Raw genomic sequence first — 57671 nt, forward strand, 5'->3', positions numbered from 1 at the left:
TCTTTACTTAGGAATCCCCCACTTCTAAACGAAGTGAAAGTGGGGGTAGTTCAATGATACCCCAATATATTTAAGGGTAATTTGAGGTTTGTTGTGATTTAGAGTTTCTTGCAATATAAGCGGAGTAATTTTAGAACAGGAAATTGTGCGCAAAACAAAAGAAGAAATGGTTAACAAAACCATGATAGATAGAGAAAGGAAATAAATGGGGAAGGGATACCTGGTAATTTTACACAATACAATAATGTGTTGGTGAAAGAGCGGAATATTGTTTATTTACAAAAAATCATCACAAGGTTTATTGGTAATTATCCTGAGGTTTTTGCAGTAAAACTACCATGGTGATAATTACCATTGATTTTTATCTTGATCTTGTGAATAATGAATGGTGAATTGAAAAAACTATATATAAAGGAATAAGGGTGTATGCATGTATTTTTTAAAAAATTTAAAAGTGAAATATAAATTATTATCGCTTATTTCATTAGCAGTATTGAGCATGGTAATTATGAGCAGTGTAGCAATTAATTCTATTAATAAGATTAAGCATGATACAGAGATTGTAGTCGATGATTATCAATATTCTGCTATTTTATTAGAAGGAATGCTCCGTACACAAAATTCACTAGAATATAACTTGCTAGAATTAATTACAGCGTCACAAAATGAGGGGACAAATAAAGAAGGTATTATTGGTAATATTGAAAAGGATCTTAAAAAATATGAGTCATTATTAAAAGAATATGATGATGGCTTTAATTTAAGTAAGCAAGAGGATGAACTGTTTCAGAAGATGAAGAAATCTTTGCCAAATTATATGGAGACATATAAGAAGTTGTTTGATAAAGCGAAGGCAACAAATGAATCTCAAATGGTAAACGAATTTCATAAGGAATTAAAACCGAAGGGAATAGAGTTAGCTGGTTATGCTGTAGATTTAGAAGCGTATGTTTCAAATTTGGCTGACCAAGTATTTAAAGATTCTCAAAAAATGATAGATCGGTCCGTTATTACTTTTATCATTCTTGTAGTAGTTACTACAGTCATTATATGTATAGTAAGTTATATTATTAGTAAGCTTATAGTTGCTCCTTTACAAACTGTTAGTCGTATGATGGAAAGAGCAAAAGATGGGGATTTAACTGTATATGGTGAGTATAATGCTAAAGATGAATTAGGTATATTAGTAAGTGATTTTAATGAAATGATTGCAGGGCTAAGAAAAAATATGCAAGAAGTAGAGAATAATATTCAGCTTTTATTCCAACATGCAGACGGAGTAGTATCTGCATCGGAAGTATCTAGTGGTGCAGCGAAGAAAATCACTATAGATATTGAAGAAGTTGCAAATGGCGCAGAGAGTCAAATGCAAGCAATGGAGCAAACTGCGGGTGCGATGGAAGAGTTGACACAAGGAATGCAGAGTATAGTGAATACATCATCCTCTGTAAATGAATTGTCTACTCAATCGGCATTAGATGCAGAGAGTGGTAACAAATTAATGAAACAAATGATTCAACAGATGGATACAATCCAAAATTCAGTACATAACGGTGTGAAACAGGTAGAGACTATGAAAGAACAATCAGAAGAAATTGTTAAAATCATTGATGTTATGCAAGGTATTACCGCTCAAATTAACTTATTAGCATTAAACGCCGCAATTGAGGCTGCACGTGCTGGGGAAAGTGGTAGAGGATTTGCAATTGTGGCAGATGAAGTAAGAAAATTAGCAGAACAATCTAGTGATTCTGCAAAACAAATTGAGAAGCTTATTACTCAAGTTATGGGAACAACGAACCACACCGTAGACATGATGGGGAAAGTAGATAATGAGGTACAGGCAGGTACACAAGTAGTAATGCACACAGAAAAAGTATTTGGAACAATTACAGAAAAAGTAAAACAAGTATCTGAGCAAATTCAAACGGTATCTATGTCTACAGATGAAATTGCAGCGAGTAGTGAAGAGATTTCGGCTTCTGCAGAAGACATGGCTCAAATTTCCCAAAGATCATCTGACCGAACTGATAGGGTAAAAGAGTCTATTCAACAGCAAGAAAAATCTGTTCAGGAGATTTCAATTTCAGTTGAACATCTGCACAGCGTAGCTGGGAAATTAAAACAAATTGTTTCCCAATTTATTCTTCAAAAGTAGTAGTGTATATAAGTCTACATGTTAGTAGGAATCCACTTACTAAATAAAAAATCATCCTTTCTTACAAAGGATGATTTTTTATTTAGTAAAATTGCGATTCATTATTTTGTTTCTTCCCTTTCATAATTTGTATGTCTCCTAATTTTTTTGTGATCTAGCAATCTTGAGGAGGTGACAAAATGTCTTTTGTGTCGAGGGAAGGTAATTATAAGGAAAACAAATGATCTATGCAAACAATATAAAAAGGGGTTGTGAGTTCATCGTTTCTGGTATGATACGTGAAAAAAGAATCAAAGCAAGCCAGATTAGGGAGTTATAAAAAAATGTGACAGATATAATCTCAGGGTTTAAATCAAAAAACAGAGACATCGTTTGGTGCAAAATTAACATATGATTCCGCGCAGAAGAGAATCAATTTTGTAAAGGAGAAATAATATCTTAAAATCATTAATTTTATATATAAAATTAATGCGAATTATGATATGATGAAAGTAACAAAATACCTCTAAATCTATCTTGCAAAAGGACACACCTAAGCATACATATGCCATAGGTGTGTCCTTTTTTAGTTGTTTAAAAACATCGGAAATAAAAAATGAATATAGTACTTTACACGCCTTTAGTAGAAGGAAGATATTACGATGAAATCATGGATTAAGATCGCTTGTATACAGCATTCGTTTCTCAAATAGCAACATGTAGCAGTTCTAACTAAACCAATAAATGAGTCGAAACCTGACCAAACGGTACAAAAGGTAGTACAACAGCACGTAAAAGGGAAAGGTATTGTTGATATTACAGAAGCTTATAATGATAAATTAAATGGCTTAAAAACAGTTAAAGGGAAGGTAGGAAAATAGTGCATAAAAAGGATGGAGATACGATAGACGTGAGCATAAATGGACAGAAACAGACGGTAAGATTGCTCTTATTGGATACCCCAGGGTCTGTATTTCCAAAAATCCCATCACAAAAGATGGGAAAAGAAGCATCTTCATTTCTAAAGAAACAATTAAAAGGAAAAAGTGTAACATCGGTCTATGATAGGGGACAAAAGAGGACAAGTATGGCAGGAAATTGGCATATGTATTTTGTGAAGGGATGCATATCAACAAATTAATGGTCAAATCAGGATATGGTAGTATAGCTTATATTTCAAAACCAAACACTTCACTGCTGCCACAAATGCTAGAAAGCGAAAAAGAAGCAAAGGCATCAAAGATTGGTGTGTGTGGAGCATAAAAGGATATGTAGATGAAGAGAAACATCATTATAACCGTAATGATGCGGCTTAGCATCCTAATTCCTTTCAATATAAATATTCGTACAAAATGGAGGTTTTTTGAATGAATGAAAACAAAAGAAATATGCTCTTATCCTTTATTATTTCAATTTTATTTATCTTCGCGAGTCTATTACCCTTTAGTAGTAATGAATATGTGTATGTTATCTCCAAAATTGGAGCTGCAGCTGGTGTAATAAATATTATCATGATGAGTGTGTTCTTATATTTTCAAAGCAAAAAAATGAGACATCTTTTAAATTAATACGGCAAAAGCGCTTATTTTCCTTACTCGTATACAAAAGAAAAGGGTAAGGAAAACCGAAAGGGGCATTTTTTAGATGAGTCAAATACCAGGGTTTTTGAAGTTTGTTTTAGCAAAGGAAAGACGATATGTATATTTGGCTGTAGCAGAAAAGAAAAACAAACGAGTGAAAACAAATATTGTATATAGATTTGCTCCACTAGAAACAGCATTAGAAACTATGTACGGAATTCGTGATGATTTTGAGGATTGCTTTCCACCAGAGTTGAAAAATAAGGGGTATGACTGGGAAAATCTAAATGATTGGATACTATCCATTGAAACCGGTTATTCCAAATACGGAAATAAGTTAGTGACATTCTAAATAGATAATTGAGATAATATCACATCCTTTTTATAAAACCTTCAATGCAACTAAAATCGTGTGAGGAGAACATAAAATGGAATGGATTCGTAAGTACCACATTGCAATTGCTTGGACGATGGCTACTGGTGCAATGTTAATTAGTTTATTTTTTAGTGAATGGATGAAGATGCCGCCATGTGATTTGTGCTGGTACCAAAGAATGGCCATGTATCCATTAGTATTAATATTGGGGATAGGAATGTATAGAAAAGATCCGTACGTCAGCACTTATGCATTTCCATTTGTGTGTATCGGTTTAATGTTATCTGTATATCAAATTACAATTCAAGCATTTCCTATTAGTGAGATGAAGATTTGTTCTGTAGGGGTTTCTTGTACAGAAGATTACTTAAATTTATTCGGTTTCATCTCGATACCTATGTTATCTTTTGTTGGATTTTTAGTAATCATGATACTTATATATATCAAATCTGATAGGGAGAAGAAAGAACAAACTACATAGTGGTTATGAATAATATACTCAAGTAAACACAGCATACTTAAAAATAGATAATTAAAATAAAACGAAATTATAAAAGGAGAAATTAAAATGACAACTATTCAAGCAAGTAATGAAATGCACAAAATCCCAGAGGCGGATGTAGAATTATTAAAGATTATGGCCCATCCAGTTAGGTTACAAATCGTGAAGGAGCTAGAACACCGCAAGATTTGTAATGTAACACAATTAACGGAGCTATTAGATATTCCTCAATCTACCGTATCTCAGCATTTATCTAAGATGCGAGGGAAGATTCTACGCTCGGAAAGAAAAGGGTTAGAGATGTACTATCATATTGTGAATTCCAAAGCATGCCAGATTGTTAGTGTACTAGGTTTATAATTAGCTCAAATGTTAAGAGATAATAAAGTTGTTTAATTTACAATAAAGTCCTTTGAAAATAATAAAGTTGTTTAATTCTTATTGAATTAACGGTGCAGGATAGTTGAATAAGGATGATGATATACTTAAGGGGGAATTTACTTTATTTTATAATTTATGAGGTGGAAAATGGACTCTTTAGAATTAAACAAATCTAAATATATTGTCTCTAATATCAAAGAAATTTTGCATAAAAAGCTTATTCTTGATAAACCGTTAACTAAAGATGAGGTAAAAAAATTAAACCTAGTTAATCCCCCTGTATACGAAAATGAGAAGTATCTCATTCAAAAACGGTGGTTTTATAGTATTAATATCGGAGAATGGGAAGATGTGGAGATTATTATTCAGGGGAATAATGAAAATCCCGATATGGAGATTATCGAAATGGCAGAAAAAACATTCGATGAACTCCATCTACATATAAGCTGTGCATTAAAATATTTACAGAAATTCTTCCCTAATCAAGAAATGAAGAACTACTATCTATCCACAATATTTTTTGGAAAGATGGTTAATTTTGACGATTATATATTTTCTGGGTTTAGTTTAGCTTTTATTTATGATGGTCACTTTGAATTTCAGTATAAAGTAAAATTTAAAAACGATGGATGGCCTATTGGTTTTGAAGGTGGGCCACTTTAATAATAATAGATAATTTTTTCTTATTAAACTAACGGGTGCTTTAGTTGAACAAGATTTAAACAACTTTATCATTAATTTTTGTCTACAAGCACATTTAAATGGTTAGAAATTAAACAACTTTAAAGAGCCTTACTACAATATGATTTGTAGCCAGGCTCTTATATTTTTAGATCAGAATTAAATAACTTTATTATCACTTTACATCAAACTAAATAGCAGATTATGAGATTAAAAATAAAATAAGGGCAGCCTGATCAGGCTGCCCTTATTTTATTTGTGATTTTGCATATATTTTTGCACATTTAGTATAGCAAATGTTATTTTTTTCTATCAAACTTCAATCTTATTTTTTCTCAATATGTTTCGTTTACTTTTATATTATAATGTAGTTAATTCTTTTTATTTATGTATATTTCCTGGGGTGAATCCTTATTATAAGGATTCCTTTTTTATTTTTTTAATCAATTAATATTATTCAAATTAGACTTTTAGATGGTATATATTTATAAAGATACTGTGGAAATAGCATGTTTATAAATGAATTGTTGCTTTCCGTGACTGGAAACTAGCACTGAAAATTTATCAACAGCGATAATGATTCCAGGTACTCTTACGCCGTTTAGTAAAAATATCGTTACTAATCTTTTTTCCGTTATTAATTTTTTGTAAAAATCTTCTTGTGTATGCATGAATAGTTTCTCCCTCTCTTTAAATGTTCTAATCTTTTTGTGAATGCAAAAGTAATGCTATAATTATACTATTTTAGGATTATTTTATAAAAATAAAGCCCTTACAATGAAGTGAAGACCTTTGCTTATTTATGTATTAGTTTATATATTCTTGAGTGGATTTTTATTATAGGATACCTTTTAATTTTGCTTTTAAATTATTAAATTTCACTAAATGGATTTATTAAGGAGAGTTTTACCTCCTAATTAACACAAAGTAAGTATATGTAACATACAAAGAAATACTCCCTACAATTAATAGTGTATTAGTTGTAGGGAGAGGAGTTCTGCAGTTATTACATTCCTTCACCATGGGTATTCGTATATTGTATAATTTCCTGCTTTTGTACTGCAATCATTGCCTCACCGTGAGTGTTACTTAAAGTGATTGGTGCTACTAGCATAAAACCTGAGAATAAAAGTCCTGCTGTACTAATTAGTATTTTTTTCATCATTTTAAAGCACTCCTTTTCTCCATTTCAATTTTAGCCTTGTATCCCACACGGAAGTATTGACTTACTTTCAAGTGGTTACCTTCATCATAATACTTGTTTGCTAATTCATCAGCATATATTTCGACAAAGTGCCATAAATTTTCTTCTTGGAGATAATGGATTCCTTCAACAATAATCTTTTCGTATTCATCTATAGGGGTATGCTGTAATTTTGCATTTAGAATTGATAAGTGATAATAATATTCTTTGTTATTTTGTGCATTACTAATTCGTAATCCTTTATCTATATAATTAGCGGCTTCATGTATATTGCCTAGTTTCTCATGTTCTTTAGCTAATAAATACATTGTTTTACAGCTACCTTCTAGTGCTTTAGAGAGATAATTGATTGCTAGTTGAGGCATATTTTGATCTGAATATAGCAACCCTATATTATGACGAATCATATGAATAAGTTGTGTTTGATCTTGTTTGGTTGCAATGTCTAAAGCGGAAAGAAAATACTCTTCAGCTAACTCGTATTGCTTTAGAGAAGTACTTGCAAGCCCTAAAATATTATTGCATGATGCTATATTTATTTCATACCCAACTTCATTAGAATAGATTTCTTTCGCTTTATTACCGTATGTTATTGTATTTAGTGGTTGGAACTGATAATAGTTGAAGAGAGCATATTGATAATTAAATTCCGCTTGTTCTAATTCATCGGGTATAAGAAATAGAAGTGTTTCAGCTTTGTGATAGAAGTGCTTAGCGTCACTATATTGTCCAATCTTCATTGCATGTATAGCATTGAACAGATAGTAGTAGTAATTGAGCATGTCTGTGGTAGACTCTTCAATATGTTCTCCAGGTTTTATTAAACCTGATGTATTATTTATCAAAAGATTATACCTAAACTCTAGTAAAGAGTAGTAAATAAGAAGTGTTTGATCTTGTTCCATTTCATCGATAAGTTTTTCAACATCTGATCTTAGATTTTTTGCTTGTAATAACTTTTGTGAGCGCATAGCTTTATACCAATCGTTCATTAATCTAGTAATCTTTTCGTTTCCTTTTGCTACAATCACATAGCTTCCCCCTTTGTATATTTATATCTATATGTTTTTATCATAGCAGTTAAATCCATATTATTACAGATGATAGTAGTTTAAAAGAATATTTCTAAAAAAATATCTGAAAATTATGTTTTATTTTGTAGCCAATTTGGATTCCTCTTCATATTAGGCTAAAATAAGTGATGAGTATAAATCTACCAAAGCGACGAGGGGAAGACAGTGAAAAACCATACAAAAGGACCTAAAGGGCAATTGTTACAAACAAATAAGAAATGGTCTTACCTAAAGCAAAAACAACGTGAAATCATATCAAATTGGCTGAGAGAAGCTTATATAGAGAGGATTAAGGTTCATAATCGTAGATTGAAACCGAGAGAACATGAGGATGTTTTAGAAATTGTAATGAGTAAGATCTATGATCGTGAAATTTGGATTCCAGATTACGAAGTTGAAAAGTATTACAAAGGGAAAATAAATAAGTGGTATAACAAACGCATTGCATTGGAAGAAAAAAATGATAGGGATTCTTATAATTAGTTATAGAGGTGTATGCAGCAGCTGGGATGAGCTTTATTAAAGAAGGAGGTACTTTGTTATAAAGTAGCACCAACAAAACGCGAATTTCTTACGTTATGAAGACCTAAATTTAAAGAGATCTAAAAGCGCATATCGGACAAAGTGCGCTATATAATGCGGTTAAAGGAGCAAATAAAAAAACAAGATAAATATTAGAGGAGAAAAAAATGAGAATACTAAATTGTTCAAGTGTTGAAACAACAACAAAGTCACTTTCTACATTGCTTAAAACTAAGGAAGAGATTTTAAATTCATTTATAGAGAGCAACAAATATCGAATAACTAATAATGATGGCCTACGGAATTACAATGATCTTACTATTGAAGATATACTAAATTATTTTGATTTAAATGAAAATGAAATTATTCCTGATAAATTAGTGATGTTTCATTTAACCTCTGCTCTAGATGATAACAGTTTTCGAGAAAAAGGGATATTAAATTTAGAATCAGTTATTAAAGATGACATTTTTTCTGGTTTTTTAGAAGAATGCGGAATAAAAGTATGCTATCAGGATGATTCTCCTCCTTTACTTGAATTTAAGGGAAAAGAATATAAGGAAGAACTACTGTTCCACCGCTTTAAAAATGATAAATGCATAAATGGTTTTTTGATAAATGAAGATGCTGAGAATAATAATAATGTAAGTCATATTCGAGAATGTCCTGAGTTTATATGGGATATAGGTAAGCTAATTAAAATGCCCGAGATAGTTTATAAATGGAAAGAAAAGGCTAAACCATTAAAACTATCACTACTTGTAAACTATGGGGATATTAACACTTTTGAACCAACAAGCCATGTTCTAAAGGCAATTGAGTATATTCTATTCAAGCGAACGGGTTACTGGGGACCAGATGAAAACTATATGGTTTTCCTGAAAGAAGACATCTGTATTTCTCCTGAAAAAATCCTCAAAATAGAGAAAGTTAACTATATTTGATAATTAAATTTGATCTAATTTGTATCTTATTATTTTTTACAAGAACCGAAAACGGTCGTTTCAGGGACTTTAATTATATCTTAGGAAGAATATCTTATCTAGTGAGGTTGAATAATTTTCTGAAAATTTGTTTGGATGAGATAAAAAGTGAAGAGATTTTATTAGGTACTTTGATAAAGAGGAGGAAGCTCTAACAATGTAGCTTCCTCTAAATAATTACACAAAATGTAGGTTTTGTGCAATTATTAGTATTTTTCATTCGAATTGTCTTCTTTCCAAGCGATCAACAGCCTCACGTTTCTTCTCATTATTAATATTCGTATATATACTAGTAACTTCTACGGATGTATGACGAAGTTTATACTAGATATAGTAAGACTAGCTACCTCAGAAACTCGAAGCCCCGCGCCTAAAATGAGGCTTATAATGGCTATATCTCTTCCTTTATCACGCTAAAAAAAATTATACTTTCGTTGTGATATGCCTTTCAACATTTCTCCGTAATCATTTGTTAAAAATTGAAGAAAATCCCATCTTACTTGGTACTCGTTTAACAGGGTTCTGTTGCAAAGTTTGAAAAAACATAAACCTGTTTACAAAATGCAGTTATAGTTTAAGCGATTCTGTTGCAAAGTTTGAAAAAAGCATAAATGGGTAGAGAAATGAGAGAAGATATTTATGCAGTGGCCACTAATTTTTGTAATTCACTGTACACCGAAAAGGCGAAATCTGTTTGAAGGTTGCGCCTCTGTTTATATATAGCCTGAATGGTTTCGATTCCTTTGATGGTACGAGAAGCATGACGAAGAGTTTGAAATCCAGCTGATTTCACAAACCGACGTTTGACATGTCGATGATCTTGTTCAATGCGATTATTGTGATGTTTGATGGTACAGTGTTGGGTATGTGTATAATAATCGTCTTTCTGTAATTTTTTGAATGCACACAGCAAAGCCGGGGCCTTGTCTGTCGTAAGAACCGATGGTTCTCCAAAATGTTTTACCAGTCTTTTCATAAAGGTATAAGCAGCTTGATGATCACACGTTTTACGAAGTTGAATATCCAAAGTATGCCCATCTCTATCAATGGCACGATACAGATAGCACCACTCGCCTTTCACTTTGATGTAAATCTCATCTAAACGCCAAACATGATGTGCAGATTTGTTTTTCTTTTTCCAAATTTGATAGATCAGATTGCCGTATTCATGGACCCAACGCATGATGGTTGTTGGATGAACGGAAACACCACGTTCTTTTAAGATTTCAGATACATCCCGATAACTTAAAGAAAAACGACAGTAATAGCCAACGGCTACTAAAATAATGTCTTTCTTGAACTGTTTTCCTTTAAAATATCTCATGTATCATTCTCCTCAGCACATTTTTCCTACAGTTTATCCTCATTTAAAAAACTTTGCAACAGAGCCATTTGTTGTCTTTATGCCTATCGAGCTAAGATAAATTTGTAACTACCTATCAATGACCTTGAGATAACGTTCAAAATACGTTTTTTAAAATTCAATTTAAGATTGTTTGTATAGTATATTCACTTTTTTATCACAAACCGTCTTTTTAAAAATCATCTATCTCTTTCACAATGTTTAAATTAAAATTGCGAGTTAATTTGCTATAAATTTATACAAAGATTCTCATATTTATTTTTTTTGTAACGGGTTTGTATATATAATACAAACTTAAAAAAGATAGAAAAATAAAATTCTATGATAGAATAAAAATATATTTTGACTATTTTGTTATATAATGTGAAAAAACCCTTGAGGAAACGATGTAATCAATATTATGATAAGTTGAAGTGGTAGTTGATAGGAATAAATGTCAATCTCCTATTATTGCAAAAGAACTAGAATTATTCAATTAAACAAAAGTAGGAATTTATCATAAACTTTAAGACTTAATACAACTAGTTACTCAAATACTTATCCAAATCGTTGAGACATCTTTATTTCTAGGTACAGTTGACTCTAAAGAATAGAAAGGTATTTTCAATGAAAACAAACAAAATCCTAAAAAATGCATCTTATTTATTTGTAGGTAACATTATCGTCCGCTTTGTACTTGCTGTTGCTACCATTTTGTTCGCCAGATATTTTTCAAAAGACGACTATAGTATGTTAATCGTTGCATTAGCTGTTTCAGCAGTTGTTTGTTATTTTACAGATGCCGGTTTAACACATACCTTTATGCGTGAAGGGACAAGGCAAGAGGCTAATATTAGCATACTCATAAGTAGTTATTTACGAGTCAGATTAGTATTAGCCGTTGTAGTTTCTATTTCCTTCATCATTTTTGCACAATTTTTCTATACGGATCCTTATTTACGTTCTACAGTGTATTTAGTCGTACTGCCGACAATGTTTGGTGCAACCTTACAAGGAGTTGGAATGGCTTATTTCCAAGTAACGGAACGTATGCAATTTACAGCTGTTATTTCTGTTCTGCAAGGATTGACAGCTGCAGCCGCTCTTCTATTAGGAATAGCCTTTAAGTGGAATATAATGCTAGTTGCAGCTATGTATGGAGCATCTAGTCTTATTACAGGACTTATAGCATTTATAATGGTTATTCGTTATACAACCATCCATAAAGGGTGGGACAATAAAATTTTAAATCAGCTGCTTGTTTTCACAATAAACGGTATTATCATTATGTTGCTACCTCAATTAGGACCGATTATATTGGAAAAAGTCGCTTCACGAAGCGATATTGCCGATTTTGGAGTGGCTTCACGAATACCGTCAGTACTTTATCAAATACCAGGTGTTGTGGCAGCAGCATTTTATCCAAAGCTATTTGCCTTTGGAAATGAAAAAAAACTTGATGAGCATAGGAAACTATCACATTTTGAATTAAAACTTATGTCTTTCTTAGGAATGGGAATTGCTATTCCATTTATTGCTGATCCAAGATTTTGGATTGTAACCTTATTAGGTGAAAAATATGCATCAGCAGGTGGTGCTCTGGCTATTTTAGCCTTTATGGTCATTTTACAATCCATCAACTATCCACTTGCTGATAATTTAACAACAATTGGACAACAATGGAAACGAACAACAACAATGGCAATTGGCCTAATTGTTGCTATTATTAGTTATATAGTATTAGGAAGCAAATTCGGAATGATAGGTACTGCGGTAGCATCTATATTAACAGAAGGAACCTTATTACTAGGATTTACTTTATTTGTTCATAAAGGTTTCCAATTACTGTTTAAAGGAATCATATTCAATGTCTTAGCATTTGCAATTAGTTACGGTATCTATGGTACCGTATTAATCAATTTACCATCGCTAGTAGCTTTAATACTTACTGGCTTAATATTTGGGATTATTGGTCTTACAATCGATCCGCAAATATGCCAATTAATTGTAAGGTTTTTAAATAAAAAATTACTTCGTAACAAGATTTTTCAAACACATCAATAAAATCCTTAAGAGGTAGCACCACGCGCCTATCTACCTAAGATAAATTTGTATTTATATAACAAAAAAACGCTATTCTGGTTTGACCCCATTTGGTGAGACAAAGAAAAAACACCTAGACAACATGTTTCCTATAAGCTATAGGTGACATGTTAGCTAATTTCCTCTGAATCCGTTCATTATTATAGTAGTGGATGTATTCATCCACAGTTTGTATTATACTAGCATTATTCGATTGTTTTATATTTTGCGCATATAATCCTTCGGATTTCAAATGAGAATGAAAGGATTCTATGAGGGCATTATCATGGCAGTTTCCTGTACGAGACATGCTTGTGATAATGCCTTTTTCGGTTCTGTTGCAAAGTTTTCTAAACGAAATTAAAATGTAAGAAAAATGATTCGAGGAGCATGATGCATGAGATATTTTAAAGGAAAACAATTCAAAAAAGATATTATTTTGGTAGCCGTCGGCTACTACTGTCGTTTTTCTTTAAGCTATCGTGATGTTTATGAAATCCTAAAAGAACGAGGTGTTTCCGTTCATCCCACAACCGTCATGCGTTGGGTTCATGAATACGGCAACCTGATCTATCAAATCTGGAAAAAGAAAAACAAAACTTCCCAATCATCGTGGCATTTAGATGAGACTTATATCAAAGTTAAAGGGGAGTGGCGCTATCTGTATCGTGCAATTGATGGAGATGGACATACTTTGGATATTCAACTTCGTAGAACACGTGATCATCAAGCGGCCTATATGTTTATGAAGCGAATCGTCAAAGATTTTGGAGAACCAACGGTTCTTACTACAGATAAGGCTCCGGCCTTACTTTGCGTGTTCAAAAAACTGAAACATAACGGTTTTTATGTGCATACGAAACATTGCACCGTTAAGCATTTAAATAACCTCATCGAACAAGATCATAGACATATTAAGCGACGTTTTGTTAAATCCGCAGGATTTCAAAGTCTTCGCCATGCTTCACGTACATTGAAAGGAATCGAAACGATTCATGCTATATACAAACAAAAGAGAAGTCACATTCCAGACTTCTCTTTTTCGACGTACAAGGAATTGGAGCAATTATTCAGAACAGCTTAAACTATAACTGCATTTTGTAAACAGGTTTATGTTTTTTCAAACTTTGCAACAGAACCGTGTCTAGCAACATTTAGTGTATAAACGAATGAATTAAGAAAAGGGTGAAATATTGAATAACTCGAAATGGATGCCTTTAAGTAATGTTGATGATGAGGAGGAAATTTGGGCAGGAGCAAGAGTTAGGTTGTACAATGTTGGTAGGAATAGAGAAAACAAAGAAAATGATTTCTATGAATATATTATTTCTTATATCTACGACAATAATAACTACTTACAACTAACTAATTTAACAACAGGAAAAGCAGGTTATATTATTTGTGTCATTGAAAAAGAATTACCAAATAATTATGCTTTGGGCAAAACATTAAAGCAAAGAATAGGCTTAGAAAATACCTATTTTAGATTTGAATGTGAATAATCAACAAATAAGGGAAGCACCAACTCTAAGGTGTCTTCCCTTATTTAATACTTTTTATCAATAATCAATATTAAAAGATCCTAAATAAAAAAAAGGGGCTGTCTCATAAGTCTCTTTCGAAGTAAGATTACATGAAATTGAAAAGGCAGAAATGTTATAAAATCAACGTTTCTGCCTTTCACTTTTTATTCCATTTTGGCTAAAAAGCACCTTTTGGGACAGCCACTTTCAGCAATTAGGGTGGCATATTCATCAATATGCATTTGGGTGGAATTTCGGATGAAAAATCCACAAGCATAGTATAACAAACTACGTAAGGTAGAGTATATGTAATATTGCTTATAGGGGAAGATTCTTCTGCAGAAATAAAATAAAATCCATATTAAATTATTAATTCATTATAAAAAAATAATATATTATTAAATTTTATATCTGTAACTTATATATACGTGTTACAATGAAGTTCTCCAATTTATTTTATTCTCCTATTTAGAATTTATGGTTTAGTTATTCCTTACAACAAAATCGGCCGCATTAAATGATTCATACATAAAGTGATACATATAGAATGGTTCAAAGGCTGGTAAACATAATCAGGCAAAGAATAAATTTACGTAGTTACGTTTTAGAGAATTTATTACGGTAAGGATTTCATCCGATTTGAATAGCCCTAAATTAAACTTTTTATCCAATAAAGGTCAAATAATAGCTGTTAAATAAAGGTTAAGTTTCATCTATTTTATTGGGGAAAATTCGTAGTCTTAACATTGCTTAATATAGAAAAATAACATATTCGAAAGGGGGGATAGATACAACTTCACTTGTAAAAAACGAATCGCTATATAAAGAGATATAAGTAAAGAGATGTAAAGGTAATCTCATTTCGAATAATACCATAAATGAATGTAGAAAAAATAAAGGAGCAAACAATTAAATAAACTATATCAGTTGTAAGAATGAAAGGGAGAAGTAGATAGTGTTTAAAATAAAAGAAAGATTGGAACAAATGAAGCTTAAAACGAAGTTGTCTATGGCATTTATTGCAATATTAATTATACCAAGTCTTATCGTAGGAGTATCATCTTATGATAAAGCAAAAACAGATCTTAATGAAATAATTCTACAAACTGCGAAAGATAATGTAAGTATTTTAAATAAGATAGTTGATGATGAATTAGAAAATAAATATGGAGATGTAACTCATTTTGCAAAGATACTTACTCAAGGGGATTATAATGCTGACCAATTGCAAAATGTACAAAGTAAATTTGATCAATACATACAGTTACATCCAGAGATAGAAACAATTTATACTACATCTAGTAATAATCAATTTATTCATGCTCCCGTTGGAAAAGTACCAGAAGGATTTAATCCGTTAGAAAGTAGTTGGTATAAAGATGCAGTAAAAGCTAATGGAGAGATTATTGTTTCGTCTCCCTATAAATCAAAAGCTACAGGAAATATGGTAATAGCAATTGCAAAGCAAAATGCTGATAAAAGTGGTGTCATTGGTGTTGACTTGAATATTAATGATATCGTAAAAACATCTAAAATGATAAAAATAGGAAAACAAGGCTTTGTATCTATAGTAAGTCAAGACAAGACTATAGTTGTTCATCCTACACTTAAGCCAGGGGAGAAATTAGAGAAATCATTAGCAGATGAACTATACAAGAAAGAAGATGGAGTAATTACTTATACTCTTAATGGCGAGGATCGAAACATAAGCTTTAAGACAAACAAAAAAACAGGTTGGAAAATAGCTGGCGTAATGCCTACGAAAGAAATTGAAGAGGCTACCAATCCTATTTTTTATAAAACGCTCACTATAATAGGGGCTTCATTGTTGTTAGGTGGAATTGTAATTTTCTTCATTCTTAAATCTATTATTAATCCATTAAGACAATTAGTTATTTCAGCTCAAAGAATTAGTCAGGGAGATTTAACTGAGAAAATAGATATTCGTTCAAAGGATGAACTGGGTCAATTAGGTGGTAGTTTCAACACAATGGCAGAGTCGTTACGTAATATAATTTCTCGAATTAATACATCTGCAGGACATGTGGCAGCTTCATCTGAGGAACTAACCGCTAGCGTAGAGCAAGCAAGTGTTGCGACAGAACAAATTACAAAAGAAATGGAAGAAATATCGAATAGTGCAGAAGTTCAAAATAATGAAGTGGCGTCTGGAGCGAAATTAATTGGTGAGGTAACGCGTAACATTCAATGCGTAGCTGATAATGCTTCTGAAGTATCGGCCTCATCCTTATACACAAAACAAAAAGCCAATGAGGGTGAACAATTAGTAGAACAAACTGTAACGCAAATGCAGTCAATCCATTATTCTGTTTCTCAATCTGATAATGTAATTAAATTATTAGATAAGAAATCGCAGCAAATCGGAAGTATATTAGAAGTAATTCAAAATATTGCAGCACAAACAAATTTATTAGCATTGAATGCAGCGATTGAAGCGGCTAGAGCAGGAGAACAGGGGCGTGGCTTTGCAATTGTTGCCGATGAGGTCAGGAAGTTAGCGGAGCAATCATCCGGATCTTCAATGGAAATTGGAAGTTTAATTAATGAAATACAAGCAGATGTACATGAGACTGTAAAAGCTATGAATGAAGTAGGAGTTGAAGTGCAGTCGGGAATTCAGGTTGCAAATGATACAAAACAAAGTTTTTATGAAATTTCAAAATCTGCAAATGATATCGTGTCAAAAGTACACGGTATGGTGGAATTATCAAATAAAATGACAAGTGATGTAATAGAAGTTGATACATCAATTAATCAAATATCTATGGCTGTGAAAGAGAATTCTTCAAGTATGCAAACGATAGCCGGCTCATCTGAGGAGCAACATGCTTCTATGGAAGAGATAAATTCTTCAGCAGTACAATTAGCACAGATGGCCGAAGAACTTCAAGAATTAATTGGTGGATTTAAGATATAAGTTCAGATTCTAAGATAGAATCCTAGATAGTGTGTTTAAGGATAGAAGTTAAACATCTTATAACGATAAAAGGAGCAAATTAATTTGCTCCTTTTTCACTTGAATTCTACATGGAATTTAGTATCAATGATTCCAAAAGTAACTTTACATGGGAACGGATTTCTCCCTGTTGAAGCAGCGCACATACATGAAAGTACCCAATATTCCAATTCTAAAGGTAAGCGGAATACTTGAATACTACCATCATTGTTTTTTACTGTTACAATCGGCGTATTTACCCTAGTTGTAGCGAAACCATCTGTCGTTATCATCGCTACTGCATTATTATTATGAAAACCAGTGCTTAAAACCTCGTAAATTATTCCATCTTTCTCGTTGATAATCATAGGTATATTTAAATAAGGATAGTTATTTATATCATTATGAGTAATTGTTCTCGCTATATTCTTTCTTATCTGATTCCCTTGCATTTTATATTCTCCTTTATAATACTCCAAAGATAATCACCTAAATCTATTTTACGTCTATTATATTCGGAAATTGTATTGTCATCTTATTATAGAAAGCATCCGTACATATGATAGAGCTATGTAATGGATCTATATCAATAACGGTCATATAGTTGGTGAGTAAATAACCATCTTCATAATATGTAATTAATATCTCTTCTTCAGATAGCAACGAACATAGTAACATGTTCTCAATCAGTTCTTTCTCTTCAGAGGTTAAAATAGGACGTGCTCCTTTATTTTTCTCTTTGATCATTTCACGTATTCCAACGAATTGTTCTGGCATTGATGCAAATGGCGTCCATTTTACCATTCCTCTGCCTTTTGGCATATTAGCGTTGTTCATGCTTTGTGTCCCCCTAACAGTGTGTTTCTGTATCTTGCTGTTGCATTATTTGTATAGGAAATTCCTCTTAATATGCTATTTTTTCCAAACTTTGTGCGTATTTCATCCATTACTTTCGTTAGCTTTATTTCTTTTTCTCGTTGTATGATGTTATCAAAAAGGGAAATTTGTTCTTCTCCTTCACCAATTAGTTTCGTTAGAGAAATAGTAATACTTCTAATTGGTTCTCCAGTATATTGTTGATGTAGAAAATATAGACAAACTCGATAAATGTCCATGGTTAAGTTGGTGGGACGGCTTAAGGTATGTGTTTTGCTAAAGCCACCCGAATAACTTTTACTATATCCAATTGAAAATTGAACGGTTTGAGCAAGTTTGTTTTGTTGTCTTAATCGATAGCAAACTTCTTCGGTATGTTCCAATAGGATAATCGGAAATTCTTCTATTGTATAATCACGCATTAAAATTTGGCTTTTTCCTATAGAAGTTGTAGCCGGAACATATTTTTCTGAAATCCGACTAAAATCAATTCCATTACTATGTAAGTGTAATTCTTCGCCAATCACGCCGAAGCTTTGTTTTAAATATTTAAGAGGATAATTAGCTAAATCACCAATTGAATGTACTCCTTTTTGATTTAATTTTGTTTCTGTTTTATGCGAAATCCCCCAAAACTTACTAAGCGACCGTATGCTCCATAATTTTGTAGGTATATCTTCGTATGTCCAATAAGCGACTCCGTCTTTATTTTTCTTTGCTTCAATATCTAAAGCTACCTTACTCATCAATAGGTTCGGTGCAATCCCGATTGTGCATTCAATTCGTGTGTGTTCATATATTTCACGTTTAAACTGTAATGCAAATTCATTTGGATTTCGGGCAAATAGATGGATGCTATCGGTAATATCCATAAAAAATTCATCTATGCTGTATTGATGAAAGTCTTCAATAGGAACATATTGTAGAGCTAACTTCGTTATGTAATTGGAGCACTTAATATAGGTTCCCATAATTGGATTCACAATAAGGATATCTTTTTGCCGAGGAATCTCGTATAGCCTTGCCAACTTCTTTACTCCCATTGCTTTTAAAGGTGGAGTTGCGGCTAAAACAATGGATCCATTCCTATTCACATCACCGACTACAGCTAATTTTGTATGAAGTGGGTCTAATCCCATTTTGATGCAACTAACAGAAGCATAAAAGCTACGAAGATCAACACATAAAATGATTCTATTCGGTAAAATTGAATAGTCATACACTATAACTCCTCCTAATAATAACGAGAACGTTTGTTCTTATTCTTGTCCTTATTATACACGAACTTATGTTCTTTTGCGAAGTAGTTTTTGAAAAAATATTTAATTATATGTAGTAGAAATAAGTAGAACGACAGAGAGAAGTAACGCCTAATGTTATTGAAATTTCTAGGATATAAACTGTATCATTTATATTAGGTAGTACAGTAAGAAAATGATGGGAGGATGTAAGGTATATTATCCTTTCAAAAAGTTACGGTAAATTATCGTAAAAGAGGTTGCGATTACGAGTTTATGTGAAAATATAATTTCAAATAGATTTAAGGAGGATATTTCATAAATGGAGCAGGTTATACAAGAGTTTTTTTCTCTAAGTAAAAACTATAAGGTTCAAATCATTAAAAGAAAAGATGGGCTATATACAACAGAAGCTCATAGACGGATGGTAGATTTTGGATATGAATTTTGGAGTTATATATCACAAGGATTGACTTTGATAGATAGTGAGGAACATGCGCGTAAAATTGCTATGGAACAACTAAAGGAATGTTCAAGAGATGAGTTGTGAACTACTCGCCACTTAGCAAAGCTTGAAGTGGGAGCTTCTCAGTTCCACGACGAAAGTAACCTTTCGTCTCCCTGAGCGTTACTTCGGGGTGTTCCACCCCTAGATGTCCAACGCATGGATGCTCTTTTGGTACGGTTGATATTTTACGCAGGAACCGAATGGCTTGGTTTTCGCACTCTATTTTCTTCCTGCAACCTTCTATATCAAGTTATCAAAGAACTTCATATAGCTAGTTTATCAAAAGTTTTTGGCTATGCCAAACCGAAATTCATCTCCCACCTATCGTTGGGCTACGCCCTTCACACGCTTGAGGAAGGAGAATTCTTTCGGGGAATACGTTAAAAATACGCTATTTTATTTGTAAAATTATAAGGGAATATGATATTTTTTGAAAATATAGAAATAAAATTTATTTAATCTAATTTATTTTATAAGAATTGTAAGGTATACTAAAAGTAGGTGCAAAAATGCACTATTTGAAAAAGAGCGCAAGGCAAAAAAGGAATCCGTAAAGGATTCCTTTTTTGTTTTTTAGTAAATGAAGCAACTTCCTATTATCTTTGTCTTTTTTATAACATAAAAGGTATTTTTGGAAAATTGCCATATTCCTGTAACAAAACAAAGGTATGTTATGTGTGTAAAATATAAAGAGAAAGAAGGAAAAGTTGTGAAAAAAATTTTACCAATTGTTGCGTTGTTAGGCTTGATGAGTTTTGGAGCACAGGAAATGAATGTAAGAGCTGATACCTATTACAAGAGCGATTCAAAAATTAGTTTTTGGGATTCAAAAAGGAAGGGTACTAATTTCATGAATAGTACGTCATTACCTGAGAACTATAAAAGTGCAAAAGAAGCTAATATTGAATATGTTCGTTTAGCACCTGATAAATGGGCAAAGGATAAAGATTTTTTATTTGAGGATAAACCGGATGCCTCTGGAAAGGATTTTCTGATAGGTAGTGCAGATAACTATCAGGGATTAGTAAAGGAGGATTTAGAAAAATTAAAAGAGGATTTAGATGCCGCACAATCGCAGGGAATGAAAGTTGTTCTTACAATGTTATCATTGCCCGGTGATCGGTGGCGCCAATTTAATAATAACAAGAATGACGACAGAATATGGGAAGAAGAGAAGTATCAAGAACAAGCAAGTCAATTTTGGAAAGATCTTGCTTTGGAGCTAAAAGATCATCCCGCAGTGATTGGTTATAATATTATAAATGAACCGCATCCAGAAACAGCTAAAAATAATAGATATAATGATTTTTGGACGGAAGATTACGAGAAATGGTATGCAAAAGTAAAAGGAACCACAGCTGATTTAAACAGATTTTATGAAAAGGTGATTAACTCCATTCGTGATGTGGACAAAGAAACACCGATTATTTTAGATTCAGGTTTATATGCTACTCCATGGGCCTTTAAATATTTAAAACCAGTAGAGGATAAAAAAACACTATACGCATTTCATATGTATGAACCATATGAATTAACGAGCCAAGGTGAAAAACAAAACAAGGAGTATCAATATCCAGGATTAGTAAAAGTAGGGGATTTAGAGAAACCTGTAATGTGGAATAAACAGGGATTAGAGAAATTTTTAAAGCCGCTCCAACAATGGTCTAAGAAAAATCATGTACCATCTAACCGAATTATTGCAGAGGAGTTTGGAATTAACCGTACCGTTCCAGGAGCTACCCAATATATGCAAGATCTTATTTCTATCTTCAATCAAAGAGGTTGGCATAAATCATTCTATGCATTCCGTGAAGACACATGGACGGGAATGAATTATGAATTGGGAACAGGAAAAATAAAATGGGATGAAGAGGGTAAACCGATACGTCAAGATAATCCACTCTGGGATGTAATAAAAAAAGATTTACAGGTGCATAAGTAATTCATAATGCTTGGTTTAAGAGCTAAATGTAAGCATCTCATTCAAATAGATTTAGATGCTTTTTATATTAAAAAAGGCGGAGTTATATTAAAGATTCCGTCTTTCATTTACATATAGAGTAGCAACCAGGTTTATTTAAAATAAGATTTTTAGAGAATAGCATAGAAAAAAATTGATATATTGAGTTTAACCATATAGAAGGGGAAGCAGTAAATGAAAAGACACGTGCTAAACTTATTTATTTTGAGAATAATAAACAAGAATATACAGGCAAAAAAAGAATCTATCCAGTTACTGCAACGGGATTAAACAAAATAGATTAATATGAAAAACATTCGAATTATTAGTTAGATGCCAAATAGCCGTTCATAATGAACGGCTATTTGGCTTTTATTTAAGTGTGGATAGATATCCAAGAAAATATTAATTAATAAGAAGAAAACAATTTTTAAAAATACGTTTGAGAAAAGAGCGACGTTTAGGTGCTATAAATTTGATAAAAAAGAAACAGAATAATAAGGTATTTGTTGATAAAGACCCTTCTTATTTACAAATTTTTACATATTTGGTATGGTGTATATGAGTGCTATATATATTAAGGGAGGAATGGGAATGAAGAGGTTCATAACTCATGTAAATGGTAATAAGATCTTTAAAAAGTTAGTTTTAATGGTGTTGCCAATGGTTCTAATGATAATGATGATAACCCCATCGAATGATGCATTGGCAGCCAACCAATCAAATGCAAGTCCACTAAAAGGTGTGAGTCTATTTAATGGAAGCTGGACTGTTGCTATACAAGCTGCAAATTTACAATATGTATCTGCTGAGCCATCGGGCAATGTAGTAGCAAATCGTAATGCAGTTAATGAATGGGAGAAATTTGAATTAATTCCGACTGGGGAATTATATACGTTTGCTTTAAAAGCGAAAAGTAATGGAAAGTACGTTTCGTTTGAGCCAAATGGTAGAGTAGTAGCAGATCGTACATCAATTGGGGCATGGGAAAAATTTATCTTATATAATGGTGGAGATAATAGGATATATGTATTACAAGCGCTAAGTAATGGTAGATTCATATCAGCAAATGGCGGTAGAGAATTAACAGCTAATAGTTATGTAGCTGGAAGCTGGGAAAGATTTGTTATTGTGTATTTCTAAATTTTGAAGTGTTTTATATATAAATAATAATGACCGGTTTAGTTTAAATGCATGCTAAATAAAGAGTTAAGTACTTAATACAAGTGTATATTAAGGTGCAAAAAGGACTGCAAGTAATTGTCAGTCCTTTTTGTATGTTAAATAAGTAATTACTGAGGATGTAATCAGAAGAAAAAGAACCCTATTGGGTTCTTTTTCAAGGCATATTAACAGTAAGGAGAATCATGAAATGCTACTTCAAATCTTTATTAGGGGAAAGATTTTGAAAAAGCTTAACATATATCTATTTTTACATAAATGTAAGATATAGTAAATTGATAATCTTTATACTTACTATTACTAATATTCAATTAAGATATTTAACACTATGTGTATAGTGTTAAATAATGTTTAGTGTAGTATACATTTAGAAAATATCTAGTATTAGACTACAATTGTCAAAAAAGCTAATAGATTTATCATTTTAAATTCTTACTAACATTTAAACAATTTTAATTGAAATGGGGGTGTGTATTAACTCTTATAAGCTAATGAAAGTAATTGAACTACTCAGCACTTAACGTCCTTACGGACTGTTTGAAGTGAGAGATTCCTGCGAACACCGATGTATCCAACAGTTATCTTAGCAGGCTCTGCCCGTAGTCCCTACGGCGAAAACATAAGTATCTTGTACGTTGACTCACCACGCTACCGACTTTAGCTTGGTTTTCGCAACTTCAGCAAACGTGGGGCGAAAGAACGTTGAAGATTTTACGGTTGCAACGTTTTTCTGCAACCAACCTCATATCTTCAGTTTTCAAAGAGCAATCTGTACAAGTATATGGTAGCAAACATGTTGGCTTATGCCAACCGACATTCATCTCTCACCTAAAATTGGTGTTTTACACCTTCACATTTTTGAGGAAGGAGTCTTCTGTCGGAAAACGATAAAATAAACAAAGACCCTGTAAAAAAATACAGGGTCGGATACAGGGTTAAGGGAACGCATAGTTTCTTAAAAACATAATAGCATATATATTTTGTGTAGCTATATGAAGATTTTGACAAAATTAAGAACAAGACAGAAGATCTTTGAGAAAGCAAATATAGTGGTGGAAATATGATTTGGAAGTGAACAATTTACATGTTGATATAGATGAAAAATCTTGAGCACCATGATTAAATTGTCTTTAAATAAGAGGTTTAGGTTAGTGAAATAGTTGAATCTTCCTGAAAAAGAAAAATGTTTTTTAAATTAAAAGAAGAAAAGACACCTTTTGAGTGTCTTTTCTTTTGGGGTACAGCTCACATATTGCTGAATTAGAAATGAAACCATAATTCAAATATGAAATAAACAACTTAAGAAATTTTAACATAATCTGAACTGAAAAAAATATGTAATAGTGCATCTTTAGTTTTCAATTGCTGTATTGGATATAGAACAGCAATTGAAATAAAAAGGGCATGCAGTCGTATCTGCCGCCCCTTTAGGAGGAATTCAAGACACCAATAGGACACGTATTGGTAAAAAGGCTCAAAAATAGTATATGTAAAAAGAAAAAGTCCTATTCCAAAAGTGGGCTGAGCTGTATCTTTTTTACTTATTCAAAAATCAAATACCGTTCTTTTCAAAAGCAGTACAGCAAACATATGGTTTGGAATGAAATTAGAAAAAGTATACATGAAAATGGCAGACAACAATTTTGTCGCCTGCCAGTGCCAAGTGACTGAATGAGTTAGTCAATTCCTATAAATTGCTACCCCATTACCAGAAGAGTGAAGCCGCTAGTTCAAACGGCTTAAACCTAGTTTGCCTAATAAAGAGAAAATTATGAGAGGAAATTTTGTTTGCATTATATGAAAAGATAATTAGATATTCATCAGACAAGGATAATACAGCATACCTTGAATAGGGTGTAGGAACGAATTAAGGAAAAGAATGTGATTAAGGAAGGGACTGAATCAGGAGTGGGAATTTCGGACAGGATTTGGAGAGCCTTGGTTGCCTTGGGCATTTCGAGTAATATCGTTGCTTGTATAATGGCAGTATACATTCAAAAATATGAGCTAATGATAAACTACCTTACAAATATTTTATTTTTAATAATTATAGCGATAACGTATATTAAGATGAAAATTAACAAGTGGGTGGCGTTAGGATTTACGTTAGTTGTAATGGAAAAAGGTATTAAGGCAGGTTATGACTTCTACACACATGATTACTATGGTGTCAGTTGGAGTTTAGCTATCATTGTCTATTGCATATACGAGATGAAAAATTATTATGTTGAAACAAATAAATAGCTGCAAAAAATAAGGGTTAGTAGGCGGAATTCTTGTTAAAGTATACAATTTTTTTAAGCAATAATATTATGGTCCTGTTTTTTACTTCAATAGCATAAAAAAAGACGCCATAAGGCGCCCCCAAATTGGGTAAACGAGGTTTTAGTTTTCCAATCTAAAGAAATTATGTATCAGCTCACAATGAGAGTATATCATAATATACAATCAAAAAAATATGCATTATTACATATACGAGTTTAACAAACGTAAGATGAGAGTAAATCAATATATTATAAAAAAGACACTACAAGAGTGTCTTTTTTTTGAAAATACTCTATAATTAACTTTGGGGAAGGTAATGTTAGAGTATTCTTTTAGCATTATCTTTATATTTGATAAACCATAAAATCGAAAGATTTTGTGGTTTATTTTTTGAACAATAGCTATTACATTATTGGCAGTGAGCTATTGATTGTTATAAGCATTTGGAGAGGTAGAATTAAACATCTAACATCGAATAACAGTTCCAGAATATAACGTTATGAAATGATCTCCCATATCTAAAACGTTACTTGCCTGTATAAAGCCCTTAAAACCTTCTGAAGAATAATAAATTTCTTTTGGTATACTTTCTTTAGATTGGAAATGTGTTTTAGAGTACTTTACATAATGATTTTTAATAATTTTTGATTCAGGAACAATAGTATTTTTTTGTTTCAGTGATTGTATAGCACTAGAAGGTGGTATGAATTTTTGAGTGTCTTGGTAATTATGATCTAAGGTGTCAGCCTGTACACTGTGTGACGACACAAAGACGCTTAAACTACTTCCCACAATTAATGTTGCAAATGCTAACTTTGAGACTTTCGTTAATCTAATCATTTTATAATCTCCTTTTCATTATTTTGTAAGGTACCTCCTTACACCTCACAGTCTATATCCACTACAAAAGGGTGTACATACATATTGATAGACAAAATTCTGCAAAATACCTCATGTTTTTTGGGTTGTGTATAATAATCCAATGTTTAATAATTTATCAGAAGTAAAAAAGCAGGTCATATATAAAAGAAAATGAATAATTTATGCAGAGCTTGTATATAAAATTATTGTTCAAATATTCTAAAATGAGTTGATAAAGATGGTGTGGTATTATTAGACAATAATTGATTCGATAGGTTAGATTTGAAAAGCGAATTCTCTTTTTGAGCTTTTATCACTTAAAATAACTAAAGAATAAGTACCAGCACATAATTTAAATAAAAAAAGTGAGAAAAATGATAAACATTCTTCTCACTTTCATCAATTAGGGTGGCATATACATAAATATGCGTTTGAGAGGATTTTTGGATGAAAAATCCACATACATAGTATAACAAAATATTTAAGGCACTTCGCATGTAATATTGCATATAAAGAGTTGATAGATATAATAGTTAGTCTATTTCTATTATTTAACGGATTTTCCGAAAGAGTTCTCCTGCCTTAAGAGAGTGCAGGGTGATAGGTGAGAGAAGAATTTTGATTTGGCGTAGCCAAAAAGAACAATACATATTTTGATATGTAAAGACCCTTCAAATGAAGGGTCTTTACATACACTTATATTAAGTTTGTTGTGGTGCACCACCATGATCGCCAACACTATATGTAGGAGCAGGGTAATGTCCATGAGTAGCAAACTGATCCGCTTTAGAAAATGGAGAAATTCCCACCGTTAGAATCCCAATAAAAGCAATACCCGATAATAATAGGCTGATTTTTTTCATTATTTTAACACTCCTTTTTCAATTGATTTTCGTCTTGCTTGATAACAAATATGGAAATAATCACTTACCTTTTGGTGGTTTTCTAATTCTCTACATTTTGTGGCAAATAATTCGGCGTATTCGACAACATATTCCCATAATTCTTCTTGCTCAAAGTATAAGATTCCTTCTTGAATGATTTTTTCTAATTCTTCCAATGGAATATTTTCATTTAATCTTTTTAAAATAGAGAAGTGGTGTGTGTACTCTTCGTTATGAATTCCTCTGCAAATCTGTAATCCCTTATCAATGAGTTTGCTAGCTGCTGATTGTTGTCCTAATTTATAATGCTCCTTAGCTTGTAGGAAGATAGCCTTAAAGTGTGTAGGGATTTTTTCTGTTACTTCTGAAAGGTGACGAATAGCTAACGTAGACATATTTTGATCAGAATACAGCCACCCCATAGTACTTTTTACGTATAACAAGGAATCTTCTTCCTTATTCTTTTGTAGTAATTCAATCGCACAATGCAGATATTCTTCAGCTTGTTCGTACTGCTTTAAACAGATACAGCAACCACCTAGCAAACTATTGCAAAAGGCTGTTTTTACTTCATAACCTTCATACTTTGAAAAGATTGCTCTCGATTTATTTGCGTATTCGATAGCAGCGAGCATGTTATAGGTATGGTGATAAAAAGTAGCAATTCTATAGTAGAATTCAGCATGTTCAATTTCATCTGGAATGTTTACTAGTATCTTTTCTGCCAGTTTATAATGTTCCTCTGCCTCAGTAAAACTTGATATAAAAGTGGAATGAATGGATTTAAAAAAGTGATAATAGAAGCGTAGAAAATGGTCTGTAGGCATATCGTAATCACTAATAGCATCAAAACTATTTTGTTGAATACCGAGGCTATCTGTTAAGACTGTGTAACGAAATTCAAGTAGTGAGTAATATAATAACAAATTTTGATCCTGACGTTCTTGATTTGACTCAATGCTTAACTTAGTAATTTTTTCATCAATTTTCTTTTTTAGATTAGTAGCTTTTACAACTTGTTGAGATAGCATAGATCGATACCAGTCGTTCAATAGAGAGGTTAATTGCTCATTTCCCTTTACTGAAACACTCACTATATACTCCCCCATCCTATAGGAATAGCTTAATCCTATTTAATTGTAATTATCATAGCAAAATAGAAGGAAAAATGGAGTTGTTTTACAATTTTTTCAATAAAATTCATAAAAAATAATCAATTTATGTCGAATGTACGTAGCGTTTAATACCTAAAATTTATTAAAAAGATGATTCTAAAAGCTATTTTTTATAGAATCAGCAGTTGATGAATTTATCACCAGTGGAGAAAGCAAAACAGAGGTCCAATATATAAGCAGGAGCTTTAGTGGAGTAGCTACAAGAAGGGGGATAGTTATAAAATTGTTAAAGCACAACATAATTATCGAAACTTTCCCTTGTTTCCTTTTCGGATAGGATAAGTAGAAGAAGACAGGAATTTTTTCTTTGAACTGAGCATTTTTGACAAGAATAGATATTTTCATAACTAGAACAAATAAATGAATAATTGCATATACTGTCTTTTCGTTAAAGCAAAGCATTATTCTCTCAAAGGAATCACTAAAACAATATGTGATTCCTTTGAGAAATGCTATTAAATGCTAGATTAATTTCTAATGGTCCCAGTATCTTTTATTTTGACGTGTGTCTTTACATTTATTTTAGCCTCTGCTATCGCTTGCGACCAATTTCCTTTTACTTTTTTCCATTCTTTATATTGAAAAGCTCTAGCATATAGGGATAATCCGATTGGATCAATTTTATTCTGTTGTATTTCATTTAATATATTTTGTAAATTATTATTAATTTCTTTTTGAATAGCACTTTTTAAATTATATATATTTTTTTTATTATCATAGTACCCCTTAATTAAATTCGAATTAGTTTTTTCTACTAAACCTACATTGGCATTAATATCGAGATTAAATACAAACTTTCCATTTTGAAAAGTAACATCTACCTTCCTTGTCGCGTTCTGTACGAAGATAGAAGTGTTTGTTTTTTTGCTGGATTTTTTAGGAGGAAGCGCAAGGTGTAGTATCATTCGGCCGCTACTTTTTTGCTTATTTATAAGATTGAAAAATTTAACATCTTTTTTAGGGACATGAGTTAAATATTTTCCTCGGTGATTTAAAAATGCAATTCCTACTGTGTCGATTTCATTCTTTGTTTTTTTAATAATTGGAACAGTTTGCGTCATACCTTCTTCATTTTGTTCTCTCATTAATTGTTGAAGTGTAGAAGAGACGGATTGGTTATTTTGAATTGAGGATGCGATTACACCATTTATATAAGATGACAGTGATGGTTTACTAGGCTTTTGAATTTTAAAAATTTCTTCTGCAGGTCCATCTACAAGTACTACTTTAGCATTAATAGTAGCGTAAGGATCACGGTAAGAAGAATCAAGCTCCTGTAACCAATTTGCTTCTCGCGCTAATTCTTTCCCAATTAAAATGATTTCAGCTTTGGAAGCTGTCATAAAGCCCGTTAATTTCGTATCTATCTTACTGAATCCAGTATATACAGTTGAGGCTTGTGTCCAATGTTCTATAGTTCTTTTGGGCTGCTTATGATGAAAGAGTGGTATGCTTGTTCCAACCTTTATGTCTCCATTAGGGGTTCTATCCAAGCCAATTAACAGGATTAATGAAACCTTCTCAAGTGGGATTCTCTGACTACAACCAATTATATATACACAACAAATTACAATCCATATCCATTTTCGAATCAAAGTTGTTTCCTCCTAGTAACCCAAGTAAAAAAAATGCTGTAAGAGAAAAATAAGGTTGGTAATAGAATGAAGAAAATGACATTTAAGATATCCATAAGAGAATATATAAACAAATATTGATCCACATCGGGATTTAGGAAAATAAATAGGCCAACAATAAATAACATAAAAGCAAGCAGCGCCCAATTGCGGGCGTTTTTTTGAAGTGAACTGGTCACAGATTCAAAACTGAAAAATAAATACGGATATATTGTAGTGGAAAATACAATTAAATAGTAAGCGATATAGATAATTTCTAATCGTTCCATGAAAGAAAAACGAACCCCTTTTAACAGATGAAATACTGGCCAAATTGCGTCTTTTATCCCCTCCGGACTAAAGTATATATAAGAAAGAATAGTCACATATAGATAGAAAAACATGGTTGCAGTATTCGCTATTAGTAGTCCTTTTATGGCTTTTTGTTTTTTTTGTAAGAACGGATATATATAATACGCAATTTCTAAGCCAGCATAAGGAGTAATGGTTTCTTTTGTTGCCTTTACAATAGGGTATAAACCTTCTTTAAATATCGGTAGTAGGTGTAAAGGATTGTAGTTAGTCTTAAGTGAAAAAAGAAGAAATAGTGGCATCCAAGTAGTTAAGAAGAAAACAAGCATAGAATAACTAGTAAGAGCCCTTAACCCACTCAAGGCTAAAATAATAAAAGGTAATAGTAATAATATGGTAATTTGATAAGCAGGAGTGGAAGGGAATATCCACACTTTTACAATGTCAGTTGCCTTTAATAAAGTATTAAAGCCAGCAAAAAATAGATAAAAGGCATATAAAAGAAAAAGAATTGTCCCTATCCATTTACCAAAGTATGTTTTTAAGATTTGTGAGAAATTTTTGTTAGGATTTTTTTGTAACATTAATATAATAAATACGCCGATTATAGAAGTAACTATCCATCCAAGAAGAATCGAAATCCAGCCGTCTGTGCCAGCAGTAGCAGCAAGTGGGCTTGGCATAATTAACATACCTGATGCAAGTTGCAGTGAATGAATGAAAATAATAAATTCGAATAAAGTTATGTTTTGGAATTTAAGATTTCCCATGTTAACCACCTTCTTTTTTCCTTCTTTGTTTCGGCTGTCCTGTGCTCGAGCGGCTAGTAAGCATAGAAATAGGAAATCTTACAAAAGAATCTTTTAATTCTTGGAGACGAAATGGTGCGATTGGCAATCCGTATGGTGAACCATAGGAAGTTAATGAAACAAAATGAGCAAATAAGAGCATTAATCCACTAACAATACCTACAATCCCATAAAAGTAAGCCAATAACATCATTGGAAAACGAATAAGGCGTATAGAACTTGATAAATCATAATTAGAAACAATAAATGAAGCAATAGCTGTAATAGATACGATAATAACCATAACGTTACTCACAAGACCAGCTTGAACAGCCGCCTGTCCAATTACAATCCCTCCAACAATTCCAATAGTTTGTCCAATTGGTTGTGGTAAGCGAATACCAGCTTCACGTAGCATTTCTAGTGTGATTTCCATTATAAAAGCTTCCAATAAGGGAGAGAAAGGGACTTTGACTCTTGACGTTGCAATAGAAGTGTATAAATCTATAGGAATGATTTCAAAGTGAAAAGAGACTATAGCTATATAAAATGCTGGTAAAAAAATAGCTATAATAAATCCTGCAAATCGTAATAAGCGAAAAAATGATGCAATGAGCCAATGAATATTATAATCATCTGGAGTTTGAAAGAATCCAATTAAATTCATTGGAACAATCATTGCGCCAGGGGATCTATCCATTAACACTGCTACTTTTCCATCAAGTATATGTTTTGAAATAGCATCAGGGCGTTCGCTTAAATAAGCCTGTGGAAAAGGAGACCAATTTTGATCTTTTGTAAAATTAGATAGTTCACCAATGCTTAATACCGCATCTGTTTTAATTCTACAGATTCTGTTTTCTATTTCTTGAACTACATTTGCATTCGCAACGTCACCTAAATAAATTAAATAAACAACAGAAGTTGCTCGTTCTCCAATCGTCAGCTTTTTGATTTTTAACTCTGCAGAAGGAAGATATCGACGAATTAAGCCTATATTTTTTGTGGCATTCTCAATAAATCCATCATGCGATCCTTTAATAGTAACTTCTGAAATTGGTTCTTGAATTGCTCTCTCTGCCCAGCCTTTTGTATTTATTAGAAGTGAACGATTTTCTCCTTCCATAAATAGTACACATTGACCTTCAAGTAATCCTTCTTTAATTTCATTCCATGTATATACTATTTTGGTATGAGTAGCGATAATATTAGAATTAAATATTTGATTGTCTTCATTTACTTCTTGTAATAATGGTGTAACAACATTGCCTTTTAAAGCAACACCATCAGTAAGGCCTTCAAAGTAATATAGTAGAATATTCGTATTTGTTTTTAATTGCAAAGGGTGTTCAATTAAATCTGCACTAATATCAAAGATATTATCTAATGTATTTTTAAGTTCTTTTAAGTTACTTGTTTGGATTTTTTCAATATTTTTATCTGTTTTAGTTTCTAAGGTCTCTTCATTTAAGGACAAAATTGACACCTCTTTAATATATAACGATTTGTTGTATTTATTATTTTTATAAGATGGAATTTTATTCACAAATTCAAACAAATTGGGAATAGAAATTAATAATTGAGAGCAAAAAAGTAGAGGTGATTTGTGGGGAAAGCTAAGTATCAAGATAGAATTAAAATTTGAATGATTATAACAAAAAAGAACCCTTGGTAGGCTCTTTTTCATAGTTGGTAAATATATTGTCAACAATAGATGGCGTTTAAGGTAGTAATTTAGATGTCTTTAAGTTCATCAGCTGAATTTTGTAGGAAGAATTCTTTTTTCATATCTTAATGCTCAATTAAAAAGACATTACATTTATTTGGGTGTACTAGTGTAATTAAAGTTTGCGCGCTAACAAATTTTGTTTAGGGACAAAATGTTTTTTCTGAATTAACAGAAAAATATATGCGCAAAATTCCTATTAGTTATTTTGGTAGGTATCAAATATTGCTTTCGCCTTATTTTCTCGAGATTACCGTACATTTATATGTTTCTAAGGGAAAGAAATACTTTCAATTTCATGTTACCATCTATTGTTTGATTAAGATGGTAACATGAAATTGAAACGTTTACAACCAGAAAATAAAGAAAAAATAGTAAAATACGACTTTTTTCGACAATCCATCTGTGTTTATATATAATATTTTTATAGGAAAAGGTGAAGGGAAACGTACCTTTTCCTATAAATTTTTGTAGGAATTAGAAATAATTAAAGTAATAATAGCCTAAAATTAAAATGAAATTTAATGAATTTGAACCTAAAGTCATGAAAACCATTGATAACGTTACCATTGAATTTATGAACTGTAAGAGTTTTAAAAAGTATGGTCAAACTTTAGTCCATTTTGCGTTTCTTCCTTTTGAAACTAGCTTAATATGGCCAGATAATTGCAAGGAATTTAAAGCCTTACTAATTGTACTCTCTGCAATGTCTGGATATCGGTTACGAATACTTTCCTTAGTAAAGGGTTGTTTTTGTTTAAGTATAAAATCCTGAATTCTCTCGACTTTAGTATGTTTACATATAGAATCAAGAACAGTGATATGCAGATCTTTGTAAGCCTCTAATATAATAGTTAAAAACGTTTTTAACCAAAAGCTACTATTGTGTTCCTCGCAGTACCAATTTACCGAAGATTTATAAATTGAATTGTAATATTCAGATTCGTTTTTCTTAATATACTTATCCAAACATACATATTTTACAAATGTATGTCCACTCTTAATTAGCAGCAACTGCATTAACATAAATGCTAGCCTACCATTACCTTGATTGAAAGGGACTATGCAATAAAAATTTAATATAAAACGAGCTATTAATAAAAGTGAATGTAGCCCCTTACTAGTATTTAATGAGTTGTATTGATCACATAATTGCTCCATAAACTGTGGAATGAGTTCATGCGGAAGAATGCGGTAACTATTCAAGTGCATTCCATGCTCAGGAATACCTGGAATAATAAAAGGTTTTTCACGCCATTTGTCACTGTCAGAGGTAAGGTAATGTATTAGTTGAAAATGTAATTCCTGTATAGTTGCTGGATTAATTGATAAAGTACAGGAGTTTTTATGTACAAAAGAAAGTGTTTGATAATAACAAAAAATAGCATCTTCTGAAATATTTTGAGGTACTATATCATCTAAAATAAGTTCTTTTAATCTTTTATTAGGAACTTTTATATCCTCATAAATAGTAGTGAAATTTTTTATGTAATGTAGTGGTATAGTTTTTTCTAAACTATTAAATATGTCAGGGTTTTGTTCCTGATAAGCAGCTAATTTTCCTTTGAATTCGCTAATTTCACTTATTAAATTGATTAACCTCCTTTTTAATTCAATATTTTTATACTTATCATCAAAAAAGTCTCTCATTTTTGTTCCCCCTGTAACCCCTTAACACGTTGTTACATATATCATTCCATTCTAAAGGTATTTCATGACATCATGATAAAATAACGACAATTTTGTTCTAATTTTGATCATGTTTTAGAACCTATATTTTTATGTGATAATAAAAATATAGGAATTATAAAGAAGAATCGTTAGGATTCAATTTTAATAGGCATAATCCTAACATCAAATGTACAAATGTACAATAAAAAAATAAAACTATCGACTCTTTTGAAAGATTATTTAAAGGATTATTAAGTAGCTATAGATGTGTTTTAGTCTAAAAGTAAATATTGAAGTGGTAATAAAGTTTTCATGGTTAAAAAAAATAAACTATTAATTTGTGACAGTTATATGCCCAATCAATTCATTTGGTATGATGAGAATTCCAAAAATGAATCCTAACGAGCTTAATTTTCTATATTTAGCATAAAGATTAGGGGAGGTATGTTGATGAAATATACCATTAAATATAGAAATATGTAACGTTAAACACTTGTATTGTAAAATAGTTTGACATAAGTTAATTTAAATACTAGGTACAGGAACATTTAATAAAAATTCAGTAATGTACCCTTTAAACGTTTCACCCTAAAAACGTTAGTTAAAACCTCAAGCATACTGAAGTTTTTCCCTTTGTTTCTGTACCTTATCAGGTAAAAATAATACAATAAATTGTTAGAATGTTATGGGGGAAATTGGGTTTTTAATTCTCTTTCTTATCTTACATAATCAATCTCTTGATGATTTGTTTAAAATAAGGGTTAACAGGGTAGGAGATGACTATTAAAAAGGACTATAAAGTTAAGTTGGACAAACGATCAGGGAAACGAAAGGTTAATCTCGTCGTGTAACCGAGAAGCTCCCACTTTATGTTTTGCAAAGTGGTGGGTATTTCATTCAGTCTGGTACTCTGGTACTATTAATATATGAGTTTGAACATCTAGAAGCTAATCAATATATATTACTTTAGTTATGTGGTTATAGGAGTATATATCTAAGATTAGAGGGTTTCTGTACATTCACCATGTGAATTTAAGTAGATTATGTATTTTGTTGTTTAAGGTTAAGAAAACATGTGCAAATTAAGCTTTGGAAATGATTTATTTGGAAGTTATATAATAGACATGTGAAGACTGGAAGAAACTAAACTGATAATATCAGTTTCTTCTAGTCTTTTTTACTTTAAAAGTGTATTTCTTCTACATAAAGTTAAATATAAATCTTTAAATTAATATTTGAATTTTTTGTGAAATTAAATGAGGTTTTTATTCTTCTATTAATACATAATGTTACAAAATAGACTTATTGTATATATTTTATTTTTATATGTGATTAAAAATAATAATAAATGTACCAATGTATGAGAGGTATTAGTAGATTTATAAGTAATTTGTTCGTTTATTTCTATATTGCTATTATATAAGCGATAACAATAATATATTGGGGGGACAAGAATGAATTTGAAATTTACATCTAAATCTGAAAGATTAAGAAAAAGTAAAAAAGGAATTGGTGCTTGTGTTTTAGCTGCAGGGGTAACGGCTATTACTATGATTCCTCAAAGTGCTTATGCACATGGATTTGTTGAAAAGCCAAGCAGTCGTGCTGCTTTATGTAGTCAGAATTATGGAGCATTGAATTTAAATTGTGGAAATATAATGTACGAACCTCAAAGCCTAGAAGCACCTAAAGGATTCCCAGATGGGGGACCGATTGATGGAAAAATCGCTTCGGCAGGAGGACTGTTTGGAGGAATTCTTGATCAACAAACAGCAAATCGTTGGTTCAAAAATACGATTAAGGGTGGAGCAAATACCTTTACATGGAAATATACAGCTGCACATCCTACAAGTAAATGGCATTATTACATTACAAAAAAGGGATGGGATTCTAATAAACCATTAACACGTGCTGAATTAGAACCAATTGGAACTGTGAAACATGATGGTTCTGCCGCATCAAATAATCTAACACATACAATTAATGTACCAACTGATCGCAATGGTTATCATGTTATTTTAGCTGTATGGGATGTAGCGGATACGTCAAATGCGTTTTATAATGTAATTGATGTAAATCTAGTAAATAATGAAACTCCCGATACAGTAGCTCCAAGTCAACCAACTGAATTAAATGCGTCTAAAGTTACTGCCAATAGTGTTGCACTAACATGGAAGGCTTCTATGGATAATATAGGTGTAAAGGAATATCAAGTGTTACGCAATGGGGAAGTAATTGATACGGTACCAGGTACAACATTTATAGATAAAAAACTAAAAGCAAATACGGAATATACCTATACAATAAAGGCGTTAGACTCTGCTGGAAACATATCAAAAGAAAGTGAGGAACTAAAGGTTAAGACAACAAATGAAATCCCAGATATAGAAGCTCCGACTCAACCGAAAGGATTACATAGTATGAGTACAACAGCGACCACTGTTGATTTGATGTGGAGCCCGTCTGAAGATAATGTAGGTGTAGACCATTATATTGTATATAGAGAAAGCTTTGGAGTTATGAATAAAATTGGGACAACGGCTAATACATCCTTTATGGATAAAGAATTAAAGGCTAATACATCGTATAAATATGTAGTGACGGCGGTCGATTTAGCTGGAAATGAATCTAGTAGAAGTGATGTATTAAATGTAGTAACAAAGTCAGAGGATTCCACATATGAAAAATGGGATGCAAGAAAAGCATATACAAAAGGTGATAGAGTAGTACATGAGGGAAAAGTGTATGAAGCAGTTCAAGATTACCAAGGCAATGGTGACACAAATTGGATTTTTGCCCTATCGCTTTGGAAGCCAGTTTTGAATAAATGATAAGTGGGAAAATGTAGTTAACATTTTTGGATTTTTCCTTGAAAGTAAAGGGTCGTTCCAAATATAAATCCCTTAATGGTTTAAATAATATACTAATAAATCAATAAGATTTAAACCCCATCCTAATATTTACGAAATGAAATTAAAAAAGAATCCCAATGGAATTTCATTGGGATTCTTTATTTTCTAATTTGTAATAGCGTATATTTTCACTGTGAATTTGTTAGTGGCACCCATTGGACTTGCAATATAATATTTAGTATTTGTGTAAGCTTCAGTCCTAGACCCATGTGAAATGTTTTTCCAACGAGTAGAATCTATTCCTAGGGAAACATCAATCATTACATTGAAAGAGATAGTAGAAGAATAATCTTTTTCTGAAGGCTCAATAACCCATTTTAATTCTTTGGTACCTACAGGTAAACTATCAATTTTAAAGTTTTGACTGGATCGATTTTGTTGTCCGGATAATGGACTAGATTCAGATGATATTTGCGAAATTAATATTTCTTTTTCATTAGAATGTATACCATTTAATTTAATGATACTATCAATTAAACCTGGACCAGGAAAATCAGCTGCGATGATACCAGAATGTTTAATTATGCCTTTTTGTAAGAGTTCGGTCCCAAGTGTATTCATTCCCCCATAGTATACTTGTCCGTTTCTATCGCGAGGGAAATCACTCCATGCATTTGTGGAATTCGTTTGAATCAATTTAGGACTACTATCAGTATTTCTGCTCTCTTTTCCGCTTGCAATAAACCAAGGATATACATTATTTAAAAATGCTGCTGCGCCTCCCGTACCACTAAAATGGTTGAGATAAATTTTTCCATTATTAAAGTTAGTATTTGCATTTTGTAGATGGGTTTTTATCTCAATCCATTTTGCATATATTTCATCTGGTCCGCTTCCAATTTCAAACTTATCTTGTATATTCAAACCTTCGTAATCAATACCGTACAATTGAGTGGATGTAAAGTTTTGTAAGATTACAATTTTCCCACGGGTATCTCCTAAAGCAGGGTTATTTCTATCTGAAGTTGGTACGGAATTAGGATTCCAGAAATATGAAGCATTAACGTTTTTATATTTTAAAAATATTTCCTCAAATGATAGAGATCCACTTTCAGGTGTAGTTTCTTCTTTTAAGCGCATTAATATTGTTTCTGTTGGATGATCTTTTAAAAATTGAATTGTCTCTTTTAATACATCTTCAAACATAGCTTTTTGATTTACAATGCCATGATACATTGCAAAAGAATCTTTTACACGTTTAACGCGCATATCTACATATCGAATTCCAGAATTTAATTGTTGAGGTAGACTCATGGTTTGATTTTTTGTCAAATTTTCATCAAGAAAACTTGCCCCATGTAAAGCCATTGTACCGTGAGTTCCTGGAATAGATAGTTCACTTAATTTTGTTGAATCTGCTACTTCTGACATCCACGATGGATTTTGATAACCCAGATTGGGTTCATAGGAATAACCTGGATGACTATCAGCTAAAATAGTTGATGGTGTACCTAAATTTGCTAGTGTAAAACAAGTGAGGATGCTAACTTTAAAGAAATTTTTCATTTTTATTTTGTTCATTTTATCTCTCCTGACCTTTAAATAATGGCTATAATAAGGTGGTTTTTGACTATATTTATTGTTTCCTATTCCTAATGTAATGAATTTTTGTAATTGAAAAAGGGGTAGTGAGCTAACTTGAGATATTATTAGTTTACTGTAATGAATTGTATCTAATAGTCAAACGGATTCTTAAAGAATAGAAGCATAAAAAGGTGAAAAATAAGCTTTTTGCCGTATTGTATACAAACAAAACAGAAGCCTTAAAAAGACTTCTATTTTGTGACATATTATGAATGATAAGGTGGTTTAACAAATTAAGATAATGTGAGTGAGCGGTAAAAATCAATTTATAGCTGTTTCAGGAATTTCTTGTAACAAGGCTATTTAGGAAAAGTGGTCCCTACAATGCTAATAAAAAATTAAAACATTTTACTCATTAAAACTTAGACTAACTACAGTTGCGATAGATTGGGCTGCATGTTCCCAGCTTCCATCTATAACTTTACCAATCTGCTGACCAAGTGCATTTAAATCATTTGGATTAACTGGAATTCCATTATACGCAGCAAGAATTGATAAAAGTGGAGCAGCAAATGGTGTCCAACCACCTCTATCAATATTAAATACAGGCTTATCTACTACTTTTCCATCTTGCACAGTAAACTCATAATAAAATTGATCATCTGGGCGGAAACTTAAATGATGAGAAATTTGTCCCTTAACATATTTTTTTCCTGCACCTAAATTTACTACTTCTATTTCTTTTACGTTAAATTCATGCTCAAATACTTTTATTTTTTTGACTTCTGGACCATTTAAGGCAGCATTAACAGCTGTTTCTAAATTATTTTGTGCTAATGGTTGAATACTCATTTGAGCCTCTTTTTGTTGGATAGGAGTCTCTTTTTCTGCAGCAAACACTGATGTAGTAGATAGTGCACTTGTAGCTAATGTAGCTGTAAGTACTGTTGTCATCATGATTTTTCTTTTCATCTTCATAGTTTTTCTTCCTCTCTTAAAGTTTTGATATATAATCTTTTAAAAACTGACATGGTGCAATATTTTATTCCATAATGCACAAAAAACTGGTTTAAGAATGATATGGAATTATGTCAGGTAATTAAAATTAATTATATATGTATCTAAGATGATATCTATCTACACATATTTTTTCAATTTTTAGACAAATTTAATAGTAATGACTTCTTAAGAGTCAATTTAGTACCTTGTTTATCTATAGAAATCCTATAAATAAACTAATTTCATAGTGAATGTAATATATTTGATATTAAATGTCTTACATAATGATATAAAATTTCACATTTTTTATTTTAAAGAATGAAGCGATAAGGCTTCAAACCGCAAGGGATGCGGGGATAGCCTAATCAATTAGAGTAAGCTTTTGAACGATTTTTTAACTGTAATAATTGATCCATTTAGATATCTTAATGCCCAGTAAGAATAGAATAATTAAAGCGTTACAAAACACTCATCCAATTTTATCAATGATAAAGGATGGGTGTTTTCAGTATATAGGATGTTAGGAAAAACTTGCCGACAAAAGTCTATATTAAAGACTGTCTAGCATTTTTTATGCTAAATCATTTTCTATAACTAAGAACTAATTATATATAGACGAATTCCTCAAACGGACAGTTAACAAATGACAGAATAGAAGAAAGATTAGAAAAATAATCGTGTAATGGTAAAATATGGTTAATTAACCTATAGCTGATTAATCAATAAATCTAGTATTAAAGGGGGAATTAATTTGGGGAATAGGAATAAGAGAATGAAAATTTATTTTCAAAGGTTAATAGCTGTAAGTGTCTGTATTTTGTTAGTTTTTCTGGGGAGCAATTGTTCAAAAGCTGAAACTGTTGCACCTATAACATTAAATCCTAAAGATGTAGAAGCATTCACCAATAAAGTGATTCCAGAGAAAATGAAAAAAGAAAATGCAGCTGGTGTAGCTCTTGTCGTTGTAAAGGATAATCAAATTCTATTTCAAAAGGGATTCGGATTTTCTGATAAAGAAAAGAATACTCCCATTGATCCTAAAAAAACAGTTTTTCGATTAGCATCAATATCAAAAGTTTTTACTGCAAGTGCTGTCATGCAGTTAGTTGAACAAGGAAAAATTGATTTAAATAAAGATATAGTAAATTATATGGGGGGATTAAAGTACCAAAATAACATGGGTGAACCAGTTACAATGGAACATTTACTTACCCATACAACAGGGTTTGATTACGTAGATCCTAGACCCCAGGACATCCATTATCAAGAAAATGATTATACAATGCTTAAAGAGTATGTAGAAGATAATATGCCCACTGTAGTGAGAAAGCCTGGAGATACATATACATATGATAATTTTGCCTCTATGCTTCAAGGGTATATTGTTCAAAATCTGACAAACACACCTTTTTACAAATATATGGCCAAAAATATTTTTTACCCTCTAGAAATGCATAATAGTAGTTTTGTTATGACTAATTTTATTAAAGAAAAGTTAGCAACAGGATATGATGCTAAAGGTAATGCCATCCCATTTTATCAAACAAGACCGACAGATATGCCACAAGGGAGTATGTTTTCTACAGGAAGTGATGTAGCCAATTTCATGATTGCTCAATTGAATGATGGTAAATTTAAAAATAACCAAATACTACAAAAAGAAACTGTAGAAGATATGCAAAAAACAAAATTTGCTTTACATCCCAAATACCCTAATATGACATACGGATTTGAGTTCTTTTCACCGCAAAGTCATAATGGGCAATATGTGTTTGGTAAAGGTGGAAATATACCAGGTTTTTCATCTTTAATGTGGTTAATTCCAGATTATAAAATTGGAGTTTTTGTTGTTACAAATAAAGATAGTTCAGCACTACCTGTTGAAGTATTTGATGATTTTATGAATGAATATTTCCCAGATAAGACAAAGCCTGAATATTTAAAGCCTAATGAAGAAGAATTAAAGAAATTTGAAGGGGTTTACCGTGATTTGAGATTAAAAAACCTAATGTCACATGTAAACATAAGTGAAGGAAAGTTATATGTAAGTGATAAAGCATATGGTAAACAGGAGCTAAAACAAATAGACCCTTTACTATTTGAGGATGAAAAAGGGAATTATATGGCGTTTAAACTTCACAAAGATGGTACCGTGAAAGAAATGATACATTGGAACTCTGGCAGTTCAGCGGTGAAGCTAAGTGAGCCTGAGAGATTTAAAGACGTAGATGAAAATCATCCATATGCTAAGTTTATAAATCCTTTACATCAATACGAGGTATTACAAGCAAATAACGAGGGGAATTTCACTCCAGAATCTTCTCTTACACGAGCAGAATTTGCATATTGGTTATCTCAAATCGCTTACTTTACGCCACCTTCAAAAAAAGAACCAGTGTTTTCAGATGTGAAAAATCATCCATATGCGTCACATATTCAAAAGTTATATGAGATTGGTATTTTATATGAAAAAGAAGGGGAACAATTCCATCCAGACCGTGAAATTACTAGACAAGAAGCAGCATGGATTACCTGGCAGTATTTAAAAATGTTAGGAGCGCCATCTGCAGATGCAACATTAAAGGGAGAAACTGATGATTGGGCAATAGAATCCGTGAAAAACATTGTAGGTCATCGTTTAGTAGGGCCTGAGGTTATATATAATGAAGATGGATCAGCAGATTATCTATCAAAACAAAGTATGAAACGACAAGAGGCAGCTGCATTGTTATTTTACGTTTTGTTTTCTAGTTAATTTGTATTGAGGTAAATTTCACAAAAAAAATCTAAAGAGCTTGAAATAATACACAGAAAAAGATTAGTCTTCGACCAATGATTTATCGTAACAAACAGGGAGGGATGAGTTATAACCATACTCCAAATCTTAAGTAGAGCTGTTATTAGAAGAATTTCTTAAGTGTTTTGTAATGTAAGGAGCTCCTTTCAGGGGAGCTTTTTTTATTTTATTATTAATAATTTCATGTACCGTAATTATTAATAATAAAATAAAAATCTACAACAAGGGGATTCAGTCCAAGCAAGGTCACAGTCATACATTAGTTACCAACAAAGATGAAACGATTCATATCTACAGATAAACCACGTTCCGCCATCATTTCCACCAAATCACGAAAACTGGGGCAGTACTGTAGATATCATCTAACCGTTAAGCAAAATAATGTAAGGATGGTAATGCCTCTATTTATACAAATTTTTCTTTTTCATACCGATTACACACCTTTTTAGAGTAATAGTATCAGTATGTCCAGGTTTTATAGATTTTCTGCACCAGAACCAGTGTATCAATATTGGAATCTTAATGGAACCAAGGGCAGTGCCATGTTTCCATTAAGACAAATCTCATTAAATTAATCATTTCAGTTTGAAAATATTGTGAATCTACTTACTAATGACCTTTGCAGAGAAAATCCAACAACCCATTTCCTTCCCGCTAACTGTAATTGTTTTTCCTTCGTAATTGGATAGGTCAATTAGTGCGCTTTCTGGAGTTTGTGCGGCCATCGGAGATATTCTGGTTAATTTAACATCATTACAATCTCTATTTTTTATATGAAACTCTCCGTTTTCAACAATTCCAGTAAATTGATTTTGATTCATAATCCTGCCTCCTTATTTAAAAAAATTATGATTGTGTTCGAGTTTTTTACAATTGAACGAAGGTGAGAGCAATGTTATTTTATTACAATAAACATTTTAATATGCTTTCGTAATCTTCCAAACATTATGGTAACGAAACCAGCTTTCATAAAAAAATTTTCCTTAATTAAAGCAAAGGTGGGTCCCCATGATGGCTGGGGTTGCTTTTATTTTCACCGTGTCGTGCGAATATTATTGATGTATATCTCTTCCAGCTTCTGCACTATTTTTTGCTATGGGTATGATTATTCATTCCTCTTTGTCGAAAAAGGAAACATTGAAAGTATCTTTATTTCCCATTAAAAACCAAGGTGGATGTTCCATCTTGGTTTTCTTTTCACATTCAGTTGAATCAGTATAATTTGATATATTAAAGTGTTAAAGGCATCTGCTCCCACAATATTGTTATTATTCGATACACGAATGAAAATTGTTGAAAAATCTCTTTATAAAGGGGTTTGTGTCGTGCAATCGACCGTATGAGCGACAGATATAAAAAACACTGAAAACCAAGTGTTGGTACGCTTGTTTTAAACTTTTTATTTATAAGGGGTTCTGCCGTACATCCATCAACCTAAAAGACTATTCTTGAAATTGAAATGACGTTGCTATTTTCGGTTCAGTTGCAAATTTTTTGAAAGTAAGCTAAACTTTTGCAAAATAGAGTGAGGAGAATCCTAAATGATATATTGCAAAAGGAAAACAATTTAGGAAAGATATTATTTTGGTAGCCGTCGACTACTGTCGTTTTCTTTTAAGGTATCGGGATGTATCTAAAATTTTGAACGAACGTGGTGTATCTGTTCATCCCACAACCACCATGCGATGGGTTCATAAATATGTAAATTTGATTTATCAAATTTGGAAAAAGAAAAATAAGCATATATATGTATCTTGGAAATTGGATGAGACTTATATCAAAGTCAAAAGAAAATGGTGTTACCTATATCGTGCGATTGATAAAGAAGGTCACACATCGGACCAAACCGCAGCGTTACTTTGCGTATTTAACAAATTAAAAGAACAAGGCTTGTAAAACGTACCACTCATTGTACAATCAAGCATTTCAACAACCTTATCGAAGTTTGTAACAACCAAACTTCGTTTTTTTGACGTACAATGAATTACAGCAATTCTTCAAAACTGCTTAAACTATAACCGTATTTTGTAAACGAGTTTATGCTTTTCCGAACTTTGCATCAGAACCGAATGTCGCTAAAAAATTTAATGAATTTTGCGGAACAATATTAAATGTTTACATAAAAAAGCCTGAAATAAATCATACTATAATATGTATAGTTTAAAAGGAGGTATAGATTAAACAATGGCTTCATCAACATCTTTTAATGATCATGTTCATCATAGAGAAGATCCTTGCAGCAAAAAAGAAGATCCATGTAAGATTCAAGGACTTGAAAAATATGGAGTATTGAAATGCAAGGTGAAAGATACTGGATTATGTCATGGAGAAAATCATCATTATCAGGTTCATACTGTTGCAAATGGAATAGACTACAGGCTAGCTATTAACATAAAATCAGAAGACTCCGCTACAAGTAGTAATAAAAATTCCAATCATGACAACACAGAATTGAGATACTGTATTATGGAAAATTTCAATCATGACATTCTTTCAAAAATATCTACCTTATCAGAGGGTTACACCGCCTTAAAATCGGTAGAAGGTCAAGATTATGCACTTGATTATGTTAGGGGTGGGCTCGTTAAAGAAAGTGATTTCACTATTCTTCCGAATGACGACAGTAATCATAATAAATTCAAAGAGAAAATAGCCACTCACTTTGATAATGTGATAACGAAGGATGCATTTGTTTATGCTTTTGGGTCAAGATGGGGACCGGAACAAAACTGTAAGGATAAATGTTTTGACTTTATACCGGGTAATGGGATTCATGATATACATATGAATCAAGGAAATAATGAGGATCATATGTGTGATGATGGTGTTTGGCAGGATGGCGGTGTGCTTATTCATTATCCTTCTGAAGATACATGGACTGCGATTTTTTTAGCTTTTCAGTCCCAAAGTTTTCAAACAGATAATCAAACTGGTCATAGACTAAATCCCCCATCCAATTAAAGTGTTCTAAGTGATTTTTACTGTTTTGTGTTTCTATTAAATAAAGTCACGGTGTTTATAAAATAGACGTGATGTTTTGTCCCCTTTGGATTTGTTTATCTAAAGGGTTTTTTTAAATTGTGTTGCATTAGCAACCCATTTTATTAGTTTTTCTCGTTCTAATGCACAACAAATTGAATGTTGTGGTTCACTCTCATGGAAACGAAGGAATCTTAGACATAAGTCCAAACGGAATAGATAAGTGGAGTGGATTGCAACAATTGGGTGTGGAAGAAAAAGAATATATAGCATCCGGTAATGGGGTACCGCCCACATTTTAACGAAAATATACGCTAAGCAAGTTTCGACAAAAAAAGAGCCGAAATTCCTGCTCTAAGGACAATCCGGCTCTTATTTCTAGATTTGTTGTAAAGGACGAAGAGTGTCTATTGTTGTTGTATTCCTAGAATTAAATCGATATTCTCCCAGAAAGTTAATATGCTCCCACCCTAGAGGTGAAACATGTTTTAATAATTTTTCATCTAAACCCTCTGTGTTTTTTAACACTTCTACAGCTTGGCTAAGATATACAGTATTCCATATGATGATAGCATTAATAAGAATGCTTAAAGTACTTGCTCGTTGTAATTGATCTTGAAGAGCACGTTCACGAAATTCTCCATGTCTCCCAAAAAAGATTGCTCGTGCTAATGAATTCATTGCTTCTCCTTTATTTAAACCTCGTTGAACTTTTCTTCGTAAATTTTTGTTCGAAAGGTAGTCTAGGATAAAAATAGTTTTTTCGATTCTTCCCATCTCTCGCAACGCTTTCGCTACTTTATTCTGCCGGGTATAGGAACCTAATTTCCCCATAATAAGTGAACCTGATACTTTTCCCTCTCGAATAGAATGAGCGATACGTAAAACATCATCGTAATTTTCATAAATTAATTTCATATTTACTTGCCCTCGGATAAGTCCTTCTATATTCAAAAAATCCTTAGGAGAACCAATTGTATATAATTTAGAACTTGATATATCTCTTAATCGTGGTGCAAAACGAAATCCTAACAGATGTGTTAAACCAAATACTTGATCCGTATAGCCAGCATTAATTGTACTAGTATTAGAAGTAGTTATTAACGTATCTAACGATAACAACTACTTCTTTTAGATTTCTTTAAAGAATCATTATGTGTACTATGAAATTTATGGATATATAGTATCCTATGAAATCAGGGGGTGATAATATTGAAAGTACAAGAAGTTCTAATTCAAGAGAGGAAAAGATATCTGTTAATCGACAAGAGTGGCTATCCTGTCATACCGGTTGCAAAGTATATAAAGCATTTAGATAACATTGGAAAAGCTGAAAACACACTGAAATCATACTGTTATCATCTAAAGCTCTACTTTCAATTTCTAGAGGAGTGTGGGTTAAGCTATCAAGAAGTAAACCTTGATATTTTGGCTCGATTCATCGGTTGGCTGAGGATTCCTGACCAATCTACAAAAGTTATTTACTTTGAAGAGACCTTAGCGAAACGATCAGAAAAAACAGTAAATACCATCATAACGTGTGTAATCGGGTTCTATGAATATATGGCTCGTAATGAGGATTACGGAAAAAATATATCCGATCAATTGAAAAAGCAAGTACCAGGGCGTTTCAAGACATTTAAACCTTTTCTTCATCATATTACAAAAGATAATTCATTTGGTAAAAACATTCTTAAGATTAAGGAGCCAAGACGTACAGTCAAAACTTTAAGTAAAAACCAATTGCAAGTAATTCGTAATGCGTGCAGCAATATAAGGGATGAATTATTATTCCGTATATTATATGAAGGAGGATTACGGATTGGAGAGGCCCTTTCTTTGTGGGTAGAGGATTTTGATATAGGTAAAAACGCTATTACGGTGAGGAAATCTAAAACATCAGATGGAGAAAAACGAAAAGTTTATGTATCTAATGAGACTATGAATCTCTTTCAAGATTATCTAATAGACTATCATTCTTACGAAATTGATAGCAATTATGTGTTTATCACCTTAACTGGAACAAATCGTGGTAAACCAATGACTGATAGTTCTGTACGTTCTTTAATTAAACGGATGAAGAAAAAAACAGGAATAGATTTCACCTCTCATATGCTTCGACATACATATGCCACAGAGTTACATGAAGCAGGAGTAGATATTGCCATCATACAGAGGTTATTAGGGCATGCACACGTTCAAACAACCATACAGACTTATATCCATGCATCCGATGAAACCATACGTGGAAGTTGGGAACAAGCTCAATCAAATAATAAAATGGGAAGAAGAGATAAATAATGATACAGAGCAAATTGGAAATTAAACCCCTTCCCCACCATTTGGAGCAGATAAATGAACCATTACTTGGATATTGGGCAAATGATGTGTGGAATGTACAAGAATGTCCCTTCTTGGATAAACACTATAATTGGAATAGAAAATTGATTTTTGATAAGGTACACAATCTTAGATTAAAAAATGAACTAAAATATTATTTTTATAAGGGGTTACGGGAGACAAGGATTTCGATTACCTATGCTTTTATGCATTATTCCCCATGTCTTAAAGTTTTTACAGAATTCATCTCCCGATACTATGCTAATTTGGATTCTATTATAGATATACCGAAAGAAAAGTTTCTAACAGAATATCGAACATTTCTTGTAGAGAAAGGAAAATCAGTTAAGATTGTACACCGGAAAAAGTCATCACCATGGATGTCTCCAACAGTTCAACCATCATTATATATTAGACTATTTCTTCAAGTTTATGATTTTTATTATCACTTTTATGATGAACGGGAAGAAACAGATAAAGATTGTTGGGATGTAAGAAAATTGAGGATTAATTATAACAATACAATCAGTAGATATTCATTAGACTTTTCGAAGGTTCCACAACCTTATAGACAATTATTTAAAAAATATATAAAGACTCGCCTAGTTGTTCAGCAATCCATTAGCTTTTCTACAGCAATATGTTATTTAAATAGACTTTCGTTTTTCTTCACCTTTTTGAAGGATAAACATCCCGAATGGAAAGAATTAAACCAGCTATCTAGAATGGATATTGAGGAGTACATTGAATACTTGCGACATTCCACTATTAAAAAGGGAAAATATTTAATTAATCCAGATTACAATTATGTAAATCGTTTTTTAATAGATCTTAAAACGTTTATCTCATACATACAGAAATTCGAATGGGAAGAAGCTCCGGAAAAGTCGGTAATTTCACTATTGTCAATCGAGGATATCCCTAAAAAGAAAAGAGCAAAAGCTGATGAAATTAAATATATTCCAGATGAAATATGGGAACAGTTAGTTTACCATATTAACCAACTTTCCTCAGATCATATACCTATAATTCTTCTAATGGAAGCTACAGGTTTTCGAATTAGTGACGTTTTATCACTTAAAATGGACTGCTTAATAAATCAAGAAGATGGCTGGTGGATCATCGGCGATCAAAGAAAAGTATGCTATAAAAATCATAAAGTTCCTATTTCAGAAGAGATTGCTAATGTTGTCTTAGCACAGCAAGAACTTGCAAAAAAGATATCAACTTCGGACACGAACCCTAAGAAATATTTATTTCCAATACTAAAAGGAAAAAGGAGGGGTAATCCCATATCTCAGGATTCCATTAAGCTTAATCTTAATAAACTAGCTAATAGATATAATATCAAGGACAAGGATGGAGAAATTTATTGGTTTAAAAATCATGCATTTCGACACCGATACGGTGTTAATTTGATTAATAACGGAATGAATATCCTTCATGTTCAAAAACTGATGGCACATGCCAGTCCTGAAATGACATTAGTCTATGCTCAAATTCATGACCATACACTCCGTGATGAATGGGAAAAGGCTCGAGATAATGGCGCAGTAAGACTAGATACTCATGGAGAAGTTATTGCCGCTGATTTAGCTCAACAGGCTGAAGAAAATGAAGTTGAACTGGAGTGGATACGTCACAATATGGACTCCATTCGTTTAGATCATGGATTTTGTGTAAAAAGCCCAAAACTTCATTGTGATTTTCTTGAACAGACATTGGAACTACCGTGTATTAAAAACAACTGCCGAAGTTTTCACGTTGACAAGACTTTTCTCGACTATTATCAAGGACAGATATCTAAAATGGAAGCTGATATTAAAATATACAAAAAATCCGGAAGGTTACGTTCCATTGAGTTAATTGAACCCAAATTAAAAAGATATAAAGAATTAGCAAGTGGATTATTACACACTGGTGGGATCTTTGGTTTAGATAAAACTAGACGTGAGTATGTTGGCGATGAACGTGAGAAGGTGATGCAAAATGTCTAATAATAATCCAAATACCGAAGGTATTATAAAACATGCGAAGTTGAAAACGGAAAAGACCATTCAAAAAGTTGAAGAAGCGATCAAAAAGATGATAAAAAGACAGATGAAAATCAATTTCAACTCTGTATCTGAAGAATCAGGGGTTTCAAAGGCATTTCTATACAGAAATACAGAACTTCGAGATCGAATCGAAACACTTCGCAAACAACAAGAAGGTCTCCCCTCAATAAAACAAGTTAAAAGGAATATGAGTGACGCATCAAAAGATGTAATTATTGCTTCCTTGCGGAAGCGAGTCAAAGATTTAGAAAAGGAAAATAAAGAAATTAAAGAACAATTGAAAATTCAATTCGGGAAAATTTATGAGGGGATTTAAGTTCCCACGATTTTCACTCCCCTGTTTGATATTTTTGTGTAATATGACAATGCTTTAAAAAATAAGTTATATTCCACAATCGGGCCATATTCTGGAGTAAAGAAGGAAATAAAAAGGTGTATCTTGAATTTTTAAGTATTCCAGAAAAGGGAAGGATTACGAACTAAGTAAATACAGGGAGGCTAGGCAATGAGAGTAGGAATAATTGGAGGTGGCTTTGGCTTAACAGTTCAAGCGCCTATAATAAATACTCATCCTAAGATGAATGTTTCTGCTGTTAGCACAATGATGCGTCATCAGTTGCCAAAAGATTTATCTAATGAGGACAATTCTCCAGCTCATTATAAAGACTGGACCAAAATGTTAGATTTAGAGGAGTTGGATCTTGTATTTGTTAGTTCTCTTCCGATTTATCATTTTGAGATGGTTAAACACGCATTAAACAGAGGTATAAACGTAGTATGCGAGAAACCTTTTACAATGAATAGTAGGGAATCAGAAGAGTTGCTAAGAAAGTCTAAGAGTAATAATTCAAAGGTATTTATTGATTTTGAATGGCGGTATCATCCTGCTCGTCAAAAAGTCAAAGAACTTATAAGTGAACTTGGTGACATCCTTCATTTTGAATATCACATTTCCGCCCCCCAATATCAGAATCTTCGAACTAACAAAAGGGGGTGGATGGGAGAAAAGCAAAAGTTGGGTGGTATGTTAGGGGCTCTAGGAACACATATGATTGATTGTCTTAGATGGCTAGTTCAGGACGAAATTATAACTATTAATAGTTTAACACACACTCACGTCCCAGAAGGACCAGGAGAACTTAGGGACTCTGATGATGCCTTTTTTATTCATGGTAAGATGAAAGGGAACTGTACCTTTTCAATTCAACTTATCTCAGGGGTTCACCACGGATTTGGTTCAAACTTAAAAATATTTGGAAGTCTTGGAACCATCACCTTAATTGATGATAAAACACTATTTTTGGGCAAAGCGAGTGAAAACCTAGAAGAAATAAAAGTTGAAACGTATGATCAGACCATTCCAACTTTATCGTTAGAGGCAAAAGCTTATTATCAAGCATTTTATCCTTTTTTAGATAAAGTTTACGAGAATATTACTTTTAATAAATCAGACAGAGATTTGCCAACCATTGTAGATGGGCATGAAAATCAAATAATTATAGATAGCGTACTGTCGAATTAAATTTATTATTCAATAAAACGAACTAGCTAATATAAGCTGATATTTTTATTCCAGAAGAGGGCGCGATTATTGAATATGATGGCTAGCAATTTGGAATCGTTAGTCATTTTTAAACCATTCTTTAAATACATGTCTATAATGAAAGAACACACTTAAATTCTACCTTTTTATAAAAAGGTATTGATAACCAGCTGTATCTGTGTAATGCTCTTCAATTATTAAATCTGACTCATGATGAAGTAATCAAAACGTGGCAAATATTTATGGATATATACGTGTAAGTACAAAAGATCAAAATGAACAACGTCAGTTACATAAGATGATGGAACGAGGAGTTGAAGCTCGACGCATTTTTGTCGATAAAGCAAGTGGACGACATTTTGATCGCCCTCAATATCAATTATTACGAAAAATATTAAGTACAGGTGATATTGTTTACATAGATGCCTTAGATCGTATGGGTCGCAATTATGATGAGGTAATTTCAGAATGGAAGCATATAACAAGAGAATTACAAGCCGATATCGTAGTTTTAGAAAATGAAACATTATTTGATAGTCGGAAATTTCGTGATATGTGTGATATGGGCCGATTAATGGAAGATCAATTTTTATCTTTGCTATCCTACGTTGCGGATCAAGAGCGTAAAAAAATTCATCAGCGACAAGCGGAAGGGATTGCGGTAGCTAAATCTCAAGGAAAGCACTTAGGACGTCCTCAACTTAACCTTTCAACATTAAGCACAAAGCAATCACTTATAATAGAAGAAACTTATCCAAAGTGGAAAAATAGAGAAATAACAGGAGTTAAGTTTATGGAGCTATTAGATCTGAAGAAAAATACTTTTTATAAAATAGTGAAGGAATATGAAGAAAACAAAGTAGCAACTAACTTATAACGAATTAGAGCCGAAAATTTCTTAGAGTAGAAAAATCGGTTTCTTTTATGCTGAAATTTGGTTAGCGTATATTTTCGTTAAAATGTGGGCGGTACCCCTAATGATGCGAATGATATTACAATGTTTCAACATGCTATGTATTCAGTTATGATTGGTGAGAGCTTACAACTAGCACCGTTTTCATCTGAACAATTGGTATTAAGTGATGATACAGAAAACATCCTAGTACAAAGACTTAGCGAATTGGGGGAAATAAATACAATTACTAAGTTGGTAAACCTATAATACATAATCTTTGCTTTTATGAAATAATTAAAGCCTAATTTCTCGCTATTGTAGCTTGAAATTAGGCTTTTTTATATGTTGTATTTCCTTAGCGTATGAAATTCGTGTTTAGTTGGTTGGACCCCATCACTATCAAGCTAAGGCTTTAGTATACCCCCTAGACATAAAAATACAATCTATTTCAGTCCTATAGGTTTCCTACAAAAAAGAATAGAATTTTATCTATTTATAGTGATTTTTAAGCATTGCAAAAATAGAACATTATATATATATATATATATAATGTTCTATTTAGTTTAAAAAAATAATATTATACTTATAATAAATGGATATAGATATAAAAATATGGGATGAACTTTCATATTAAATTTATCAAAAAAGAAAGAGGAAAATGAGAGATGAAAATCAGTTCCAACATAAATAACAGGTTTTATCCTTTAAATACTACAGTTTTAAATAATAAATCTTTAAGTACTACAACTTCACATATAGTGAACAATAGTCAAAAATATATTCCTGAAAGTAAGACTAGAGATAATCAACTTTCCGAAAAAAGTATAGAACAACATATCAATAACAAATATAATGCAATTAACTCACAGGGGCTCAGTATATTTGAATTTCTTAAAATGTTATTGGATATGGGTGTACCTATGTCAATAATTACAGAAATATTGGTGGGAATGTTAGAGGGGCATAGTAAGAAGAATGAAGAAGCGGAGAAAGAGAGAGAAAAAGGAACAGAGAAAGAATTGGTAAAAGGATTAGAAAAGAGAACAGAGAAAGAATTAGTAAAAGGGTTAGAAAAAGGAATAGAGAATGAATTAGAACAAGGGTTAAGTAACATTCAGAAAGAATAACAATTTTTAAATTTTTATCGTATCAAGTATTCAAAATTCTTTTTAAATATCTACTTTTCTTTTGGTTGTTTCTCTTACTCTTCTTTAAAGTGTAAAAGTACGCTATTCTTTCTGTATTATTATGGGAAAGGATGGCGTACTTTTATGTCTGTTTCTGTGTCTGGTAAATTACAACTATTTGCTCAAGGATATCAAGTAAGCCAGGTATACTAACGCAATGGGAGAAACCACCATCGTTTCAAGTGTTAATCCAATGATTGAATCTGTTTTAATCATTTTTTTTGATAAACCATAAAATCCAAAGGTAAGCGCCAAACTAAGAGAAATCCAAGGAATCACACCATAATGGAACGTTAGTGTTAATACACCAATTCCCGCTAATATAAATGCAAGAATTTGAGAACCACTTAACCTTTCTTTTAATACGATTACACCGATTAACATACTTGTTAAAGGATTAATGTATTGACCAAGACTTGCTTCTAATATTTTTCCGTTAATCACTGCCCACATAAAGATGCCCCAGTTTGAACTAATCAGTACGGAAGCAATAAAAAGGGACAAAACCAATTTTGGATTTTTAACGATTTCTTTTATAAATTCAACATATGTAGACCATTTTTTCATAAAAAATAAAAGTACAAGCATAAAAATAAAGGACCAAAAAACTCGTTGTGCTAGAATTTCTCCTGAAGATACGTGTTGAATAAGCTTCCAGTAAATTGGAGTAATACCCCACATAATATAAGAAATTACTGCAAACACAATGCCATCGTTTTCATTATTTAATCGCATTATAAACCTTATTTCTAAATATTCAAATGTTAAATTATCCAGTTTGTTTTAAATAACTATCAGTAGTAGAGGGAGTATTAATAAAATTCGCTTTATTACAAATAATTATTTTAACATCAATGATTGATAAAACAAAATATTTTTAATGATGACGATGCAATTGGCGGCAAATCTTTAGAGCTTGAAAACTATTTAGAAAAAATAGATTAGAAGCTATTGTTGTCGGAATAGGTCAAAATACCAAAGATCGGATAAACGAATATTGTCCTTGGATAAATGGAGAATATAGCAAAAAATATTAGGGTACGTTAGTACATCTGACGGAAAAGGGATAGAGTATGTTGACTTTATCGTGAATGAACTAAAGCCATTTATAGACAATAAATACCGTACGTTAAAGGACAATACTGCAATGGCTGGTATCTCTTTAGGGGGGACTTATTATCACATATGCTATATGTCGTTATCCTCAAGTATTCAAAAATATATCAGTATTATCCTCTGCTTTTTTCCGTAACCAAGACGTAATTGAAAAACTAATAAAGGATTCTGATTTGTCTTTAATTAAAAGGAATTATCATTTTAGCCAATTCATCTCCTACCTACTCACTTCGCGTTCCTTGAGGAGGGAGTCTTCTTGGCTAAAATGATAAATTTGCATTCCGCATTGGCCCTTACTGTTTAGTAAGGGCTTAAGCATTCATTTTTAGTTTAAAATACCACTATTATAGATACTAACATCCACTTTGGTATCAAACTTAACTTTTTTATATTTGAATTTCTTCCAAGTTTGGGGGTGATAGGCGATCAACTGTCTACCAACCGTAAACGCATCGCAATTTGCTTCCTTTAATTTTTTGATAATCTGTTTAGAATCATCTACTAATTCTTTTGATAGCGATGGGTGGGACCACAATTAAAGCTTTTTAAACCTAATTGGACTTACCATTAAGAGAGCGAGGATTAATGTAATCCATGCATTGCTATATGAAAACAATACCATTCCAGCCAATGTTAATCCAGCAGCTGGAATAGGTAATCCCTTAAAATATCCAATAGTTGGCTTAATACTAAATTTAGCTAGTCTTAAAGCACCCATCGTTGGGAAAAGGATAAATGCCAAAGAAGTTAAAATAGATGGTGTTGCTATCTTATAAAATAAAAGTGCAGGAGCGACGCCGAAACTAACAATATCAGCTAAGGAATCCAATTCTACACCAAACTCACTGTTCACTTTCAATTTTCTCGCAATCCTTCCATCAAGAAGGTCTAAAACAGCTGAAAAGAAAATGAAAATGCAGGCTAATCTCAAATATTCACTCATATTCATGGTAATTGAAAAAACACCACACAATAAATTTCCGATCGTAAACAAATTCGGTACAGCTTTTACTATCTGATTGAACAAGATTGTCCCCCCTAAGTTGATCAAACTTCACATATATGTAGCATTTTCTATGTATTCTTCCGTTATTCTAAAAATATATGACCACTTTACGTTAAGTAAATTTCCACATATAATGAGAGTTTGCGACAATTAAGTTTAAAAAGGTAAGCGAAAGCTGAGCTGATATACAAGTTGAAATGAAGCATTCGCAACAAACAATATTGCAACGTATAAAAAGTATATTGCGGTAAAAGATGGCGGAAGTTTGCAACACTACCCAATTAAAGAATTTGTAGTACAAGGCATAGATGTAAGTGAGTATAACACTGTCAAGAAATATTTTACATATTTATTAGGCGAAGAGGGTTACAAAGAATTTAAAGATGGCTTTTTAAATGAATACTCAATACGTAAAGCTATGGAGTTAAACAGGTTTATCGGAAGGGTTAAATAGCGAAGGCTACAGGGTTATTGATTGAACCATGATGCTGTTAGCACATTAGATAAAAAATACAAAAAACACCGTGCATTCCCAGCAAATATTAATCCAGAGGATGTCCATGTGCTACTAGAAATGGAGAAAATCGTTAAGAGCCATCTGACGAATTACATGCCTATTTAAATGGGGATAGAAGAGGGATGGGGCTGCATAAGGTAAGTTGTATCTGTCCCGACATCTTTCAACAATAAGCGTTTTAGCAGGAATAGTTAACATAACAATATAAATCACTTTTGATGTAAAAAATACCTTTTTTGTATGCAAACAATTAAGTTTTAAATATAATACAATTCATTTTGCCTTAATGTATTATATTTAGCTATTTAGTGCTGAATTGTTCTTGAATTTTTTATGCTGATACAGCTCTATTAATAACCATATAATTAGTCTTGACATTAATAAGTGAATATAATTTGGACTAAAAATTTACTTACTGATGAAAAGTGAACAATGAACTCTGTTGAATGAACATGAAAGAATCAAAAGAAGGGTACAGAAACAAACACTATAAAACTTCGCACGAAATACCAATTTTACGAACAATAAGGGAGTTGAATAAATATCTAATAACAGTATCTAGGGATTTCGAGCTTAATTTCATAAATCTTAGTCTGTTGGTATGTACCTATATAATTCATACTTTATATAGAACTTATTAAATTTTGAGTAACTCAGTACTAATTTTTATAGTAAATTACATTTTACTTTATCAGATTTTTTCTCACGTTAAACTAATTAAATCCCCATAATTATGATTATATAAACCAATTTATATTTTTATAAAGAATTTTAAACTATATTTATGTATTGATCTTTTTTATGAATTTATATATCAAATTTGTTTTATTTTACATACATTTATATGTAGTTTTTGCACTAATTTTTATGGTCAAACACAAATTTCTCGCTAAACTATCTATAATTTTTACTTGAGTAAATACATTATTCCATTCACTATTGAGTATTTTTAGTATCTCATAATTTAATTATGTAAATAAGTCTGTGTAAAAATTGAATTTAACGCGAACTTGTGTTCGTGTATTTTTTCTGTTATAGTATATATGAGGTGATTTTTATGGATTACAGCAAGCAACGTCAAAAATCCGTACATCGTAAGAAATTATACGAGAATTTAAATGAAATGCCCTTTTACATAGAAGAATTTGTGGAGTACAAAGAATTGCATGATGCCTCTCCCTCCACCCTACTGAATTATGTATATGATTTTAGAGTCTTCTTTAATTGGTTATTATCTGAACAAATTATTGAATTAAAATCCATTAAAGAAATATCCTTCTCTGATTTAGAGAATTTAAAGAAAAAAGATGTTGAAAACTTTATGAGATTCCTAAAACTACAACAAAATATGCAGAATTCTTCTGTTAACAGGAAAATTTCAGCTTTAAAATCTTTATT

The 57671-nt window shown here is 31.9% G+C and carries 51 protein-coding genes and 6 pseudogenes (1 of these 57 running past the window's edge); 33 read left to right on the forward strand and 24 right to left on the reverse strand.

What is annotated here, in order from left to right:
• Positions 1–430: 430 nt before the first annotated feature.
• The 8 genes and pseudogenes from AC0NJG_RS22655 to AC0NJG_RS22690 all read left to right on the forward strand — a co-directional run.
• Positions 431–1210, forward strand: a pseudogene (locus tag AC0NJG_RS22655) (MCP four helix bundle domain-containing protein); the annotation flags it as partial.
• Positions 1211–1366: 156 nt separating this feature from the next.
• Positions 1367–2158, forward strand: coding sequence for a methyl-accepting chemotaxis protein (locus AC0NJG_RS22660; RefSeq protein ID WP_474063518.1), 792 nt, complete (start codon positions 1367–1369; stop codon positions 2156–2158).
• 641 nt (positions 2159–2799) lie between these two features.
• Positions 2800–3453 (forward strand): annotated as a pseudogene (locus tag AC0NJG_RS22665) (thermonuclease family protein).
• Between the two features lie 51 nt (positions 3454–3504).
• The gene (locus AC0NJG_RS22670) at positions 3505–3705 is read left to right on the forward strand and encodes a hypothetical protein (RefSeq protein WP_087952078.1); all 201 of its coding nucleotides are present in this window, start codon (positions 3505–3507) and stop codon (positions 3703–3705) included.
• A gap of 76 nt (positions 3706–3781) precedes the next feature.
• Positions 3782–4069: a hypothetical protein gene (locus AC0NJG_RS22675; protein WP_087952079.1), complete on the forward strand. Its 288-nt coding sequence runs from the start codon at positions 3782–3784 to the stop codon at positions 4067–4069.
• 76 nt (positions 4070–4145) lie between these two features.
• Positions 4146–4574 carry a disulfide oxidoreductase gene (locus AC0NJG_RS22680; RefSeq protein WP_474063467.1) on the forward strand — a complete coding sequence of 143 codons (429 nt, stop codon included), beginning with the start codon at positions 4146–4148 and terminating at the stop codon, positions 4572–4574.
• 87 nt (positions 4575–4661) lie between these two features.
• Positions 4662–4955, forward strand: coding sequence for an ArsR/SmtB family transcription factor (locus AC0NJG_RS22685; RefSeq protein ID WP_087952081.1), 294 nt, complete (start codon positions 4662–4664; stop codon positions 4953–4955).
• Between the two features lie 168 nt (positions 4956–5123).
• Positions 5124–5639 (forward strand): hypothetical protein, encoded by a 516-nt coding sequence (locus AC0NJG_RS22690; protein ID WP_048525709.1) that lies wholly within the window; start codon positions 5124–5126, stop codon positions 5637–5639.
• 503 nt (positions 5640–6142) lie between these two features.
• Here the strand turns inward: AC0NJG_RS22690 and hfq are convergent.
• The 3 genes from hfq to AC0NJG_RS22705 all read right to left on the reverse strand — a co-directional run bounded on the left by hfq (position 6143) and on the right by AC0NJG_RS22705 (position 7892).
• Positions 6143–6328: an RNA chaperone Hfq gene (gene hfq, locus AC0NJG_RS22695; RefSeq protein WP_087952082.1), complete on the reverse strand. Its 186-nt coding sequence runs from the start codon at positions 6326–6328 to the stop codon at positions 6143–6145.
• Between the two features lie 335 nt (positions 6329–6663).
• Entirely contained in the window at positions 6664–6822 is a 159-nt protein-coding gene (locus tag AC0NJG_RS22700; protein WP_173602309.1) for a hypothetical protein, read from the reverse strand.
• Positions 6819–7892 (reverse strand): response regulator aspartate phosphatase, encoded by a 1074-nt coding sequence (locus AC0NJG_RS22705; RefSeq protein WP_474063468.1) that lies wholly within the window; start codon positions 7890–7892, stop codon positions 6819–6821. Before AC0NJG_RS22705 ends, AC0NJG_RS22700 begins: the two co-directional genes overlap by 4 nt.
• 207 nt (positions 7893–8099) lie before the next feature.
• Here AC0NJG_RS22705 and AC0NJG_RS22710 point away from each other — a divergent pair, with 207 nt between their 5' ends.
• Together AC0NJG_RS22710 and AC0NJG_RS22715 are read left to right on the forward strand one after the other, a co-directional pair.
• Positions 8100–8417: a transposase gene (locus AC0NJG_RS22710; RefSeq protein WP_474063469.1), complete on the forward strand. Its 318-nt coding sequence runs from the start codon at positions 8100–8102 to the stop codon at positions 8415–8417.
• Between the two features lie 206 nt (positions 8418–8623).
• Entirely contained in the window at positions 8624–9400 is a 777-nt protein-coding gene (locus AC0NJG_RS22715) for a hypothetical protein (RefSeq protein ID WP_474063470.1), read from the forward strand.
• Positions 9401–9655: 255 nt separating this feature from the next.
• Here AC0NJG_RS22715 and AC0NJG_RS22720 read toward each other — a convergent pair.
• Together AC0NJG_RS22720 and AC0NJG_RS22725 are read right to left on the reverse strand one after the other, a co-directional pair.
• A pseudogene (locus AC0NJG_RS22720) lies at positions 9656–9927 on the reverse strand (tyrosine-type recombinase/integrase); the annotation flags it as partial.
• 149 nt (positions 9928–10076) lie between these two features.
• A complete protein-coding gene (locus AC0NJG_RS22725) occupies positions 10077–10763 on the reverse strand; it encodes an IS6 family transposase (protein WP_474063471.1) in 687 nt (228 codons plus the stop codon).
• Positions 10764–11408: 645 nt separating this feature from the next.
• On the opposite strand from AC0NJG_RS22725, the gene AC0NJG_RS22730 reads away from it, so the two are divergent.
• Entirely contained in the window at positions 11409–12845 is a 1437-nt protein-coding gene (locus AC0NJG_RS22730) for an oligosaccharide flippase family protein (RefSeq protein WP_474063472.1), read from the forward strand.
• A gap of 112 nt (positions 12846–12957) precedes the next feature.
• Here the strand turns inward: AC0NJG_RS22730 and AC0NJG_RS22735 are convergent, their stop codons facing one another.
• On the reverse strand, positions 12958–13284 hold the full coding sequence (locus AC0NJG_RS22735; protein WP_474063473.1) for an IS3 family transposase: 327 nt from the start codon (positions 13282–13284) through the stop codon (positions 12958–12960).
• Here AC0NJG_RS22735 and AC0NJG_RS22740 point away from each other — a divergent pair.
• The 3 genes from AC0NJG_RS22740 to AC0NJG_RS22750 all read left to right on the forward strand — a co-directional run bounded on the left by AC0NJG_RS22740 (position 13261) and on the right by AC0NJG_RS22750 (position 17324).
• The gene (locus tag AC0NJG_RS22740) at positions 13261–13947 is read left to right on the forward strand and encodes an IS6 family transposase (RefSeq protein WP_474063474.1); all 687 of its coding nucleotides are present in this window, start codon (positions 13261–13263) and stop codon (positions 13945–13947) included. The genes AC0NJG_RS22735 and AC0NJG_RS22740 overlap by 24 nt on opposite strands.
• A gap of 127 nt (positions 13948–14074) precedes the next feature.
• Entirely contained in the window at positions 14075–14365 is a 291-nt protein-coding gene (locus AC0NJG_RS22745) for a hypothetical protein (protein WP_087952106.1), read from the forward strand.
• A 976-nt stretch (positions 14366–15341) separates the two neighbouring features.
• Complete coding sequence (locus tag AC0NJG_RS22750) at positions 15342–17324, forward strand: methyl-accepting chemotaxis protein (RefSeq protein ID WP_474063475.1); 1983 nt, start codon at positions 15342–15344, stop codon at positions 17322–17324.
• Positions 17325–17419: 95 nt separating this feature from the next.
• Here AC0NJG_RS22750 and AC0NJG_RS22755 read toward each other — a convergent pair whose 3' ends face one another.
• Genes AC0NJG_RS22755 through AC0NJG_RS22765 form a run of 3 tightly spaced genes read right to left on the reverse strand, consistent with a single transcriptional unit; the run spans position 17420 to position 19441 of the window.
• Complete coding sequence (locus AC0NJG_RS22755) at positions 17420–17794, reverse strand: hypothetical protein (protein ID WP_474063476.1); 375 nt, start codon at positions 17792–17794, stop codon at positions 17420–17422.
• Between the two features lie 43 nt (positions 17795–17837).
• Positions 17838–18179, reverse strand: coding sequence for a YolD-like family protein (locus tag AC0NJG_RS22760; RefSeq protein WP_474063477.1), 342 nt, complete (start codon positions 18177–18179; stop codon positions 17838–17840).
• The gene (locus AC0NJG_RS22765) at positions 18176–19441 is read right to left on the reverse strand and encodes a Y-family DNA polymerase (RefSeq protein WP_474063478.1); all 1266 of its coding nucleotides are present in this window, start codon (positions 19439–19441) and stop codon (positions 18176–18178) included. Before AC0NJG_RS22765 ends, AC0NJG_RS22760 begins: the two co-directional genes overlap by 4 nt.
• Positions 19442–19778: 337 nt before the next feature.
• On the opposite strand from AC0NJG_RS22765, the gene AC0NJG_RS22770 reads away from it, so the two are divergent.
• The 4 genes from AC0NJG_RS22770 to AC0NJG_RS22785 all read left to right on the forward strand — a co-directional run bounded on the left by AC0NJG_RS22770 (position 19779) and on the right by AC0NJG_RS22785 (position 25350).
• Positions 19779–20006, forward strand: a complete 228-nt coding sequence (locus AC0NJG_RS22770; RefSeq protein ID WP_474063479.1) for a hypothetical protein — start codon at positions 19779–19781, stop codon at positions 20004–20006.
• A 631-nt stretch (positions 20007–20637) separates the two neighbouring features.
• Positions 20638–21906: a glycoside hydrolase family 5 protein gene (locus tag AC0NJG_RS22775; protein WP_474063480.1), complete on the forward strand. Its 1269-nt coding sequence runs from the start codon at positions 20638–20640 to the stop codon at positions 21904–21906.
• A gap of 612 nt (positions 21907–22518) precedes the next feature.
• The gene (locus tag AC0NJG_RS22780) at positions 22519–23067 is read left to right on the forward strand and encodes a fascin domain-containing protein (protein WP_474063481.1); all 549 of its coding nucleotides are present in this window, start codon (positions 22519–22521) and stop codon (positions 23065–23067) included.
• 1947 nt (positions 23068–25014) lie between these two features.
• A complete protein-coding gene (locus AC0NJG_RS22785) occupies positions 25015–25350 on the forward strand; it encodes a hypothetical protein (protein WP_474063519.1) in 336 nt (111 codons plus the stop codon).
• Between the two features lie 486 nt (positions 25351–25836).
• Here the strand turns inward: AC0NJG_RS22785 and AC0NJG_RS22790 are convergent, their stop codons facing one another.
• The 7 genes from AC0NJG_RS22790 to AC0NJG_RS22820 all read right to left on the reverse strand — a co-directional run bounded on the left by AC0NJG_RS22790 (position 25837) and on the right by AC0NJG_RS22820 (position 34380).
• Complete coding sequence (locus tag AC0NJG_RS22790) at positions 25837–26211, reverse strand: hypothetical protein (protein WP_087952128.1); 375 nt, start codon at positions 26209–26211, stop codon at positions 25837–25839.
• Positions 26212–26933: 722 nt separating this feature from the next.
• A complete protein-coding gene (locus tag AC0NJG_RS22795; RefSeq protein WP_076856768.1) occupies positions 26934–27095 on the reverse strand; it encodes a hypothetical protein in 162 nt (53 codons plus the stop codon).
• A complete protein-coding gene (locus AC0NJG_RS22800) occupies positions 27095–28210 on the reverse strand; it encodes a response regulator aspartate phosphatase (RefSeq protein WP_087952127.1) in 1116 nt (371 codons plus the stop codon). Before AC0NJG_RS22800 ends, AC0NJG_RS22795 begins: the two co-directional genes overlap by 1 nt.
• A gap of 548 nt (positions 28211–28758) precedes the next feature.
• On the reverse strand, positions 28759–29886 hold the full coding sequence (locus AC0NJG_RS22805) for a Ger(x)C family spore germination protein (RefSeq protein WP_087952126.1): 1128 nt from the start codon (positions 29884–29886) through the stop codon (positions 28759–28761).
• Positions 29883–30986, reverse strand: coding sequence for a GerAB/ArcD/ProY family transporter (locus tag AC0NJG_RS22810; RefSeq protein WP_474063482.1), 1104 nt, complete (start codon positions 30984–30986; stop codon positions 29883–29885). Before AC0NJG_RS22810 ends, AC0NJG_RS22805 begins: the two co-directional genes overlap by 4 nt.
• Before the next feature lies 1 nt (position 30987).
• Complete coding sequence (locus AC0NJG_RS22815; protein WP_087952124.1) at positions 30988–32481, reverse strand: spore germination protein; 1494 nt, start codon at positions 32479–32481, stop codon at positions 30988–30990.
• An 855-nt stretch (positions 32482–33336) separates the two neighbouring features.
• On the reverse strand, positions 33337–34380 hold the full coding sequence (locus tag AC0NJG_RS22820; RefSeq protein ID WP_087952123.1) for a Fic family protein: 1044 nt from the start codon (positions 34378–34380) through the stop codon (positions 33337–33339).
• 1475 nt (positions 34381–35855) lie between these two features.
• Between AC0NJG_RS22820 and AC0NJG_RS22825 the strand changes: the two genes are divergently transcribed.
• Positions 35856–37232: a lytic polysaccharide monooxygenase gene (locus AC0NJG_RS22825; protein WP_087952122.1), complete on the forward strand. Its 1377-nt coding sequence runs from the start codon at positions 35856–35858 to the stop codon at positions 37230–37232.
• A gap of 186 nt (positions 37233–37418) precedes the next feature.
• On the opposite strand, the gene AC0NJG_RS22830 is transcribed toward AC0NJG_RS22825, so the two are convergent.
• Both AC0NJG_RS22830 and AC0NJG_RS22835 read right to left on the reverse strand, forming a co-directional pair.
• A complete protein-coding gene (locus tag AC0NJG_RS22830) occupies positions 37419–38834 on the reverse strand; it encodes a phosphatidylinositol-specific phospholipase C (protein ID WP_474063483.1) in 1416 nt (471 codons plus the stop codon).
• A gap of 411 nt (positions 38835–39245) precedes the next feature.
• A complete protein-coding gene (locus AC0NJG_RS22835; RefSeq protein WP_087952120.1) occupies positions 39246–39815 on the reverse strand; it encodes a methyltransferase in 570 nt (189 codons plus the stop codon).
• Between the two features lie 793 nt (positions 39816–40608).
• Between AC0NJG_RS22835 and AC0NJG_RS22840 the strand changes: the two genes are divergently transcribed.
• Positions 40609–42591, forward strand: a complete 1983-nt coding sequence (locus AC0NJG_RS22840) for a serine hydrolase (protein WP_474063484.1) — start codon at positions 40609–40611, stop codon at positions 42589–42591.
• Positions 42592–42925: 334 nt separating this feature from the next.
• Here AC0NJG_RS22840 and AC0NJG_RS22845 read toward each other — a convergent pair.
• A pseudogene (locus AC0NJG_RS22845) lies at positions 42926–43016 on the reverse strand (IS6 family transposase); the annotation flags it as partial.
• A gap of 219 nt (positions 43017–43235) precedes the next feature.
• A complete protein-coding gene (locus tag AC0NJG_RS22850) occupies positions 43236–43454 on the reverse strand; it encodes a hypothetical protein (RefSeq protein ID WP_474063485.1) in 219 nt (72 codons plus the stop codon).
• A gap of 727 nt (positions 43455–44181) precedes the next feature.
• Here AC0NJG_RS22850 and AC0NJG_RS22855 point away from each other — a divergent pair.
• Positions 44182–44475, forward strand: a pseudogene (locus tag AC0NJG_RS22855) (DDE-type integrase/transposase/recombinase); the annotation flags it as partial.
• A 342-nt stretch (positions 44476–44817) separates the two neighbouring features.
• A complete protein-coding gene (locus AC0NJG_RS22860) occupies positions 44818–45594 on the forward strand; it encodes a DUF2278 family protein (protein ID WP_474063486.1) in 777 nt (258 codons plus the stop codon).
• A 396-nt stretch (positions 45595–45990) separates the two neighbouring features.
• Here the strand turns inward: AC0NJG_RS22860 and AC0NJG_RS22865 are convergent.
• Positions 45991–46734, reverse strand: a pseudogene (locus tag AC0NJG_RS22865) (Tn3 family transposase); the annotation flags it as partial.
• An 81-nt stretch (positions 46735–46815) separates the two neighbouring features.
• Here AC0NJG_RS22865 and AC0NJG_RS22870 point away from each other — a divergent pair.
• The 7 genes from AC0NJG_RS22870 to AC0NJG_RS22900 all read left to right on the forward strand — a co-directional run bounded on the left by AC0NJG_RS22870 (position 46816) and on the right by AC0NJG_RS22900 (position 53574).
• Positions 46816–47913: a tyrosine-type recombinase/integrase gene (locus AC0NJG_RS22870; RefSeq protein ID WP_474063487.1), complete on the forward strand. Its 1098-nt coding sequence runs from the start codon at positions 46816–46818 to the stop codon at positions 47911–47913.
• Positions 47914–47927: 14 nt separating this feature from the next.
• Positions 47928–49949, forward strand: a complete 2022-nt coding sequence (locus AC0NJG_RS22875; RefSeq protein WP_474063488.1) for a tyrosine-type recombinase/integrase — start codon at positions 47928–47930, stop codon at positions 49947–49949.
• Positions 49942–50325 (forward strand): DUF6262 family protein, encoded by a 384-nt coding sequence (locus AC0NJG_RS22880; protein WP_474063489.1) that lies wholly within the window; start codon positions 49942–49944, stop codon positions 50323–50325. Before AC0NJG_RS22875 ends, AC0NJG_RS22880 begins: the two co-directional genes overlap by 8 nt.
• A 189-nt stretch (positions 50326–50514) precedes the next feature.
• Positions 50515–51531, forward strand: a complete 1017-nt coding sequence (locus AC0NJG_RS22885) for a Gfo/Idh/MocA family protein (protein ID WP_474063490.1) — start codon at positions 50515–50517, stop codon at positions 51529–51531.
• Between the two features lie 250 nt (positions 51532–51781).
• Positions 51782–52429, forward strand: a complete 648-nt coding sequence (locus AC0NJG_RS22890; protein ID WP_474063491.1) for a recombinase family protein — start codon at positions 51782–51784, stop codon at positions 52427–52429.
• Between the two features lie 84 nt (positions 52430–52513).
• A complete protein-coding gene (locus AC0NJG_RS22895) occupies positions 52514–52714 on the forward strand; it encodes a hypothetical protein (RefSeq protein ID WP_474063492.1) in 201 nt (66 codons plus the stop codon).
• Between the two features lie 398 nt (positions 52715–53112).
• Entirely contained in the window at positions 53113–53574 is a 462-nt protein-coding gene (locus tag AC0NJG_RS22900; protein ID WP_474063493.1) for a hypothetical protein, read from the forward strand.
• A gap of 174 nt (positions 53575–53748) precedes the next feature.
• Here the strand turns inward: AC0NJG_RS22900 and rarD are convergent, their stop codons facing one another.
• On the reverse strand, positions 53749–54369 hold the full coding sequence (rarD, locus tag AC0NJG_RS22905) for an EamA family transporter RarD (RefSeq protein WP_474063494.1): 621 nt from the start codon (positions 54367–54369) through the stop codon (positions 53749–53751).
• A gap of 352 nt (positions 54370–54721) precedes the next feature.
• Here rarD and AC0NJG_RS22910 point away from each other — a divergent pair, with 352 nt between their 5' ends.
• A complete protein-coding gene (locus AC0NJG_RS22910) occupies positions 54722–54886 on the forward strand; it encodes an alpha/beta hydrolase-fold protein (protein ID WP_474063495.1) in 165 nt (54 codons plus the stop codon).
• Between the two features lie 189 nt (positions 54887–55075).
• On the opposite strand, the gene AC0NJG_RS22915 is transcribed toward AC0NJG_RS22910, so the two are convergent.
• Positions 55076–55285 (reverse strand): Ger(x)C family spore germination C-terminal domain-containing protein, encoded by a 210-nt coding sequence (locus AC0NJG_RS22915; RefSeq protein WP_474063496.1) that lies wholly within the window; start codon positions 55283–55285, stop codon positions 55076–55078.
• Positions 55286–55777 (reverse strand): CDP-diacylglycerol--serine O-phosphatidyltransferase, encoded by a 492-nt coding sequence (gene pssA / locus AC0NJG_RS22920; protein WP_474063497.1) that lies wholly within the window; start codon positions 55775–55777, stop codon positions 55286–55288.
• Between the two features lie 244 nt (positions 55778–56021).
• On the opposite strand from pssA, the gene AC0NJG_RS22925 reads away from it, so the two are divergent.
• The 3 genes from AC0NJG_RS22925 to xerS form a co-directional block, all read left to right on the forward strand.
• Positions 56022–56210, forward strand: a complete 189-nt coding sequence (locus tag AC0NJG_RS22925) for a hypothetical protein (RefSeq protein WP_474063498.1) — start codon at positions 56022–56024, stop codon at positions 56208–56210.
• A gap of 21 nt (positions 56211–56231) precedes the next feature.
• A complete protein-coding gene (locus AC0NJG_RS22930) occupies positions 56232–56378 on the forward strand; it encodes a hypothetical protein (RefSeq protein ID WP_474063499.1) in 147 nt (48 codons plus the stop codon).
• Positions 56379–57330: 952 nt separating this feature from the next.
• Positions 57331–57671, forward strand: the 5' end (the start) of a protein-coding gene (xerS, locus tag AC0NJG_RS22935) for a tyrosine recombinase XerS (RefSeq protein WP_087952154.1). It continues 733 nt past the right edge of the window; the window shows 341 of its 1074 coding nt (coding positions 1–341); its start codon is at positions 57331–57333; its stop codon lies beyond the right edge, outside the window.

It is taken from the genome of Bacillus sp. SSR7 (assembly GCF_055902415.1).

What these genes read in the sequence shown, in the direction of transcription:
- AC0NJG_RS22680 (WP_474063467.1), top strand. Translation starts at nt 4,146, where the DNA reads ATGGAATGGATTCGTAAGTACCACATTGCAATTGCTTGGACGATGGCT.
- AC0NJG_RS22810 (WP_474063482.1), bottom strand. Translation starts at nt 30,986, where the DNA reads ATGGGAAATCTTAAATTCCAAAACATAACTTTATTCGAATTTATTATT.
- AC0NJG_RS22740 (WP_474063474.1), top strand. Translation starts at nt 13,261, where the DNA reads ATGAGATATTTTAAAGGAAAACAATTCAAAAAAGATATTATTTTGGTA.
- AC0NJG_RS22825 (WP_087952122.1), top strand. Translation starts at nt 35,856, where the DNA reads ATGAATTTGAAATTTACATCTAAATCTGAAAGATTAAGAAAAAGTAAA.
- AC0NJG_RS22775 (WP_474063480.1), top strand. Translation starts at nt 20,638, where the DNA reads ATGTGTGTAAAATATAAAGAGAAAGAAGGAAAAGTTGTGAAAAAAATT.
- AC0NJG_RS22670 (WP_087952078.1), top strand. Translation starts at nt 3,505, where the DNA reads ATGAATGAAAACAAAAGAAATATGCTCTTATCCTTTATTATTTCAATT.
- hfq (WP_087952082.1), bottom strand. Translation starts at nt 6,328, where the DNA reads ATGCATACACAAGAAGATTTTTACAAAAAATTAATAACGGAAAAAAGA.
- AC0NJG_RS22840 (WP_474063484.1), top strand. Translation starts at nt 40,609, where the DNA reads ATGAAAATTTATTTTCAAAGGTTAATAGCTGTAAGTGTCTGTATTTTG.
- AC0NJG_RS22770 (WP_474063479.1), top strand. Translation starts at nt 19,779, where the DNA reads ATGGAGCAGGTTATACAAGAGTTTTTTTCTCTAAGTAAAAACTATAAG.
- AC0NJG_RS22715 (WP_474063470.1), top strand. Translation starts at nt 8,624, where the DNA reads ATGAGAATACTAAATTGTTCAAGTGTTGAAACAACAACAAAGTCACTT.
- AC0NJG_RS22700 (WP_173602309.1), bottom strand. Translation starts at nt 6,822, where the DNA reads ATGATGAAAAAAATACTAATTAGTACAGCAGGACTTTTATTCTCAGGT.
- AC0NJG_RS22885 (WP_474063490.1), top strand. Translation starts at nt 50,515, where the DNA reads ATGAGAGTAGGAATAATTGGAGGTGGCTTTGGCTTAACAGTTCAAGCG.
- AC0NJG_RS22725 (WP_474063471.1), bottom strand. Translation starts at nt 10,763, where the DNA reads ATGAGATATTTTAAAGGAAAACAGTTCAAGAAAGACATTATTTTAGTA.
- AC0NJG_RS22745 (WP_087952106.1), top strand. Translation starts at nt 14,075, where the DNA reads ATGCCTTTAAGTAATGTTGATGATGAGGAGGAAATTTGGGCAGGAGCA.
- AC0NJG_RS22860 (WP_474063486.1), top strand. Translation starts at nt 44,818, where the DNA reads ATGGCTTCATCAACATCTTTTAATGATCATGTTCATCATAGAGAAGAT.
- AC0NJG_RS22795 (WP_076856768.1), bottom strand. Translation starts at nt 27,095, where the DNA reads ATGAAAAAAATCAGCCTATTATTATCGGGTATTGCTTTTATTGGGATT.
- AC0NJG_RS22730 (WP_474063472.1), top strand. Translation starts at nt 11,409, where the DNA reads ATGAAAACAAACAAAATCCTAAAAAATGCATCTTATTTATTTGTAGGT.
- AC0NJG_RS22675 (WP_087952079.1), top strand. Translation starts at nt 3,782, where the DNA reads ATGAGTCAAATACCAGGGTTTTTGAAGTTTGTTTTAGCAAAGGAAAGA.
- AC0NJG_RS22830 (WP_474063483.1), bottom strand. Translation starts at nt 38,834, where the DNA reads ATGAACAAAATAAAAATGAAAAATTTCTTTAAAGTTAGCATCCTCACT.
- AC0NJG_RS22820 (WP_087952123.1), bottom strand. Translation starts at nt 34,380, where the DNA reads ATGAGAGACTTTTTTGATGATAAGTATAAAAATATTGAATTAAAAAGG.
- AC0NJG_RS22660 (WP_474063518.1), top strand. Translation starts at nt 1,367, where the DNA reads ATGCAAGCAATGGAGCAAACTGCGGGTGCGATGGAAGAGTTGACACAA.
- AC0NJG_RS22835 (WP_087952120.1), bottom strand. Translation starts at nt 39,815, where the DNA reads ATGAAGATGAAAAGAAAAATCATGATGACAACAGTACTTACAGCTACA.
- AC0NJG_RS22760 (WP_474063477.1), bottom strand. Translation starts at nt 18,179, where the DNA reads ATGAACAACGCTAATATGCCAAAAGGCAGAGGAATGGTAAAATGGACG.
- AC0NJG_RS22780 (WP_474063481.1), top strand. Translation starts at nt 22,519, where the DNA reads ATGAAGAGGTTCATAACTCATGTAAATGGTAATAAGATCTTTAAAAAG.
- AC0NJG_RS22900 (WP_474063493.1), top strand. Translation starts at nt 53,113, where the DNA reads ATGAAAATCAGTTCCAACATAAATAACAGGTTTTATCCTTTAAATACT.
- rarD (WP_474063494.1), bottom strand. Translation starts at nt 54,369, where the DNA reads ATGCGATTAAATAATGAAAACGATGGCATTGTGTTTGCAGTAATTTCT.
- AC0NJG_RS22690 (WP_048525709.1), top strand. Translation starts at nt 5,124, where the DNA reads ATGGACTCTTTAGAATTAAACAAATCTAAATATATTGTCTCTAATATC.
- AC0NJG_RS22880 (WP_474063489.1), top strand. Translation starts at nt 49,942, where the DNA reads ATGTCTAATAATAATCCAAATACCGAAGGTATTATAAAACATGCGAAG.
- AC0NJG_RS22850 (WP_474063485.1), bottom strand. Translation starts at nt 43,454, where the DNA reads ATGAATCAAAATCAATTTACTGGAATTGTTGAAAACGGAGAGTTTCAT.
- AC0NJG_RS22685 (WP_087952081.1), top strand. Translation starts at nt 4,662, where the DNA reads ATGACAACTATTCAAGCAAGTAATGAAATGCACAAAATCCCAGAGGCG.
- AC0NJG_RS22790 (WP_087952128.1), bottom strand. Translation starts at nt 26,211, where the DNA reads ATGATTAGATTAACGAAAGTCTCAAAGTTAGCATTTGCAACATTAATT.
- AC0NJG_RS22755 (WP_474063476.1), bottom strand. Translation starts at nt 17,794, where the DNA reads ATGCAAGGGAATCAGATAAGAAAGAATATAGCGAGAACAATTACTCAT.